The sequence below is a fragment of the Amycolatopsis suaedae genome, from assembly GCF_004214935.1.
GTDB lineage: Bacteria > Actinomycetota > Actinomycetes > Mycobacteriales > Pseudonocardiaceae > Amycolatopsis > Amycolatopsis suaedae.
The window spans coordinates 56,557-113,777 of sequence record NZ_SFCC01000003.1 but is presented as its reverse complement, the minus strand read 5'-3'; the positions used below and the strand labels follow the sequence as shown (position 1 = coordinate 113,777).

Here is a 57,221-nt window from a genome sequence, read left to right as displayed (position 1 = left end):
CTCAACCGGGAACTCGCCGGAACCGGGCTGCGGTTCGGCCCCGAACCGGCTACCCACATGAACTGCACGATCGGCGGAATGATCGGCAACAACTCCTGCGGCGCCACCGCTCAGCGCACCGGCAAGGTCGTCGACAACGTCGCCGCCCTGGAAGTGCTGCTCTACGACGGCACCCGGTTCTGGTGCGGCCCGACCACGGATGCCGAATACGCCCGCATCGAACGGCGCGGTGACCGGCGTGCCGCGGTCTACCGCCAGCTGCGTCGCCTGCGCGACGCCTACGCCGGCGAGATCCGCGCCCGGTTTCCCGGCATCCCCCGCCGGGTGTCCGGCTACAACCTCGACTCACTACTGCCGGAGCACGACTTCGATGTCGCGGGCACGCTCGTCGGCAGCGAGTCCACTTTGGTCACAGTGCTGCGTGCCGAGCTAAAGCTGGTTCCGATGCTCCCCGAACGCAGCGTGGTGGTGCTCGGCTACCCCGACATCCCTCAAGCCGCCGATGCCGTGCCCGGCGTGCTGGACCACGACCCGATCGCCCTGGAAGGCGTGGACTCCAAACTCGTTCACGACCAGCAGCTCAAACACCTCAACCCGAGAGCTCTCGCCCAATTGCCCGAGGGCAACGCGTTTCTCATGGTGCAGTTCGGCGGCAACGACCCCGGCGAGGTCACCGGCAAGGCCCGCGGGCTGCTCGACTCCACCGGCGGCGACGGTGAGCTGTTCTACGACCCGGTCAGGCAAGCCGAGCTGTGGGCCGTCCGTGAAGCCGGGCTCGGCGCCACCGCTCACGTACCGGGACAGCCAGACACCTTCGAGGGCTGGGAGGACTCCGCGGTCCCACCCGAACGGCTCGGTGACTACCTGCGCCGCCTCAACGCGCTCTACGACGAGTTCGGCTACTCCAGCGACACCGGCCCCAGCCTGTACGGCCACTTCGGACACGGCTGCGTGCACACCCGCATCCCGTTCGACCTCTACACCGCCGACGGCGTCACCGCGTACCGCCGTTTCCTGCGCCGCGCCGCCGACCTCGTCGTCGAGTTCGGCGGGTCGCTGTCCGGCGAGCACGGCGACGGCCAGACCCGGGGCGAGTTGCTTCCCGTCATGTTCGGCCCCGAACTCGTCCGCGCGTTCGGCACACTGAAGACGATCTTCGACCCGCTCAACCGGATGAACCCGGGCAAGGTCGTCGCACCATACCCGCTGGACGACAAGCTGCGGCTGGGCGGGCACTGGGCCCCGGCCGCCCCGCAGGACCTGCACTTCCGATTCCCCCACGACAACGGCTCGTTCGCGCAAGCGGCCAACCGCTGCGTCGGGGTGGGCCGCTGCCGCCAGCACACCACCGAATCCGGACAGGTGATGTGTCCGTCCTACCAGGTCACCGGCGAAGAGGAGCACTCCACCCGCGGCCGCGCGCGGCTGCTGTTCGAAATGCTCGACGGGCACGGTGACGGACCCATCACCGAAGGCTGGCGCTCCACCGCCGTCCGCGACGCCCTCAACCTCTGCCTGGCCTGCAAGGGCTGCAAGACCGACTGCCCGGTCAACGTCGACATGGCCACCTACAAGGCGGAGTTCCTCGCCCATCATTACAAGAACCGGCCCTGGCGCCGGCCCCGCTCCCACTACACGATGGGCTGGCTCCCCCTGCTCGCCCACGCCGTCGGCCGCACACGCGCCGGCCGCCTGGTCAACGCCCTGACCCACCTGCCCGTACTACGAAAGCTCGCCACCCGCACGGCGGGTGTCGCCGACCGGGACATTCCATCGTTCGCCAGCGAAACACTCCAGCACTGGTTCGCCCGCCAGGGCTCCCGCGGCGAAGGTGCCCGTGGCACCGTCCTGCTGTGGCCGGACACCTTCACCAACCATTTCCACCCGCGGATCGGCAGGGCCGCGATCGAGGTACTGGAGGACGCCGGATGGCGAGTCACCATGCCCACCCAAGCCCTGTGCTGTGGCCTCACCTGGGTGTCCACCGGCCAGCTCGGCACCGCCAAGCGCATGCTCACCCGCACGGTCCGCGCCCTGGCTCCGCATCTGCGCGACGGCGGCCTCGTACTGGGCCTGGAACCCAGCTGTACAGCCATGTTCCGGGCCGACGCCGCCGAGCTGTTCCCCGACGACCACGACGTCCTGCGGTTGCGTGCCCAGACGGTGACCCTCGCCGAGCTGCTCACCACGCACTCGCCCGGCTACCGTCCACCCCGAATCGACCGGACGGCCGTCGCGCAGGTGCACTGCCACCAGCACGCGGTCCTGGGCTGGGACGCCGACCGGCGCCTGCTCTCCCAGGCCGGAGTCGACACCGAACGCCTCGACTCCGGCTGCTGCGGCCTCGCGGGCAACTTCGGCTTCGAGAAAGGCCACCGCGACATCAGCGAGGCCTGCGCCGAACGTGTGCTGCTGCCGCGGCTGCGCCGGACCGAGCCGGGAACCGTCGTGCTCGCCGACGGGTTCAGCTGCCGCACACAGATCCACGAACTCGACAGCGCCGGCCACGAAGGCACCCATCTGGCCGAACTGCTGGCCCACGACGTCGACCAGCACCGGAGGTAGCCGATGGCGATCGCGGCGGCCTTCGGCCTGGCCCTGCTCGTGGCCGTGCTGCTGTCGGCGCTGGCCGAACGATCCGCCCTGTCGCTGCCACTGGTGTTCCTGATCACCGGGTTCGTCATCGGTCACGGCGGCTTCGGCCTGGTGACGGTCAGTTCTAGTGGCGACCTGGTCCGGCGGGTGGCCGACGTGGCGTTGTTCACCGTGTTGTTCACCGACGGCATGCGGGCCCTGGCACCCCGCGACAGAACCCTGTGGGCTCCCCCGATCCGGGCATTGCTCATCGGCATGCCGTTGACCGCCGCGGTCATCACCCTGCTGGCCTGGGGCCTGACTGACCTTCCCCTGGCCGCCGCACTGCTGCTCGGGGTGATCCTGTCCCCGACCGACCCGGTGCTGGTCTCGGGGATCGTACGGCGCAGTGGTGTTCCCCGCCCGCTGCGGCATGCCCTCAACGTGGAAAGCGGGGTCAACGACGGTCTCGCGCTGCCGGCGGTGGTAGTACTGATCGCCGTCCTGGGCTCCCGGGACACTCCGGATGTGGGGACGTTGCTCGGTGAACTGGCGGGCGGTGCCGCGCTCGGCGCCGTCGGCGCGGCGGTGCTCGCCGGCGCGGCCCGGCTGCCCGTGCTGGCCGTCCATCAGCGTCTGCGACCGCTCGCCCCGGTTGCCGTCGCCACCGCCTGCTACGGAACCGCCCATCTGCTGCACCTCAACCCCTACCTCGCCGCCTTCGTGGCCGGCGCCATGGTCGCGAAGACGGCACCGCAGATGTGCGGAGGCTTCCAGCCGCTCGGTGACCACCTGGCCGAGCTGATGAAGTTTCTCGCCTTGCTGGTGTTCGGCGCCCTGTTGACCGGCGGCATGCTCGCCGACGTACCGGCGGGCGGATACGTGGTGGCGTTGCTCGCGCTGCTGCTCGCCCGGCCCGCCAGCCTGCTGCTGTCCTTCCTCGGATCGGAATTCGCCCGGCGGCAACGCCTGGCCGCCAGTTGGTTCGGCCCGAAAGGGCTTGCGTCGGTGGTGTACGGACTCTACGTCGTCCAGGCCGGAATTCCCTACGCCAGCACCATCTTCGCCGTCGTGGCGCTGTGCGTGGTGCTGTCGGTGATTGCCCACACGACCACCGACGTCCTGGTGGCGCGACGGTTCCGCCAGGACGAATCAGCCGACGCGGGCGCCGGCCCCGGCCAGCGTCCACCCTGACTGCCGGTCGTCCGCTGTTCGCAAGGAACTTGTCAGGTCCCGTGCCGTCATGCGGCGGCACGATGGGTGTGGGAGGCGCATGTCCGACATCTTCCGACGAGCGAAGGGCCGCGGGTGCCGATGTCCCATCTGGCGTGCTACAGCAGAGCCGACGAGGAAGCGACCGTACTGGTCGTCAGCGGTGACGTCGACACCGTGACGGCTCCGGCCCTGGCCGGGCAGATCCGTGCCCGGCTGACCACGCCGGCGTCGACGGTCGTCGTCGATCTCGACAGGGTGGCCTTCCTCGGTGTATCCGGGCTGCGCGTGCTCATCAGCGCCTACCGTCAGGCACGACGCGACGGGGTCGACCTCCGGATCGCGGCCACGTCCGGCCGGATCCGGCACTACCTCACCGTGGCCGGCCTGTCCCCGGCTCTCCGGTGACAGGCCGGGTAACCGGGCGTCACCAGTCCCCGTTGTCCAAGCGACGGCGGCGTTCCCGCTCGCGGTAGGCGTAGGTCGCCTCGCGGACCGCGGTGTCGTCCTCCAGCCCGGATCCGACGGCCCCCGCGATGGTCCCGAGCACGCTGGACATCACGGCGATCACGAGATAGTCGACCACTCCGACGGGACGCCCGAGGGTGCCGGCCAGGTAGGGCGGCGGAATGACCAGCGTGACGGCGGCGAGCGCGATGGCGAGCATGGCGAGGAAGAAGGCGACGGTGCCGGCCGTGACGGTGGCGACCGTGCTGGCATTGCGCAGCCTGACCTCGCGGTCGCGTTCCGTGGCCGGTTGCTGGGGTTCCCAGAGCCGGTGACCCACGATCAGCCAGACGGCCATCGCGGCGACAGCGGTCACGGTCACACCGGCCAGGCGCAGTGGTCCGAGGGCGGAGCCGAGTGACCAGATGCTGGAGTACAGCACGCCGAACGCGATGCCGGTGAGCGCGCCGGCCAGTGCGGTGGACAGCCCACGCAGCAGCCGCCATGGACGGTTGACGCGGACCATGCCGGCCAGCAGGCGCGCCGTTGCCCGGCGTCCGGACACGGTGATGTCGAGTCGTGACGGATCCGGGTGCGTGCTGGACATCCGGGCGCCGGGAACGGGCAGTTGCCGCCGCGGTCGCGGCTGGTCGTTCCCGGCACCGCCGGCGTAGGCGACGAAGTGCGACACGATGGCCACCACCGCGGCGGTCAGCCGCCGTCGCAAGCCGGTTCCGCCGAAGGCGGGCAGGGACACCAGCGCGACCCGGTCGGTCGTGTCGATCCTGGCGAGGACAACGTCCGAACCGCTGTACATGGGCTGATCGGTGACACAGATGACGAAGTCCCACGGGCGACCCCGGACGTACTGACGTGCTTTCTCCAACAGCGCGCTGGAGTCCGGGTACATCAGTTCGAACGGCGCACGATCGGTTTCGACCGACCACCGCACTTCCTCTGTGGCGGCAAGGCCGAGGCGTCCGGGCAGTGTATGGCGCAACCGCTCGGCGAGCGCCGCGGGCAGGCCTGGATCGGCGACGATACCGACTGTCGTGAGATTCACCCCGTCGCTGGAGGCCATGTATTCCTCCCGGATCTCAGGGCTGCCACTCCCGCTGCCAGTCGGGATGCGCGGCGTACACCGAAGCCACCAGTTTCAGCAGGGCGATGTCGTCGAACGACTCGGCTTCCTCGCGGATCAGGCCGGCCTTTTCCGGGAACGGAACGGGGATGCGTTCCTCGGGGACCTGTACCGGGCCGGCCACGAGCAGCAGGCCCGCGCCGGAACTGCTGCGCATGACGCGGATGCGGCCGCGGCGTTCCGCCTCGTCCAATGCCGGTAGCTCGCCGTTGCGGAAGCGCTGCTCGTCATCCGCGATCCGGGCGAGCACGAAGGCGCGTAACTCTCCCGATCCCGTCTGATGTGAAGTATCCATGCCGCCGGGGTATCCCGAGCGCGGACGCGCACACGTGCTGGGTCCGATCCACCCGTGTTCGGCACGTCAGCCTGGGTGGCTTTCCTCCACTTGGAACGGGGTTCCTTGCTGGCAGGTGGTCACCTGGCCTTCCGCGGGTTCTCCGCGGACGACGACAGTAGCTCCCGGGCGGAGCACGGCGTCATCGTCCTGATCACGGCCCAGCAGGAGATAGTCGGTGCCGTTGACCGACAGCAGCAAGCAGCCGGGCTCCACGCCCGGGCGGACCACGCCCCGCAGTTCGGTCTTCCCCTCGGGCGGCTCCGACACCGAGGGCGGTCCCGGGCTCTCCGGCGCCTGTGGTTCATCGGCCCGGTCATCGTCACCACTCCCGCATCCTCCCGCCATCACCAACGCGGCCAGGATCGCCCCGGCGGACGCACGACGTGAGATGAACATGGCCCTCGATGGCTCCCTTCAGGACGGTCGCCAACCCTTATCGTGATGGCCTACCCGGCTCGCAGCGGACTATTCCCGGGGCCAGCTGGAGTTTCGGGTTACGGCCTGCCGGGTACGGGCACGACCATGCCCGCTGACGAGTCCCGGTGTCCACGGTGACCGGCGCACCCGACAGGGTGCCCGCGCGGCTCGTGGTCGCCGTGGCGGTCACCGTTCCCGGCGCCTACCTCGGGGCGGCCGACTACGTGGGCTGGGCGCATCCCGATCTGCCCGCTCCGCTGGCGGCGGCGCTGTTCGGTGCCGCGATCGTCGGTGCGGCGTTCGTGTTGTCCTGGGCCGCGGAAGCCGCGCAGGTCGACATCAGCGCCGGCCTGGCCATCGCCGTGCTCGCCGTCGTGGCGGTACTGCCGGAGTACGCGGTGGATCTGGTGTTCACCTTCCAGGCAGGCCAGCACAACGCCGCACACGGGACGTGCCTGGTCGGCTCGGGCGAGACGAACGCCTGCTCGCTGGCGCTGGCGAACATGACCGGGGCCAACCGGATCCTGGTGGGAGTCGGCTGGCCGCTCGTCGTGCTGGTCGCGAGCATCGCGGCGGTGCGTGCCCGCCGGGAGAGCCGGTCCACCGGGCGGGGCAGTGTGCGGCTGGCGCCGGCGATGTCGGCCGAAGTGGTGTTCCTCGGCCTGGCCACCCTGTACTCGCTGACCCTGCCCCTGAGGGACTCGCTCACTCTGGTCGACGCCACCGTGTTCGTCGCCATCTTCGCCGGCTACGTCTGGCGGCTGACCAAGGCACCGGTCGAGGAGCCCGACCTGCTCGGCGTCGCCGCGTGGGCGGGCGGCAAACCGAAGAAGCGGCGGCGAACGCTGGTCATCACGCTGTTCATCGTCGCGGGCCTGGTCATCCTGGCCACCGCCGAGCATTTCGCGCAGAACCTGGTCGACACCGGCCATCAGCTCGGGGTCGACGAGTTCCTGCTGGTGCAGTGGATCGCCCCGCTGGCCAGCGAGTCACCCGAACTGATCGTGGCCTGCCTGTACGCGGTGCGGCTGAAGGCGTCGCACTCACTGGGCACCCTGCTGTCGAGCAAGGTCAACCAGTGGACGCTGCTCGTGGGCACCATCCCGGTGGTCTTCGCCTTGTCCTCGGCGAGCACCGACGGACTCCCGCTGGACACCCACCAGCGCTTCGAGCTCCTGCTCACCGGGGCGCAGTCGCTGTTCGCCACCAGCATCCTGGTCAACCTCGGTCTGAGCACCAGTGGCGCGCTCGCCCTGTTCGTGTTGTTCGCCACCCAGTTCGCCGCCAGCATCGTGCTGCCCGCGGAGGCGAACCAGACCCTGATCATCGTCCTGTCCGCGTTGTACGCCGTCCTGGCCGCCGGCCAGGTCGTCCGCCGGTGGCGGCAGACCGGCCACCTCGTCCGGGACGGCCTCGTCAGCTCGCCGCGGCAGCTGGACGAGCAGCCGCGGTCACCCGGCTGATCGCAGCACCGCGACCGGACACGGAGCGTGGTACAGGGCCGCGTGGCTGACCGACCCCAGGAACATCCGGCGCACGCGACCGCGACCGTGGCTGCCGACCACGAGCAACCGGGCCCCGCGGGCGGCGTCCAGCAGGGCGTGTGCCGGCGGGTCCGGCGCCCCGACCAGCGTGGTGTCGACATCGGGATACCTGCTCCCGTGCCGGTCGAGCTGCCGCGGCACCTCCGGCCCGATCCCGGCCCGTCCGACCTGCGGGCCGCGGGCGGCGACCGGTCCGGTGGTCAGCAGGCTCGGCGGCAGGTCGGACAGCGCGTGCACCGCCCGCAGCGGAGCACCATGGCGATGGGCGACGTCGAAGGCGAACTCCACAGCCGGGTCACTGTTGGGCGACCCGTCCACACCGACCACCACCGGCGCTCGCCCGGTCGTCTCCTCGTCGTCCTCGTCCCCTGAACGGACCACGACCACCGGAACGTCCGCCGAGCGGACGAGTTCGGCCGCCGTGGAGCCGAGCAGGACGCGGGGCAATGCGCTGATTCCGGACGAGCCGATCACCAGCAACGGAGCGCCGCGGTCGGCCGCGACACGGGCCAGTGTCGCTGCGGCCGCGCCCTCGGGAGCCGCCGTCTCGACGGTGACTCCCGGCACCACACGGTGGCATTCGCGCGCGGCCTCGTCGAGCGCCTGCGTGGCATGCCTGCGAATCCGCTCACCGTCGAGGTCTGCCTCCGTGACCTGGTCCTCCATCGGCGGTGGTGCCCATTCGAAAACCTGCACGGGAGCAGCCGGCGGTCGCGCCGGGCCGCCTCGGCCGCGGCCCACCGCACTGCCAGAGCGGCACCGTCCGATCCGTCGAAACCGACCACGACCGGGCCGGTCGCGGTCCTCGCGTTCGTCATTCACTTCTCCTCTCGTCAGGACGCGTACGCTCCGCCGCCGAGCCAGCCGTGCTGGCAGACCGGGCCGAACGACCATGGCACCGCCACCGTGCCCCAGCGATCCGGCGGGATCACCTCCAGCCGGGCAGGCGCCTGCTGACACGGTCCGGTTGCCGGCTCGTCCGGAGCCGGTACGACTGTCCAATGCAGACGTCGATGTGCCGCCTGGCCGGGTTCGAGGCGCACCTCGGCCGGTGGCGGGTCCGGCGTACGCCAGGAGTCCGTAGGCAGCGCCTTGCCGTCGTCGTCGGTCAGCCGCAGGTCGCCGAACCCGTTGACCGTGCAGGTCTGCGCGTTGTCGTTGGTCAGCGTCAGGGTGGCGTAGCGCTGGCCGGCGCCGGGTGACTCCTCACGCAAGGTCGCGGTGAGTTGCTCGGCCGTGCACGGGGCCGGAGGGGGCACGGCACCGGAAAGAGGTTCGTCCGAGGACGCCGGCGCGGCGTCCGGAGCACACGCCGTCGCCGTGACCGCACACAGCCCGATCGCCGCGAGGGCGGACCTGCCCGTCATCCCAGTCATCTCCCTGTTCGTAGTGGGTTGTCGCTCACTCCTGGGGTGCCCGGGGGCGCGGTATCTGAACGTCTCCTCGCACAGGGGCGGCGATCGTAAGGTGTTCGTCAGTCTCATTAGCGGCGCCTCACGGCAGACTGGAGACCGAACGTGGTGATGACGCTGAGGTCAGGTGGTCCCGCGATGTCCACGGCTGTCGAGAACACGACAGGCGCCCTGGTGGTCGGCTACGCCGGGTCGCGACAGTCCCGGTGGGCCGTCGAATGGACCGCTGCCGAGGCCTACCTACGCAGGCGTGCACTGGTCGTGCTCAGTACGGTCGACCCGGCTGATCCTTCGGATCTGGAGGGGATACGAGTGGCGGCGCAGGCCGACGTCCGCGCTGTCGTCGGTGAGGTCCGGGACGCCTACCCCGGTGTGACCGCGCACGGGCTGGTGTCGACCGGCGCGCCCGCGCCGGCGTTGTCGGCACTCGCGGACCAGGTCACCGCCGTGTTCGTCGCCGTGGGAACGAGTGGCGCGGGCGCGGTCACCCCGGCGCTGACCGGTTCGACAGCGGCCGGTCTGGTGCGGCAGGGCCGGTGGCCCACCATCGTGGTGCGAGGTGAGCGGCCGCTGCAGCACCTGCACGGCGGTCATGTCGTCGTCGGCCTGGACGGCTCACCCGCCAGCGAGCATGCCGCCGAGTTCGCGTTCCATTTCGCGGGTCTGCACGACTGCCCGGTGCACCTCGTACACAGCACGTCAGCCGAGCACAGCGGTCCCACACCGGACGGTGTCACCGTCGACGAACTCGTGGGGTGTCAGATCGCCGACTGGAACCTGCGTTGCCCCGATGTCCGCCTCTACGTCGAGCGGGCGTCCGGGTCGCTGGCCCGATCACTACTGCGCCGCACCGCGGGTGCCGCGCTGCTGGTCGTCGGTGAACACGGCCACGGTGCCGGGCGGCGGAAGCCTCAGGGATCGCTCAGCCACCAGGTCCTGCGTCACGCACCGTGTCCCGTGGCGATCGTCCGGGAGCCCGTGCACGCCGTGCTGACGGGATGACGGCCCCTGCCCAGCGTTCCACACGCAGACGTTCGGCCATGTCGGGATAATGCAGTTCGAACGCGGGCCGTTCATGGCGGATCCGTGGCAGCTCGTGGAAGTTGTGCCGCGGTGGCGGACAGGTCGTCGCCCATTCCAGCGAGTTGCCGTAGCCCCACGGATCGTCGACGGTGACCACCTCACCGAACCGGTAGCTCTTCACCACGTTCCACAGGAACGGCAGCATCGACAGGCCCAACAGTAAAGCGCCCACGGTGGACAGCGAGTTGAGGATCGTGAACCCGTCCCCGGGAAGATAATCGGCATAGCGGCGCGGCATCCCGGCCGAACCCAGCCAGTGGTGCACGAGAAACGTGATCTGAAACCCGGTGAACGTCGTCCAAAAGTGGAGCCTACCCAGGCGTTCGTCAAGCATCCGCCCGGTCATCTTGGGAAACCAGAAGTAGATTCCGGCGAACGTGGCGAACACGATGGTGCCGAACAACACATAGTGCAGGTGCGCCACGACGAAGTAGCTGTCGGTCGAATGGAAGTCCAGCGGTGGAGAGGCCAGGATCACTCCGGTGAGTCCGCCGAGGAGGAAGGTGACCAGAAATCCGACCGACCACAACATCGGTGACTCGAAGGTCAGCGTGCCTTTCCACATGGTGCCGATCCAGTTGAAGAACTTGATTCCGGTGGGGACCGCGATCAGGAACGACAGCAGGGAGAAGAACGGCAGAAGTACCGCTCCGGTGGCGAACATGTGGTGCGCCCATACCGTGAACGACAGCCCCGTGATCGCGATCGTGGCGAACACCAGCGCCCGGTAACCGAACAGGGGCTTGCGGCTGAACACGGGAATGATCTCGCTGACGATGCCGAAGTAGGGCAACGCGACGATGTAGACCTCGGGATGGCCGAAGAACCAGAACAGGTGCTGCCACAGGATCGCACCACCGCTGGCGGGATCGAACACGTGGGCGCCGAGGTGCCTGTCGGCCAGCAGGCCGAACAAGGCCGCGGTCAGGATGGGGAACGCGGCAAGGATCAGCACACCGGTGAACAGGATGTTCCAAGTGAACAACGGCATCCGCCACATGGTCATTCCCGGCGCACGCAGGCAGACGATCGTGGTGATCAGGTTGACCGTGGCGAGGATCGTGCCCAGGCCGGACACGATCAAGCCGGTCGCCCAGAGGTCCGCCCCGACCCCCGGGCTGTGCGTGGCGCTGTTGAGTGGGGCGTAGGCGAACCAGCCGAACGACGCGGCGCCACCCGGCGTGACGAACCCGGCCACCACCATCACACCCCCGAAGAGGAACAGCCAGTACGAGAACGCGTTCAACCGGGGAAATGCCACGTCGGGTGCGCCGATCTGCAACGGAACGAGATAGTTGCCGAAACCCAGTGCGTTCGGGGTCGCGTACAGCAGCAGCATGATGGTGCCGTGCACGGTCACCAGCTGGTTGTACTGCTCGTGGGCCACGATCTGCAGGCCGGGCGCTGCCAGCTCGGCCCGCATGAGCATCGCCAGCGCACCACCGGCGAGGAAGAAGCCGAACGTCGTGGCCAGATACATCAGCCCGAGCTGCTTGTGGTCGGTGGTGCGCAGCAAGCGCAGCAGGGCCGTGCCCACGACTCGTGGCCGGCGAGGCCGCACCAGCTGGACCGGCTGCACCACAGCCGTTCGTTCACCCGGCCGGGTCACCTGTCCACCACCGGCCCTCTGATCGGATCGGTGAGGCAGGCGTAGTCGGCCGGCTCGTCGCTGTCGTCGCGGGGCTGGACCTTCGCCTGCAGCGTCACCTCGCCCGCGTGGGCGAAGGTGAACGTCAGGGGAACCGTCGTTCCCGCGGGCACCTCGCGGTTGAAGTCGGAGATCGTCAGGTAGTACGGCAGGTGCCCGGTCACGGGGGTACCGCTGGGGCTGGGTACCTCGCCACCACGTAACGGGATCGACAGGACCGGCTCGGCGGCGCCGTCGCAGGCCCGGTCCCACCGCATCCGCACGGCGCGGGCATCCGTGCTCGTCACCCCCGTCAACCGGTCGTCGGTCCGGCCGGTCGCGAACAGCGAGATGGCGACCCGCGCGTCCTCACCCGGCCGGTAGGCCCCCGCCGGGGGCCGCTCGACGTAGACATTGCGCAGCTTCACGGCTCCGACCTCGGTGTTGGTGCCGAGCGTGTCGGCACCCTGCCCATGCTCAACCACGTCACCGCACCCGGCGCCGACGAGCACTGTGAGCACAACCGCTGCCCTGGACGTCCGTCTCATGCCCGTGCGGTACCCACCCGCGCCAAATCGGCACGCCCGGCCGGCCGAACGTCAGGTTTTCGTCAGGTACGCGCCGTGTGAGCACACCCGGCAGCGGAAACCCCCGAAGGAGCCACGACTCCAGTCCACCACCCGGAAGGGGGAATCGTGTCCGACAGCACGCGAGGCCCGGTCATCGCGGGTTTCGACGGATCACCCCGCGCCCGGCAGGCCACGCGGTGGGCAGCGACCGAAGCCCGGCACAGACAGCAGCCACTGCTCATCGTGCACTGTTTCCAGTGGGCACCGCCCATCATGGACGGCTGGACCGGCGCCAGCACCGCCGACGGCGAGCAGATCCGCGCGCACTCCGCCGAGCAACTGCGCGAGGTCGCCGAATCCTGCGCCGTTCCCGGTCTCGACGTGGAAACACACCTCGTCGAAGGACAGGCGAAATCCCTGCTGCCCGCACTCGGTGAGGAACTGGCGGCCGAGCTTCTCGTCGTCGGAGCCACCGGACTCGGCGCCCTCCCCAGGGCGCTGCTGGGATCGACCGCAGCCCACCTGGTACGCACGGCCCGTCCCCCGGTGATCGTCGTCCGCGGTGACGACGCCGCCCCGGCATCCGGCGGTCCCGTGGTCGTCGGTGTCGACGGCTCACCCACCAGCGACCGGGCCCTGGACTTCGCGTTCGACTGCGCCGCCCGGTGGAACACCTCCGTCCACGCCGTTCACGCCTGGAACGAGCTCCCGCTGGGAACGTTCACCCCGATGCCGGCAGGCGAGGTGGACCTCGACCGCGGTGAGGCCGTCAGGGAGCAGGCCGTCCGCGAACTTCTGGACGGCTGGGCCGTCCGATACCCCGAGGTGCGGGTCGACTTCACCGCTGCCGACGACCGGCCCGCCCACGCCCTGATCGAAGTGGCGCGCCCGGCGAAGTTGCTGGTGGTCGGCAGCCACGGCCGTGGCCCCGTCCGCAGGGCGTTCCTCGGTTCGGTCAGCCACGCACTGCTCCACCACGCACCGTGCCCGCTGGCAGTGCTCCGACACACCGACGAGTGACCGACCGCCACCACAAGAGGAGATCATGAACGCCGCCAACGGATCCGTGGACCAGCTCAAACCCCAGCAGGTGGTAGGCAGCTACGCCACCTACGCACAGGCCGAACAAGCCGTGGACTACCTGTCCGACCACGACTTCCCGGTCCAGCACACCGCCATCGTGGGCCGCGGCCTGGAATCGGTGGAACAGGTGACCGGCCGGCTCACCTTCCTCACCGCGGCCGGCCGTGGGGCGGCAGCCGGCGCGGCCGTGGGTGCGCTGTTCGGCTGGCTGTTCGGGCTGTTCGGCTGGATCGCCCCGCTGCTCACCGACCTGCTCCTGGCACTGTTCGGAGCCCTCTACGGCGCCGTGCTGGGTGCCCTGATCGGAGCCGGTCTGGGACTGCTCGGACACGCCCTGTCCCGGGGCCGCCGGGACTTCACTTCCCGCCAGGTGTTCCGCGCGCGTTCCCACGACCTGCTCGTGGACTGCGAGGTCGCCTCCGGTGCGACCAACCTGCTGCAGTCGGCCGGCGCTCCCGGGCTCGGCCGGCCATCGGCCCAACGATGACTCCCACCACGAAGGAGATCACCATGAGCACCGCCAAGACCATGCTCGACACCCACCCCGCCGACACCGGGGAGTCCGACCTCGACATCCTCGCGCGCTGCATCGACGCCTGCCGCACCTGCGCCCAGACTTGCACGGCCTGCGCGGACGCCTGCCTGGACGAACCCGACGTGACACCCCTGCGCACCTGTATCAGCACCAACCTGAACTGCGCCGACCTCTGCACCACCACCGCGGACGTCCTGTCCCGCCGCACCGGCCTCGACACCGAACTGCTCCGCGCGGTGCTCCGGGCCTGCGACTACGCCTGCACCGTGTGCGCCGACGAGTGCGCGGCCCACGCCGAACATCACAACCACTGCCGGGTGTGCGCGCAAGCCTGCCGCACCTGTGCCCAGGCCTGCCGGGAACTGCTCACCAGCCTGGGTTGAACCAGGGCGACCCGCGGGGAAAGGTGAGGCGGGTGGCCAAGCCGAACCCGTCCCGTGAGAGCACGCGACGACCCAGGTGGCGAACGCGGCTGACACTGCGCTGGCGGGTCGCGGTGGCGTTCGCGCTGGGGTCCCTGCTGCTCACCGGCATGGTCTCGGTGGCCACCTGGACCCTGGCCTCGGACTACATGTTCAAGCAACGCCGCCAGAGCGTCACCTGGCAGGCCGACGTGAACGTCCGGCTGGTGGACAACGCCCTCCGAACGGGGTCGAACAGCCTCGACGAGCTACTGACCGGGCTGAGCACGCCTCCTGACACCACGCTGCTGCTGCGGCACGACAACCGGTGGATCACCAGCGGCCGTCCGGTCGAGCTGTCCAGCCTCCCGCCGCAGCTTCTCGACGCGGCACACCAGAACCGTCCGCTCGAACTCGAGCTGGTGACCGGCGGCATCCCGGTACTCGCCGTCTCCCGGCCGGTACCGTCCTCCGCCGTCGACGCCTTCATCGAACTGTTCCCACTGGTCGAACTGCACGGGACCCTGCGGTTCCTGCGCACCCTCCTCATCGCGGGCACTGGGCTCAGCGCACTGCTCGGCTTCCTGCTCGGCGCCTGGGCCAGCCGGCGCGCGCTGCGTCCCCTCAGCACCTTCACCGTCGCCGTGTCCCGCGTCGCCGCCGGTGACCTGACCGCCCGCCTTCCCCCGCAGAAGGACCCCGACCTCGACTCCCTGGCCACCACGTTCAACGACACCACCGAGGCACTGCAGCACCGGGTCCAGCGCGACGCCCGCTTCGCCGGCGACGTCAGCCACGAACTGCGCTCACCCCTCACCACCATGATCAACGCCGGTGCCATGATCCGCCGACGCCGGCAGGACATCCCCGAATCGGCCCGGCGGCCACTCGACCTTCTACTGTCCGAAGTGGACCGCTTCCACCAGATGGTCCTCGACCTACTCGACATCGCCCGCGACGACCAGCAGACCAGCACGCAGGACCGGGAACCGCTCAACCTCGCCGACCTCGTCGGCCACACCGCCACCAACCTCGGGATTGGCACCCCGATCGAGGTCGGCACCGCAGAAGCCCCGATCGTGCTGGCCGACCGCAGGCGCCTCGACCGTGTCGTGGCCAACCTGCTCACCAACGCCGTCCGCTACGGCGGCGGCCCGGTCCGCGTCTGGCTCGGTCACCACGAGGGCACCGTCCGCCTGGAGATCGACGACGCCGGCCCCGGCGTCCCACCCGAACTACGACACCAGATCTTCGAACGCTTCGCCCGCGGCAACCGCGCCGGCAGCCGCGGCACCCTCGGCGGCACCGGCCTCGGCCTGGCCATCGTCGCCGACCAGGTCGCCCGGCACGGCGGCACCACCTGGGTCGAAGACCGCCCCGGCGGAGGCGCCCGCTTCATCGTCCAGCTCCCACCGGCACCCACCTGAGAAACGCTGGCTAGTTCGTCGTGGAGCGCGAACCCGGGGACCAGGCAGGGAATGGAGTCGTCGGAGCCGGCGAGGATCGGGACGCCGGCCGCGTGCATCGCACCGACCAGCTCCAGCCGATGGCCGAACAGCTCGCGGCGCTGGCGGGCTTCCTCGGGTCCGCGCATGGCGACGAGTGTGTCGAGCCACGGCCACCAGGCGACCTTGCCGGCCTCTGGCAGGTAGGACGGTCGCTGGTCGTGTGCGGGCGGGCGGGCACCTCGTCGGGGCAGTGGCCGAGCACCGGGATCGCCTGCCGCGCGGCCTCCGCGCAGAGCGCTTCGAACGTCGGGCGCGCCATCTGGGAGTACACCTTCAGGAAGTCGGCGCCGCCTCCGCGGTGCTCCGTCACCGCCGCCCTGGCCTCGGCGGCGTCCCCGACCTCTCGCACCGGCAGCCCCTCGCCAGTGCCCCGCCACTGTGACGGCTTCCCGTCGAGGATCGGGCTGCCGATGACCAGCCGGGGCCCCAGCAGTTCGCCCCGGTCGGTCCGCCTGCGCCACTCGTGCTGGAACGGCTCGCCCGCCATCACGCGGATCGTCGTGACGCCGTTGACGATGTGCAGCACGGGAAAGACCGTGTCCATATTGGTCAGATGAACGTGCATGTCGCACAGACCGGGTAACACGACGGCGCCGCGGAGGTCGACGACCTCGTGCTCGGCCGGTGCCTCGACCTGGCCGTCCGACCCGACCGCGGTGACACCCCTGAGCACGTAGCCGCGCCGTGCTCCGCCCGGTTCCCGCTCACTGTCGCAGGCGGCGATCGCCACCCCCGCGGCGGTCGCGATCGCCGCGGCCCGCAGTGCGTCCCGACGTGTGTGCTGTTCCACGAGTCCAACCCCCTTTATTGCGTGACCCTCACGCACTATTGCGTAGGTCCCGGGCAGGGCCGAGCTGATCGACCTCTTGCTGGACACCGCGGTGGGACCGTCACCGGACCTGCGTGAGGTGCCGGGCGGCTGGCGCGAGCGGCTGGACCGGTGGGCACGCGAGATCCGGTCGGTGTTCCGTCGGCACCCGTGGGCGCTGGCGGTCATCGCGGACCGGCGGGTGATGGGCCCGAACGAGATCGCCTGGTTCGAGGCCGCGCTGGCCGCGGTGGCGCCCACCGGTCTACCGGACCGCACCGTGGTCGACGTCGTGCTGCTGCTCAACGCCTACGTGCGCGGCGCGGCACAGGGCTCGGTCGCGCAGGCGCGGGCCGAGCGCCGCACCGGGGTCGGTGCCGACGCGTGGGCGGCCGCGAACGCGAAGATCCTCGCCCGAGTCGTCGACGACGACCGTTACCCCGTGCTCGCCGGCATCCTCGCCGCGGGTGCCCTCACCCCGGAGGACGCCGCGCACGAGTTCGAGTTCGGGCTGACCCGCGTGCTCGACAGCATCGCCGCACTGATCGATGAGCGTGCGCGGCTCAGTGGCCGGGGGTGAGTTCGCCGGTGAGTTTGCTGTGCATGGTGGCGCTGTGTTTGTTGAGGCCGACGATGTCGACGGTTTTGCCGCGGGCGGCGTACTTGGTGGTGATGGCGTCGAGGGCGGCGACGGTGGAGGCGTCCCAGATGTGGGCGTCGGTGAGGTCGATGACGACGCTGTCCGGGTCGTTGGCGTAGTCGAACTGGTAGACGAGGTCGTTGCTGGAGGCGAAGAACAGTTCGCCGGTGACGGCGTAGACGACCTGGCGGCCGTCGGGGTCGGTGGCGGCGGTGACCTCGACCAGGTGGGCGACGCGGCGGGCGAAGATGACCATGGCGGTGATGGTGCCGGCGACGACGCCGACGGCGAGGTTGTCGGTGGCCACGACGATGGCCACGGTCACCGCCATGACGGTGATCTCCCCGGCGGGCAAGCGTTTGAGGGTGGCGGGGGCGACGGAGTGCCAGTCGAAGGTGCCGACGGCGACCAGGACCATTACCGCGACCAGGGCGGCCATCGGGATCTGGGAGACGACCGGGCCGAACACGATGCACAGCACCATGAGGAACACACCGGCCAGGAACGTCGAGAGCCGGGTACGGGCACCGGCGGTCTTGACGTTGATCATGGTCTGGCCGATCATCGCGCAGCCGCCCATGCCACCGAAGAAGCCGGTGACGACGTTGGCGACGCCCTGGCCGATGGCTTCCCGGGTCTTGTTGGAGTGGGTGTCGGTGATGTCGTCGACCAGCTTGGCGGTCATCAGCGACTCCATGAGCCCGACGAGGGCGAACGCGAGCGCGTAGGGGGCCAGCAGCGTCAGCGTGTCGACGGTGAGGGGGACGTCCGGGAACGCGGGAACGGGCAGTGTGGACGGCAGTGCTCCCTTGTCGCCCACGGTCGGCACGGCGATCCCGGCGGCGATCGTCAGGGCGGTCAGTGCCACGATCGACACCAGCGGCGCTGGAATGACCTTGGTGAGCTTCGGGAACAGGATCATGATCAGCAGGCCGCCCGCGAACAGCGGGTAGACCGGCCAGGGCACGTCGATCAGCTCGGGAACCTGGGCCAGGAAGATCAGGATGGCCAGGGCGTTGACGAAGCCGACCATCACGCTGCGCGGGACGAACCGCATCAGCCGGGCCACCCCGAGCGAGCCGAGCACGACCTGGAACAACCCGCCCAGGATGACGGTCGCGATCAGGTAGCTCAGGCCGTGTTCCCGCGCCAGCGGGGCCACCACCAGCGCGATCGCCCCGGTCGCCGCCGAGATCATCGCCGGGCGGCCGCCGACGATCGAGATCACCACCGCCATGGTGAACGAGGCGAACAGCCCGACGCTCGGGTCGACGCCGGCGATGATCGAGAACGAGATCGCCTCCGGGATCAGCGCCAGCGCGACCACCAAACCGGCCAGGATCTCGGTACGCGCCACTCTGGGCGAGAACCAGGACGGCCTGCGGCGGGACGACAACGACGACGAAGAAGAAGGCACGCGACAACCTGACATGGCCGGGCGCCGACCCGGCGCCGTGGAAAGGACTGGGATGCGAGAGGGCGGCACTGCCCGGAAAGGACGGGAACGACCCGCCGAAACCCGACCCTTACGTTAGAGCAGAGTTGGCCGCGGCCGCGGACCGCCGTCGGCAAGTGAGGCCCGGATCACGATCACGGCCCGTGCTCAGCCGCGGTGACGCTTGAGCTGGGTACGCAGCAACGCGGCGAACTCCTCGGCGACGCGCAGCTTGGCCCGCAGGTTCTCGCAGGCCTGCTCGGCAGTGGCGCTGTGGCGGGTCAGCAGGCCGGCCGGGTCATCCGGTGGTGTGTCGCCGGGCAGCGGGTCGAGAACGGCCAGCAGGTCACGCATCTCCTCCAGCTGGAAGCCCAGCGGCTTCATACGCTTGATCAGCTGCAGGCGCTGCACGTCCGGGTCGGTGTAAAGGCGGAACCCGCCCTGGCTGCGCGCGCTGGGCACGACCAGGCCCATCTCCTCGTAGTAGCGGATGGTGCGCAGCGACAGCCCGGTGCGCTCGGCCACCTCGCCGATCTGCATCTGCTCGCCCACCCGCGCCCCTTTCGTCGATGACCGTCACCGTACTGACGCGACGTCCACGCCGATCCGGCGGACGACCACGACCGCCAGCAGGATCGCCGACACCGCCCCGGCGACGAGGAAGCCGGTCGTGGTCGAGGTGGCCTCGATCAGTGGTCCGAACAGCAGCGGGGACAGGAACTGGCCGGCGAAGATCGCCGTACCCGACAGTGCTGCCGCGCGACTGCGGTGTTCGACGCCGGCCGCCCGGTCGACCAGCACGGTGGCCACCGGGAACAGGATTCCGTTGCCGATACCGAACAGCGCCGGAGCCAGGAGCAGGACCACCGGATGGCTGACCGTCGCGTAGATCAGGAACCCGGCCAGCGACGTGACCAGGGCGGCACGCAACAGGGCGGCATAGCTCAACCGTGCCCGTAGCCTGCCGTAGACGAGTCCGACCAGGCTGGTCGTGATCGCCGCGCCCACCACCGCGTAGAGCGACACCAGCACCGGCGCCCGGATGCCGATCTGCGCCAGCCGTTGCGGCAGGAAGATCGCCAGCACATACATCTGGACCGCGATCACGATCCACAGGCTGTACCAGCCCAGCAGCGCCGGCCGGTGGCGGAGCAACCGGACGGCGCCGAGGTCCTCCCCTCCGGCCCGTGCGGTGGTGTCCGGCAGGGACCACGCCGCCAGCGCCGCGAGCGGAAGGCCGACCAGGTAGACGGCGAAGGTGGCATGCCAGGTCAGCCCACCGAGCAACCCGCCCACCAGCGGCCAGACCAGCCCGCCGACGCTGGTCGCCGTCGAACGCCAGCCCATCACCCGGTCCCGTTCCGCGCCGCGGTAGAAGGCCAGCATCGCGACCGTGGTGGCGGTGAACACCGCTGCCGCGCCCACCCCGAACACCAGGCGGCTGACCATCAGCGCCGGGTAGGAGGTGACCACCAGGCCGGCGCCGCCGCCGAGCGCGTAGACGACCAGGCCGACGATCATCGGCCGACGCACTCCCCACCGGTCGATGGCGCGCCCGAACAGGGGACTCGTGACGGCGATGGCCAGCCCGTGCGCGGTCAGCACGAACCCGGCCAGGGTCCCGGTCACTCCCAGATCTCCCCGGATGACCTCCAGTACCGGCACGATCACCGCGCCGCCCATCACCCCGAGCGTCGACGCTGCCAGCAGAACCACCAGCACAGCCACACCTCCACAATTTGGCACTCAGTGTCAGAGTAACCTCAGTGCCAATAGCTGTCGAGGAGCAAAAGTACCCGAGGGGCGCTAGACTGCGGGCATGACGGGGTCCACTTCGGCAGAACGCGCCCTGCCGCTACGGGAGCGCAAGAAGCTGCGCACGCGCACCGCACTGGCCGACGCCGCCCTGCGACTGTTCCTCGAACGGGGCTACCAGGAAACAACGGTCGACGACCTGGTCGACGCCGTGGAGGTCTCCCGGCGCACCTTCTTCCGGATGTACGAGTCCAAAGAGGACGTCGCGCTGGCCGCCGAACTGGAACTGTGGGACGCCTACGTCGCCGAGGTCGCCGGCCGGGACCTGCACGGGCCCGTGCTCGACTTCCTGCGGGAGACGCTGGTCGCGGCCATCGCCGGGCTCGGCGACGACTGGGACCGGCGCTTCCTCGCCACCCGCGGTCTCGTCGCCCGCACCCCGGTGCTGTGGGACCGCAGCCTCCTACGGTCGATCACCGTCCAAACCAGACTCGTCACCGAACTCGAGACCAAGCTCGGCATCGACAGCCGCGACGACGTCCGCCTGCGGCTGCTGGGAGAGCTGTCCCTGGCCGCCTGGCGCTGCGCCGCCAAGAACTGGATCTCCGGCCGCGGATACGACGGACCGCCCGGCCGCCGCGAGAAACTCGGACGCTGGAAGGGACCCGGCGGAAGTGCTGAACTGATCCGCCGCGTCGAGGACGCCTTCCACGCCATCCCCGGCAGCCTCACCCTCACCGGCCCCTGATGGACCGACGACAACGACAAACCACGCCGGCTACCGTGAGGACACCGGACTACTGGTTCCCCAGGGACTGCCCCCGGGCAATGGCCTGGACACTGCCCACCACATCGCAGGCAGACGCCGACCGGATCCTCGGCCCCGGCGGCGGATGACCTCTCAGAAGAACGGCACTTTCGCGGCGGTGTAGGAGCCGCGGTCGTGGCGGAACACCCGGAACAGCAAGGGAAACTGCTCCGAGAAGCTGCCCGCCCGGCGCACGTGGATGTGTGTGCGCGGTTGGCCCGGTGGCTCACGGAAGTAGCGTTTGGTGCCACCGCGGGTCGTACGGCACGATACGGATCACGCGACTTGGCACCCGCTCAGGCTGCCACAACTCACTCAACGTGATCCTCGTGCTTCTGCCGACGCGTGCCGGATCTCCGGCGCTTGAGCAGGATCGCGCCGATGATCAGCACGGCGAGCGTCGCCAGCAGGGGTAGCACGCCGACGCTGTCCACCCAGCCGGCCACGGTTTCCTGGATGGCGCCTGCTGCCTCGATCACCGGGTCGCCGGCGGCGCCGTCGCCGAAGTACAGGCGCAGCTCATAGATGCCGTAGTAGCCGACGTAGGCACCGACGAGCACGAGCAGTCCGCCGCCGAGCCGGTTGATGTGCGGCAGCATCCGACGGAAGCCGGTGGTCACCGTGGAACCGGCCAGCGCGACCGCGGTCGCCAGCACGCCGACCACCAGCGTCATGCCCACGCCGTAGGCGAGGTAGGCCAGCGCCCCGCCGAGGATCGACCCGCTGCGGAAGGTGGCGCTGGTGACCGCGAGGAACGGGCCGATCGTGCAGGACAGCGACGCGATCGCATAGGCCAGGCCGTAGCCGAACATCGAGCCCAGCCGCGCGGTCGGCGCACCCCGGCTCAGCTTGGGCAGCAGCACGGTGAGCTCGCGTCCGGTCAGCATCCAGACACCGAGCCCGAGCAGGGCGGCACCGATCACCACGGTGACCGCGGGCAAATACTGCTGCACCGAGGCCGCCAGCGGCGCGACAACGAGGCCGAACATGCCGAACACGACGACAAACCCCAACGCCATCGCCACCGTGGCCGCCAGGGCACGGCCCACCAGGGTGATGCGGCTGCGTGTCTCACCGTCGTTGCCGACGACCACGAGAGTCAGGTAGGCGGGAAGCATCGCGAAGCCGCACGGGTTCAGCGCCGCGACCAGTCCGGCGGCCAGCGCGAAGCCCAGCGTCTGCGGATCCATGAGTGCCGGTGGCCGCGGACGATCAGGCGCCCGCGAGCGTGCCGGCGCGCGCCGCGAGGTCCTGTTCGGACAGCGTGCCCTTGACCACGTCCACCGAGCCGTCCGCGCCGATGAACGCGAACGCCGGTTGCGCGGTCACCCCGAATCGCTTCCACACCGCGGCATCGACGTCTGCGAGATGCACGAACGAGTCCAGTTTGTACTTGGACACGAACGCCTGCATCGCGGGCACCTCGTCTTGGGCGGCGACCCCGACGAACGTGACACCCGTGGCGGCTTGCGCGGCGTTGGCCACGGTCGGTGCCTCCCGCTGGCACACCGGGCACCAGGGCGCCCAGAACCACAGCACGGCGGGCTTGCCGGCAAGGCTCTGTCCGGTGAAGTCCTTGCCGTCGACGGTCTTCGCGGTGAACCGAAGCTGTTCGGCGATGGTCGCCGCACCCGGCGCCGCTGTGCCTGGTGCCGCTGTGCTCGGTGTCGTCCCGGGCGCGCCGCCGGGCTGCTGACCGGTGCCCGCGGGCGTGCCGCAACCCGCGATCAGCGCGAACGTGGCGATCATCAGTCCCACGGACCGGAAGAGCCTCACTGCGATCACCTTTCGCCGGGAACGGGTATGCGGGCACCGACAGTAGGCAGTGTGCGGCCCCACCGGTCCGGTGCGCGAGTATCCGTAAGCACGTCGTAATAGCTCCTCACGACTTCTCCGCCACCAGGAGGGAGTAACCGATCGTCCCGCCCGCAACGGCCCGTCTGGCCAGCGCCGTGTAGCGCAACCCGGCGCCGGCCAGGATCTCGGTGTAGGCACGCGGTGAGCGGGCGTCGGCGATGCAGGCCACCCACGCGGCCAGTGTGGTCAACTCCGGTGGCAGCCCGGTCTCGGCCACGGTGACGTCGGTGATACCGACCCGGCTGCCGGGCCGCAGCACCCTCCTTGTCCGGGAACGTACAGAACGCGCACTCACACACCAGCGCGTCGAACGTGCCGACGGGCAGCGGAAGGCGTTCGGCGTCGCCGAGGTGGAACCGGACCTTCCCCGAGAGCCCCGCCTTCTCCGCCGCGGCGCGTGCCCGCTCCACGGCGGCCGCTTGGTTGTTACCACTGGCCGCACCCGCTTCCGGTCGTGATTCACCTGTGGGTCTCAGGCCAGCAGTGACCACGACCCGGCGCAGCGCGAGTGTCAGCCTGCCGACACCGCTTCGGTCACCCGCCGTTTCGCTGCGGTGCTCTGGGGTAGCGGTGGTCCGGGAGAGCCTGGCCGGGGCGCAGGCCGAGCGGGTCGCGGCCGGGCAGCGGCCGGTAGGTGGCGTCGGCGTCGGTGAAGGTGACCAGGAACGACAGCCGTGCCTCGTCGGTGGTGTTGGCGCCGGCGTAGTGGGCGGTGCGCCCCTGGTGGAACGTCGCGTCGCCGGCCCGCAGCGGGACGGTGACCCGCGGGCTCCAGCGCAGTTCCGGCCAGCGGCGAAACAGGTAGCCGTCCGGGTCGGCGGTGTGCTCGGCCAGCTCCGCCCGGTCCGGCCCGCCACGGCGGTGCGAGCCGGGCAGGAAGGTCAGGCACCCGCGTTCGGCCGGCACGTCGACCAGCGCGATCCACGCGTTGAAGATCAGCCGGGAGTCCAGCAGCGCGAAGGTCAGGTCGTCGTGCCAGCCGGTGGGCGCGCTGTGTGCGGTGTCCTTGCGCAGCACCTCGCCGCCCCACACGCGTAACGGCATGCCGGCCAGCTGCTCGGCGAGCGCGCCGAGCCGGGGATGCAGCGCGAGTTCACGCAGGACGGGGTGATGTTCCCAGGCGTCGGTGGTGGCCACGATGCGGGTGCCGAACTCCTCGTCGGTGTGGCTGGCCGCGGCGAGGGCCTCCTCGGCGGCGGCGCGGAACCGGGCCACCTCGCCGGCGGTGAGCAGCTGGGGCACGTGGGTGAACCCGCGCTCGCGGAAGTCCTCGGCGGCGTCGATCGCTGCCCGGTCCTCCCGCAGCAGACCACCGAATCCGGCGATGCCCTCCGCCAGCGCCTGCTCCTGATCGAGGACGACGCCGGTGACACCGTGGGTTGCCGCGGCCCAGTCGCGGGCGGCGTCCGGGCCGGTGAAGAAGTTGACGTGGCCGCAGGTGCGGTCCACCGACGGGCAGCGGGCGTCACCGGCCTGCCCGGCGAACACGACCGCGGTGCCGGGCTCCCAGTGCGCGGTGTCGCGGTCGACGTGCACGGTGACGGTGTGGCCGGTACCGGGTTCGGTGCCGGTGACGGTCACCGGGACATCGAGCATCGCCGAGATGCCCAGTGCGTCGATGGCACACATCGCGTACACCGTGGTCCCCCCGTCCCAGGTGACCCGGTGCCGGGTCGGGACCGGCGAGAACGGGTAGGCCGCGCGGATCTCGCCCCGCTCGTCGACGGCGAGGACGTCGCGGTCGACCAGTTCGGCCACCACCGCGCGATGATCGGCACCCGACGCCGCGGTGTGCCGCTCCAGGTCCGCCCGCGACGGCACGCGGCCGGTTTCGGCGAACGCCGTCAGCACCCACCGGTGCACGGTTCGCGCCGCCGGTGACAGTGCGCGGGCGGAACCTGCCTTGTTTGGGACAGGGATGATGTCTGTGCTGGTCACAGCCGCACCTTTCGACGAGTTGTGGTGTTCGGCCGCGACCGTATGGTCTGCCCCCGGGGTGAGGGTCAAGTATCCGCGGCACGCTTCGAACTCGTCGATGCGCCGCAGTGTCTCCCGCGCCTGGGCGATCCGCCGGAGCAACCGTGCACGCGAGTGCCGCAGCAGTCCGGCCAGCCGGGGCCCGATGGCCGCGTCGGTTTCGGTCAGCTCGCGGATCTCGGCCACGGTCAGCCCGAGGCCCCGTAGCTGACCGATCAGCTCGACGCACCACAGGGCGTCGGCGGCGAACAACCGGTAGTTCGCCGCGCTCCGGCCGACGCTGTGGATCAGGCCCCAGTCGGTGTACTGGCGCAGCGTCTTGATCGGCACACCGGTTCGGCGCGACAAGTCCCCGACCGTCATCAATCCATTGCTCAACATGGCCGCTCACCAGGGATGTCAGGAGGCACAGCAGGACAGCTTGGTCACGTCACGGGTGAAGGCCTGGGCGGCGAGCTTCAGGCCTTCGGCCATGGTCAGATACGGGCACCACAGGTCGGCCACCTGCCGCACCGTCATGGTGCCGGCCAGCGCGTAGACCGCCGTCGCGATCACCTCACCGGCGCCCTCGGCGAGTACGTGCGCGCCCAGCAGCCGACCGGTGTCGCGGTCGGCGACGAGCTTGATCAGGCCGTGGGTGTTCCGGTTCACCAGCGCACGCGGCACGTACTCCAGCGGCAGCACCCGGCTCTCGGTCGGGTAGCCCCGCTCGACGGCCTGGGCCTCGGTGAGCCCGGCCGCGGCGATCGCCGGACCGGTGAACGTCACCCGCGGCAGGTGGTGGTAGTCCATCGTGCGGCCGGCTTCGGAGAAGGCGTTGCCGGCGACCAGGGTGCCGTGTGCGGCGGCCACGTAGACGAACTGCGGGTGCCCGGTGACGTCTCCGGCCGCCCAGACGCGTGGGTTGCCGGTACGCAGGTTGTCGTCGACCAGGACCTCACCGGATACCCCGGTCCCGACGCCGACCGAGGCCAGGCCGAGCCCGCCGATGAGCGGGCGGCGGCCGGTGGCGGCCAGCACCCGCTCGGCCCGCAGTTCGCCGCGGCCGCCGGTCAGGGTCAGCCGGTATCCGGCCGGGTCGCGGTCGGCGCGGCCGACCGTGGTCCCGGTCAGCACGCGGATGCCCTCGCCGCGGAACACCTTCTCGATCATGGCGCCGATCTCGGGTTCCTCGAACGGCGCCAGCCGCTGGGCCGCCTCCACCACGGTCACCTCGACGCCGAGCCTGCTCCACAGCTGAGCCTGCTCCAGACCGACCGCGCCGCCCCCGAGCACGACCATCGACGCCGGTAACGCGTCCAGCTCCATCGCGGTGGCCGAGGTCAGGTACCCGGCCTCGGCCAGCCCGCCGACCGGGGGTGTCCGCGGGGCGGATCCGGTGGCGATCAGGTAGTGCCCGGCCGTCACGGTGGCCGAACCGCCGCCGGCGAGCCCGACCCGCAGCACCGGTTCCGTCCCCTCGGTGGCGAAGCGGGCGGTGCCGGCCAGGATGTCCCAGCCGTACTCCGCGGCCAGGCCGGCGTACTTCTCCGCCCGCAGCGACTCCACCAGCGCCCGCTTGCCGTCGATCAGGCCCGGCAGATCCACGCCGAACGGGGAGACGGTGACGCCCGGGAACCGGCCGTCCAGGCTGACGTGGCGTGCCTCGGCCGCGGCCAGCAGCGCCTTCGACGGGACGCACCCGGTGTTCACACAGGTGCCGCCCACCGTGCCGCGCTCGATCATCACCACCGACCGGCCCATGCCGCGGGCCGCGATGGCCGCCGCGAACCCCGCGCCACCCGAGCCGATCACAGCCAGGTCGTACCGCATCACCGGCGCCTCCCGTCGACACATTCGCCTAAGCGGATGCGTTCGATGGTAGCCTCATATCCGTTCATCCGCATACATCGGACTATCGACGTGAGGAGTGCCGCCGTGCGCCGGTCCGCGCTGCTGCCCACCGAGCCGAACGGCGTGGAGATGGTGGCCAAGTTCTTCCGCGCCCTGAGCGACCCGGTCCGCCTGCGGCTGCTGGAGTTCCTGCTGCACGACGAGCACACCGTCACCGAATGCGTCACCCACGTCGGCCTCTCCCAAGGCCGGGTCTCCACCCACCTGGGCTGCCTGGCCGACTGCGGCTACGTCGAGGTCCGCCGGGAAGGCCGGTTCGCCTACTACCGCGTCGGCGACCCACGCGTCGCCGAACTGGTGCTGCTCGCACGGTCACTGGCCGCGGACAACGCCACCGCACTGGCCGCGTGCATGCGCATCACCCCGGCGCCCTGACCACCACCTACGCGCCGGCCTGCTGGAAGAGGTCGACCTCGGCTGAGGCGGCTCACCGGAGGGCCGCCAGCGCGGCGCGGGCCAGCTTCTCGTCGTGGGGCCGGTCCAGCTTGCGGGCGAGTTGGGCGAGCCGGTCCAGGGCGGTCCTCGCCTCGTCGAGGTGGCCCGCGGCGCGGCAGGTCTCGGCGTAGGCGTGCAGGCAGTCGATCTCCAGCTGCGCCTCCGCCAGGCCGTCCAGCAACTCGAAGACGTGCCGGTGGTGTTCGAGTGCCTGCCCGGGTGAACCGGTGACGCGCAACGCGACGCCGAGGTGGTTGTGGCACCAGGCCTGCTGGTGCCGCAGGTCGTGCTGCTCTGCCAGGTCCAGCGCGTCGTGCAGGGTGCGCAGTGCCTGCCCGGGCTCGTCCGGGGCGAGCGCGAGGCCGAGGGTGACCAGCCCGGTGATGCGCCCGGGTCCCTCGGCCATGGCCACGGACGCGCGGGCAAGTTCGACGGCGTCGGCGCGGTGGCCCAGGTGCAGGCTCACCCACCCGTCGAAGGCCAGTGCCTGGGCCTGCCCCGCCCGCTGGCCGAGCGTGCCGAACAGCTCGCCTGCCCGGCGGAACTGCTCCTGTGCGGCGGCGAGGTCGCCGAGGTCGCGCCGGGCGAGACCGATGCGCAGCGCCAGGCCGGCGGCGAGCGTGTCGTCCGGTCCGGACAGCAGGGCCTGTTCGTAGGCGGACAGCGCTTCGGCGGGTCGTCCGGCGGCGGCGCGGGCGAAACCCAGGTCCGACAGCAGCTCGGCTCGCTCCGGGTCGCGGCCGAGCCGTCCGGCGGCCGCCGCGGCGGCTTCCAGCATGCGGGTCTGGTCGTCAGTGCCCCGGTGGCGGAAGAACCAGACCCGCATGGCCTGCGGCAGGCCGGCGACCACCTCGTCGGCGCCGAGCCGCACGGCGGCGTCGAAGACGGCGACCAGGTTCGGGTACTCGAGGTCGAACCCGAGCGGCGCGTGCAAGGCGGCGAACCGCACGGCGCCCTGGTCCACGAACTCCCGCACCGGGACACCGGCGGCCTTGGCGGCGGTGACGTTCTTCAGCGCGTTGTCGTCGGTGCCGGTGAGGAAGTGGACGCGGTCGCCGCGCAAGCTTCGGTGTCTGGCCAGCACGTCGGCCTGGACTAGTTCGAGCGCGTGCCCGAGATGTGGCTCGGCGTTGACGTAGGGAATGGCGGTGGTGATGTAGTGGGTCATTGGCGTCCCTCCGCCCAGCCGACGACGGAGAAGGACACCCCGGCGACAGCCGGGGCTTGATCGACTGGTGTCAGCGCACGCCGACGGGCCCCGGGACGGGGCTCGACATCGACACAACGTTCGCGCGCATAGCCCCATGGTGGCAGGCGCGCGGCCAGCCACCAACTTGGTTTTCCGGGGGCACCCGATGACGCACGATCAACCGCCCCGAGCAGCAGACCGAGGGGCCACTTATCGATCACAGGGGCCAATGGCGCGCCGCCAGTCTCCCCCGCTGTCCGCCTGGCTGTGGACAATCACTCCATCGCAGCAACTGGTCAGCCTTCCTGGCCACTGACCGCCACCGACGTGGTCGAGGTCGCCCCGTGGACGCCACGTAGCACGGCGCAAACCCGTGCAGCGCCGTCCTCGGCTCGCAGCCGCGTCCCCACAGGCGGGCGTCTCATCTGCGACAGTCCGGTCTACCTGGTCCGGCGTAGGAGTGAACCTTTCTGGAACGCTGTGACACGACACATCGGCGGGGACGAGGTGACTATGGCGAAGGTACTGCTGGTTGAGGACGATCAAGCGCTCGCGGAGACGCTCGAACTGGCACTCGGAGCCCTCGGACACAAGCTGACCCTGACCGGTTCCGGCGACGAGGCCCTGCGAATCCTGCTGGAACAGCGCAACCCGACCGATGTCGTGCTACTCGATGTCATGCTCCCCGGCTCCGACGGATTCGAGGTGTGCCGGCAACTGCGCAGGCACAGCATGGTGCCGGTGATCATGCTCACCGCACGTGGTGACGCGGTGGACGTAGTCGTGGGACTGGAGGGCGGTGCCGACGACTACGTCGTCAAACCGGTGGAGCCACGCGTGCTGGACGCCCGGATCAAAGCCGTGCTACGCCGGGGGAACCTCACCCGTCAGGCGGAACCCGATCCGGTGATACGGATAGGGCATCTCCGGATCGACCCCGTGGCGATGACCGTGACCAGCGAGGACACCCCGCTTCCGCTGACCGCCACCGAGATGCGCCTGCTTCTGGAGTTCGCCCAGCGCCCGGGCGAGGTCCTCACCCGGCGCGTGCTGCTCGAACGGGTCTGGGAGTACGGCTACCTCGGTGATTCCCGGATCGTCGACACCACCGTCGCACGCCTGCGGGCCAAAGTGGACCGGGACGGCACGGCACCGTTGATTCGGACGGTACGTGGGGTCGGCTACCGGCTCGAACGACCGTGAGGCGACCCCGGCTGACGCGGACCAGCCTGCGCCTGTGGATCGTGGTCACGATCTTGTTGCTGTCGGCGGCCGCTGCCACCTCCACCGCGTTCGTGGCCTATCAGATCCAGTCCGACGACGTGCGCGAGCGGTTCACCACCTGGTCCAGTCTTTCGTTCGCCGCCGACCTCAACCACCTCGCCACCACCGACCAGGCGTCGTCGAACTGGGAACGGGCATGGCAGGTCGACGATTTCCTGTCGAGCCGTTACGGAGTCCAGTTCGCACTGTACGACTTCGGCGAGGGCAGCCGGGCCCGGCCGCGGCCGGCGGAGGACGCCTATCCGGCTGACAGCGCCATCGCCGGGTTCGCTCCGATCGAGGTTCCCGTCGCGGTCATGGACCGTGCCCTCGCCACACCCGCGTTCGCCGGCGTGACACCGGCACACCTGCCGGGACCGAATTCCACCTATGTCGTTCTCGGTGGCCTGCTGCGCCCAGGCCTGGTGCTCGTCGAGTTCTACGACGCACGCGACGTCGACACCGAGCTGGCCGGCCTGCGGTCGACCCTCACCTGGTTGGCGGCCGGAATCGCCGCGACAGGCGTCCTGATCGGCCTGCTCGTCGCCGCCCTGGTGAACCGGCCGATCAAGGCGGTGACCAAGGCCGCGCACCGCCTTGGAGCCGGCGAGCTCGATGTACGGCTGCGGGCCGTCGGCACCTCCGAGACCGCGGACCTCGCGCACTCGTTCAACCGGATGGCCGACCGCGTCCGCGACGCGATCACCCAACTTCGTGCCAAGGAGAAGCAACAGCGACAGCTGCTCGCGGACGTGGCACACGACCTGCGGACACCGTTGGCAACGATCCTCGCCGCGGCGGAAGCCGTCGGACAGCTTCCCGTGCATGCCCAGGCACGTGCCCTCCACCTGCTCACCGAGCGCACCCGCAGGCTCGCGACCCTCGTCGACGACCTGCTGGAGATCTCCCGGCTCGACGCCGGCGTCGCCGAACTGCACCGTGACCGGGTCGATCTGGGTGATCTGGTCATCTCGGCCGCCGATCTCGTCGCTCCCAGCTCCGAGGTCCAGGTGACCGGAACGGCGACCCTCCAGGCCGACCCCCGCCGCGTGTTCGCCATCGTGAGCAACCTGATCGATAACGCGCTACGCCATGGCGCGCCACCTGTGGATATCAGGATCACCGCGTCACCCGACGAGGTCTCGATCCGTTGTCAGGACTCGGGCCCCGGAGTTCCGGAGGAATCACTGGCCACACTGTTCGACCGGTTCGTGCGGGCCGACCGCGGGCGAGAAGCATCCGGCGGCAGTGGCCTGGGGCTGGCGATCGCGCAGGCCAACGCCCGGTTGCACGGCGGCCGGATCACGGTGGCGAACACCCCGGACGGTGCGTGCTTCACGGTGGTGCTGCCGGTCATCGCCGAGTGAGCACATCCGCGCCCGGATGCAGATCCGGACCGCAGTCGTCCAGCGGCCGGTCGGTCTGCCACGCGTCCCGCCCGGGCACCACCGCGGCCGCGTAGTCACGCAGTTCACGCAGGTGCGCCGGCGAGCCGACGGCGTCCTTGCGAACCCAGTCCCCATTGGGCAGGACGGGATCGCGGTAGTCGATGACGACGTCGTAATCCCTGACCATCCGCGGGTCCGAGGTGATCCCGTTGCCCATCGCCCAGTCGCCGCGTGAGTGGATGAACGTGGGCCGCCACCGGTCGAACACGTCGTCACGGAGCCCCGCCTCGTCATCGCGCGCCAGCCGCTCGGCCACCGCGGCGTTGGCGAGACCGGCCATGTCGATCAGTTCGAGCCTGCTCGTCAGGGCCGTGCCACCCATGTCCGGGGCGAGCAACGACGCGCGTTCGGCACCGATGATGCCGGCGTAGGTGTTGAACGTCAGGCCGAACCGGTTGGCCACGTAACACAGGGGAACGGTGGGGTAGCGCACGAACGCGTTGGACGCCGCGACGAAACCAGGGCCCGAGTTGATGATCGCCAGCACCGTCACCGCGGCGGCCGCCGCGATCCCGCGGCCGGTAGTCGCCAGCCGGGCCAGCAGCAGTGCCGCGGTGAGCGTCGCCAGTACCCAGACAGGCGTGGCGAATCGGTACCACGCCATCCAGTCTCCTTCGAGGATGACGAACGCTGCCGCCCCCAGCACGAGCACGATCAGCAGCACGTGCAGGCCGGCCCGCCACCAACTCGGGTTGACCAGCGCGTACGCGACCAGCACGACGAACGCCACCGCCATGAACACGCCCACGTACTCAGCCAGTTCCAGCAGGCGCACGACGTCGTGGAACCCGGGCAGGTCCTGCTCTTTAGCGGTCGCCGTGTTCGGCAAGAGCTTGCCGAAGACGGCGAGGCGCCACCCGAGATAGGCGCCGACCGGCACGACGAAGACCGCCATCGACAGCAGTCCCGCCCGGACCCGGTCGGCAACGACGTGCTGGCGCGCGCACGTGACGAGCGCGAGTGGGTAAGCCAGAACGTAGATCGCGCCGTCCGGTCGTGTCAGCAGGATGAACGCGGCGATCACGCCCGCCCCGACAGCGATGCGCCAGGTCGGCAGGTTGCCGTCCAGTGTGGCAACGAAAAGCAATACTGCCAGCCAGCACACGGCCATGGCGAACAACGAGTTCTCAAGACCGGAGAAGGACCAGACGACGTAGGAGGGGTTGGCCGCCAGCGCCACGCCGACAACCGCGGTGACCATCCAGGCACGCCGGAACACCCGACGCGCGGCCACCGCGCACGCGATCAGTGTGCCCACACAGCACAACCAGGCCACAGCCTTGGGGAAGAGCACGTAGTCCGGGATACCGAGGACGACTCCGCCCTGGTCGAAAACTCCGAGCACGCGGCCAAGTACGTGTACGGCCAACCAGGTCGGGTTGGAGAACCCCTCCACCACGGGGGCGCCGGGCTGCAGGACGGGGCCTTCGCCACTGGCGATCATCCGGGCATAGGCGAAGGTGATGCCAGCGTCGTCGACGATCCACTTCCCGTACCTGAGTGCGTGCACGCCAAGCGCCACCGCACCCAGCAGCACGGCCCACGCAAGCGAGGTCACCCGGGCACGGCGGCCGGTGACGGATTCGGCTGTGATCATGCCAGCCGACGCTAGGACCGTCCCTCGTTACACAGGTGGCACGTGATCACCAGCTCCGTGACTTTTGTGACGGCGTGGCCGTCACAAACGCTTCGCCAACGCCTACCCGCCGCAGTGACGTGCACGGTGCTGGGGATCTCCCGGCAAGCCCATGTGGTGAGAAGCCCGAGCGGAAGTCCGACCCCGCGCCGGGCACCGGTGGCTGGCGCACACACGTGATCGTCCGCCCCAACGGTCAGGGCGGACACGCCGCCGATGAGTTCCTGGAGTTTGCGGGCCGGCTACCCGACATCGCGGAAACCGCGGAGAGGATGAACGACGTCATGACGTCCCAAAACGACCTCGGGGCGAGCAGCGAATCCGCTGCTCGCCCCGAGGGTGGGTGCTGTACGTACCCCCGATGGGATTCGAACCCACGCTACCGGCGTGAGAGGCCGGCGTCCTAGGCCGCTAGACGACGGGGGCTAGGAACTTCCCTTTGTTGCGAGAGGTAACTTACCAGACCGGTTTTTCCCTCTTGCAGCTGGGGTACCAGGACTCGAACCTAGACTAACTGAACCAGAATCAGTCGTGCTGCCGATTACACCATACCCCAATGATGGCGCCGTTCCGGCCGAGACCGGCTCAGCACCACCGAGAAGAAATAGTAGACCACGCCCGGCGGGCCCCCTCAGCGACCCCACCACACGGGGCCGCCAGATCAGCGTGGTATTGGCACGCCGACCCGCGCGAACTCGCAGACCAGCAGCTCGGGGAGGGCGGCGAGGTCCTGGATGACGTGGACGCCCGTGGGCACGTCGGTCTCGCCACCGGGGCGGTTCAGCCACACGCCGGCCAGGCCGGCCCGCACAGCGCCGACGGCGTCGGTGTCCAGCTTGTCGCCGACGTGGACGGCCTCGGCCGGGTCGCAGCCGAGCGCGAGGCACACCGAGTGGAACATCTCCGGGTCGGGCTTGGCCACGCCCAGCTCACCGGCGATGGCCACGTGGTCGAAGAACGGAGCCAGCCCCAGCGTCGCCAGCTTCGCGCGCTGGTGACGGCCCGAGGCGTTGGTCACAGCGGCGACGTACAGGCCGGCGGCCCGCAGCCACTCCAGGCACGCGACGACGTCGTCGAACAGCCGCCACGAGCTGTGCAGGATCTCCAGTCTTCGCCGCTCGAAGTCGGCCGCGTCGGCGTCGATACCCAGCTCGGCCAGGAAGCACTCGCTGCGTAGCCGGTGCATCGAGCCGTAGTCCAGTTCACCGGCCACGACCTTCGCCACGTAGCGATCGGTGATCGTCTCCCAGAGCGACCACAGGTCGGATCGTCCGAGCAGGACACTCAGCGCCCGGCGGCCGGAAGCCGAGAAGTCGACAAGGGTGTCGTCGATGTCCAGACAGACCAAGCGCAGGGAGGGAGGTGCCCAGGGGTCGGGGTGCCCCGGCGGCGCCGCGGCGGTTTGCGTCTGTGTCGGGGAGGCAAGCGCAAAATCCACTCAGAGAGGCTAGGGCAGTTGACGCTCTGCCGATTCGACCAACGAGGTGAACAATGGCGCCCCTTTGGAGACGATTCGATCTACGCTGGGTTGCTAGGTACCCCGCGACGCAACCTACCCAGTGAGATTTCTCGCCCGAGCAGCTCCATCGATTCGTACAACGGTGGGGACACCGTGCGACCGGTTACCGCCACCCGAACGGGCGCGAACGCCTTGCGGGGCTTGAGTCCCAGGCCGTCCACCAACGCGCCCTTGAGGGCCTCCTCGATGGCCTCGGTGGTCCATTCGGGCAATGCCTCCAGCGCCTCGATCGACGCCCGCAGCACGGGCTCGGCGTCCGGGCCCAGCGCCTTGGTGGCGGCGGCCTCCTCGGGGGCGAACGTGGCCTCGTCGACGAACAGGAACCGCACCATGTCCACCGCGTCGGACAGCACCGTCACCCGCTCCTGGACCAGCGGCGCGATGGCCCGCAGGCGCTCCAGCTGCTCGGGGGCGGGCTCGGCGGGCAGCACACCGGCCGTGACCAGGTACGGAACGACCCGCGCGGCGAAGTCCGCCACGTCCAGCGCCCGCACGTGCGTGCCGTTGATGGCCTCGGCCTTCTTCAGGTCGAAGCGTGCCGGGTTGGCGCTCACCTTGGTGATCTGGAACGCCTCGACCAGCTCGGCGACGCTGAAGATGTCCCGGTCGTCGGCGATCGACCAGCCCAGCAGCGCCAGGTAGTTCAGCAGTCCCTCGGGCACGAAACCGCGGTCGCGGTAGTTGAAGAGGTTCGAGGAAGGGTCGCGTTTGGACAGTTTCTTGTTGCCCTCCCCCATCACGTAGGGGAGATGACCGAACTCCGGCACGAACTCGGCAACGCCCACCCGGCGCAGCGCCTGGTAGAGCGCGATCTGCCGCGGCGTCGACGGCAGCAGGTCCTCGCCACGCAGGACGTGCGTGATGCGCATGAGCGCGTCGTCGACCGGGTTGGTCAGCGTGTACAGCGGCTCGCCGTTGGCACGCACGAGCACCGGGTCGGGGATGGTCCCGGCCGGGAAGCTGATCTCGCCACGGACCAGGTCGGTCCAGCCCAGGTCCTCGGCAGGCATGCGCAGCCGCAGCACCGGCTGCCTGCCCTCGGCGCGGAACGCGGCGCGCTGCTCCTCGGTCAGGTCCCTGTCGAAGTTGTCGTAGCCGAGCTTCGGGTCCTGACCGGCGGCCTTGCGACGGGCCTCGACCTCGTCGTTGGTCGAGAACGCCTCGTACAGCTCGCCCGCGGCGAGCAGCTTGGCCGCGACGTCGGCGTAGACGTCGCGGCGCTCACTCTGCCGGTACGGCCCGTACGGCCCGCCGACCTCGGGCCCCTCGTCCCAGTCCAGCCCGAGCCAGCGCAGCGCGTCGAGCAGCGCCTCGTACGACTCCTCGGAGTCGCGGGCCGCGTCGGTGTCCTCGATGCGAAACACCAGCTTGCCGCCGTGGTGCCGGGCGAACGCCCAGTTGAACAGGGCGGTGCGGATGAGCCCCACGTGCGGCGTGCCGGTGGGCGACGGACAGAAGCGGGCGCGAACAGGCGTGGCAGTAGTCATAGCCCGATCAGCGTATCGCCCTTGACGCACTGCTCGGCGCGGGTGCATCCTCAAGTTATTCAACAACCGATGAAATGGGGTGGTGGTGATGACCAGGCGCACGACCTGCGCGGTCATCGGAGGCGGTCCGGCCGGCATGGTCGCGGGGCTGCTGCTGGCGCGAGCCGGCATCGAGGTGACCGTCCTGGAGAAGCACGGCGACTTCCTGCGGGACTTCCGCGGCGACACCGTCCACCCGTCGACCCTGGACCTGCTGGACGAGCTGGGCCTCGGCGAGCGCTTCGCCGCGCTGCCGCAGAGCAAGGTGGAGGGCGTCGCGTTCCCCATCGACGACGAGAACCAGCTGGTCTTCGCCGACCTGACCCGGCTGAAGAACGCCCGCCCCTACATCGCCATGGTCCCGCAGTGGGACTTCCTGAACCTGCTGGCCGACGCGGGCGCCGAGGAGCCGGCGTTCACCCTGGAGATGAACGCCGAGGTCACCGAGCTGATCCGGGAGGGGGACGCGGTGCGCGGGGTCCGCTTCAGGCGTACCGACGGCTCGGTCGAGGAGCTGCGCGCGGACCTCACCATCGCCGCCGACGGCCGGTGGTCGCTGGCCAGGCGGCAGGCGAACCTCACGCCGCACGAGTTCCCGGTGCCGATCGACGCCTGGTGGTTCCGGCTGCCGCGCCACCCCGGTGAGACGACCGGGTTCCTCGCGCCCCGGATGGGCAACGGCCACTTCGCGGTGGTCATCCCGCGCGAGGGGTACTACCAGATCGCCTACATCGCGCCGAAGGGCAGCGACCCGATGATGCGGGCGGCAGGCGTCGAACGGTTCCGCGACCGCATCGCCGACGCGGCCCCGCTGTTCGCCGACCGGGTGGACGCCATCGAGTCGATGGACGACGTCAAGCACCTCGACGTCCGGCTCAACCGGCTGCACCGCTGGCACACCGAGGGCCTGCTGTGCGTCGGCGACGCCGCCCACGCCATGTCACCGATCGGCGGAGTCGGGATCAACCTCGCCGTGCAGGACGCCGTCGCCGCCGCACACCTGCTGGCCGGGCCGCTGAAGCGGGGCAGGGTGACCACCGCCGACCTGGCGAAGGTCCGCAAGCGCCGGTGGCTGCCCACCGTGCTCGTGCAGACGTTGCAGCGCATCCTGCACCGCCAGGTGATCAAGCCGGTGCTGGACGGCCGCCGCGACGGCCCGCCCAAGCCCATGGTCAAGCTGGTCGAGACGGTGCCGCTGGCGTCGTACCTGCCCGCGCGCCTGATCGGCGTGGGCTTCCGGCCCGAGCACGCACCGGAGTTCGCCAGGAGGAGCCCCGCGGCTACCCGGTGACCGGGTTGGTCAGGGTGCCGATGCCCTCGACCGTGATCGAGACCTGCTGCCCGTCGGCGATCGGGCCGACACCCTCCGGGGTGCCGGTGAGGATCACGTCGCCGGGCAGCAGCGTCATGACACCGGAGACGAACTCGATCAGCTCGGGGATCTTGTGCACCAGGTCCGACGTCCGGCCGTCCTGCTTCAGCTCACCGTCCACTTCGGACGTCAGCCGCAGGTCGGCGGGGTCGAGCGAGGTCTCGATCCACGGGCCGAGCGGGCAGAACGTGTCGTACCCCTTGGCCCTGCCCCACTGCCCGTCGGACTTCTGCTGGTCGCGGGCGCTGACGTCGTTGGCCACGGTGTAGCCGAGCACGACGCTCGCCGCCCGCGCCGCTGGCACGTTCTTCACCGGCTGGCCGATCACCACCGCCAGCTCGCCCTCGAAGTCGACCCGCGACGAGCTCGGCGGCAGCTTGATGGCCGCGTTCGGGCCGATGACGCTGGTCGACGGCTTGAGGAAGATCATCGGCGACTCGGGCACCTCGTTGCCGAACTCCGCCGCGTGCTTGGCGTAGTTGCGGCCGACGGCGATGACCTTCGTCGGCAGGATCGGCGCCAGCAGCCGCACGTCGGCCAGCGGCCACTGCTTGCCGGTGAAGTTGGGCTCACCGAACGGGTGCTCGGCGATCTCACGGACACGGGCGTCGTCACCGTCCCCCTCGACTGAGGCGAACGCGACACCACCGGGATGAGCGATTCGGGCTAGACGCACGCGGGCGAGTCTACCCGCATGCTCTTGTGCACCAGCGCGTCACACAGCGCCAGCCAGCTGGCCTCCACGATGTTGCCGTGCACGCCGACCGTCGTCCACTCACGCTCGCCGTCGGACGTCTCGACCAGCACGCGGGTGACGGCGTCGGTGCCGGGATGGCCGGGCAGGATGCGGACCTTGTAGTCGGCCAGCTCGACGCTGTCCAACCAGGACAGGTGCGGCGACAGCGCCTGACGAAGCGCGGCGTCCAGTGCGTGCACCGGCCCGTTGCCCTCGGCGGTGGCGATCACCCGCTGCCCGGCGACGTGCACCTTCACCGTCGCCTCCGAGGAGACGACGCCGTCGGCGCGGTGGTCGAGCACGACCCGGTAGGACTCCAGCAGGAACGGCGGCACGGCCAGCGCCTCGGCCTGCTCCCCGCCGACCTCGCGGCGCAGCAGCAGCTCCAGCGACGCATCGGCGGCCTCGAACGACCAGCCCTCGGCCTCCAGCCGCTTGACCTTGTGCACCGCACTGGTCAGCGCCTCGGGCCGGCCGGCAAGGTCAACCCCGAGCTCACGTCCCTTGAGTTCGAGGCTGGCCCTGCCGGCCATCTCGGTGACCAGCACCCGCATGTCGTTGCCGACAGAAGATGGATCGATGTGGTTGTACAACAACGGATCCACCTTGATCGCGCTCGCGTGCAACCCCGCCTTGTGAGCGAAGGCCGACGCCCCTACGTAAGCCTGGTGGGAGTAGGGGGCGATGTTCGCGATTTCGGCAAGAGCATGGGAGACGCGGGTGAGCTCGGCGGCGCCTCCGGTCGGGAGCACCTCCATGCCGAGCTTGGTCACCAGGTTTCCCGTCACGGCGAACAGGTCGGCGTTGCCTGCCCGTTCCCCGTAACCGTTCGCGGTGCACTGCACGTGCGTGACACCCGCCTGGACGGCTGCGACGGTGTTGGCCACCGCGCAGGAGGTGTCGTCCTGGCAGTGGATGCCGAGCCGGAAGCCGGTCCGGTCCCGGACCTCGCGGACGGTGTCGGCGATTCCCAGCGGCAGCTGACCGCCGTTGGTGTCGCACAGCACCAGCACGTCCGCGCCCGCCGTGGCGCCCGCGTCGAGCACCCGCAGCGAGGTGTCCGGATCGAACGCGTAGCCGTCGAAGAAGTGCTCGGCGTCCAGGAAAACCCGCCTGCCCTCCGACACCAGGAACGTCACCGTGTCCGCCACCATCGCGCAGGCCTCGTCGACGTCTGCCCGCAACGCCCGCTCGATGTGCCTTCTGTCCGATTTGGCCACCAGGGTCACCACCGGCGCCCTGGAGTCCAGCAGTGCCCGCACCTGCTGGTCCTCCTCGGCGGCGACGCCGGCCCGCCGGGTCGATCCGAACGCGACGAGTGCGGCGTGCTTGAGCTGCAGCTCCCCCGCCGCCACCCTGGCGAAGAACTCCGTGTCCTTCGGCAGCGCGCCGGGCCAGCCGCCCTCGATGAATCCCACCCCCAGCTCGTCCAGCAGCCGCGCGACCGCGAGCTTGTCAGCGACCGAGTAGCTGATCCCCTCCCGCTGCGCGCCGTCACGCAGGGTCGTGTCGTAGAGGTGGAAATCGTCGCCGAGTGCGGTTCCGGCCGGTTCCGTGCGGGTCACGGGAGTTTCTCCTGGGTGGTGGGAAAGGTTTTAAGGCAAACAAAAAACCTCCCGCATCGGGATGCGAGAGGTCTGCGCGCCGGGTGCTTCCAGAACACCTACCCGGCGCGCCTGCGGATAATGATCACGGCAGAGCGAGTCACCCGGGCATCATGACACACGCCGCGAAGCCCGTCCATGGCGTGGGCGGTTCTTCCCACTATCTGGTCACCTCATGGCAAAGAAAAACGCCCACGGCGACCACCGTGGGCGTTTCCGGAGAAGCTCAGCTCAGCTGGCGGGTGCTGGACGACACCAGTGCCGCCAGCCGGTCGCCGATGGCGTGCGTCGAACCCGGCGAGGCCTGATCACGGGTGGCCAGGTCGAAGGCGACCGACGCCTCGATGCGGCGCGCGGCCTCCTTCTGGCCCAGGTGGTCCAGCAGCAGCGACACCGACAGCACCGCGGCCGTCGGGTCGGCCAGGCCCTGGCCCGCGATGTCCGGCGCGCTGCCGTGCACCGGCTCGAACATGCTCGGGTTGCGACGGGTGATGTCGAGGTTCCCGCTGGCCGCGAGGCCGATGCCACCGGTCACCGCGGCGGAGAGGTCGGTGACGATGTCGCCGAACAGGTTGTCGGTGACGATCACGTCGAACCGCGACGGGTCGGTGACCAGGTGGATCATCGCGGCGTCCACGTGGGAGTACGCCACGGTCACCTCGGGGTGCTCCAGCGACACCTCCTCGACGACCCGCGACCACAGTGAACCGGCGTGCTCCAGCACGTTGGTCTTGTGCAGCAGCGTCAGGTGCCTGCGCGGCCGCTGCTCGGCGCGGGCGAACGCGTCGGCCACCACCCGGCGGATGCCGAACGCGGTGTTGACGCTGACCTCGGTGGCGATCTCGTGCTCGGTGTCCTTGCGCAGCAGGCCGCCGTTGCCCGCGTACGGACCTTCGGTGCCCTCGCGCACGACGACCATGTCGATGTCGCCGGGGTCGGACAGCGGGCCACGCACACCCGGGTAGAGCCGCGCCGGGCGGAGGTTGACGTGGTGATCCAGCTCGAACCGCAGCCGCAGCAGCAGGCCGCGCTCCAGGATGCCGCTGGGGACCGTCGGGTCGCCGACGGCGCCGAGGAGGATGGCGTCGTGCTGGCGCAGCTCGCCGAGCACCGACTCGGGCAGCAGTTCGCCGGTGGAGTGCCAGCGGGCGGCGCCGAGGTCGTAGTTGGTGACCTCCGCGTCGGGTACGACTTCGCCGAGAACTTTGAGCGCCTCGGTGACCACCTCGGGCCCGATCCCGTCACCTGGGATCACAGCGAGCCGCATCCACACACCTCCGTCGACAGGGGTCCGGCGTCCCGGATGGCCCATCAGCTACAAACTTCCAGCGACGGCAGGTTACCGGCTGCCGACAATCGGCCGAAGCCGCACCACCCTTCCGCCTGAGCTTCCCGGACTCCGAGACACCCAATAGTGTCACCCGCTAGGCCAACAGGTACAACAAGCGGCTTTTCACATGTCCGGTTCTACCCAATGCCGTGAAGGGGGCCCTCACGGCGTCTGATGCCGTGAGGGCCGCCTTCACGGACTTCGCTACGGCGACACCGCGGGAGCCTGGACGGTGGTGACCGAGGCGCGGGCGCCTGCCGCGTTGTGGTGGTGCAGCGCCAGCAGGCCGAGGAACGTGTCCTTGCCAGCCGACTCCGCGTCGCGGTTGACCACCAGCGCCGTTCCCGGCCTGGCCAGGTAGGTCAGCGCGGCGTCGCCGCCGCCCTGGACCCAGTAGCCGGGCGAGGTGGCGTCGAACGACACCGCGGGCGTGCTGTCGATGACCGAACTGCCCGGCGCCCGGTAGTACCCGGTCGTGCCGACCGTGTAGCTGATCCGGTGGGTGTCGGCGTTCGGGTCGATGCCCAGCGCGGTCAGCCGGACCGGCAGCACCACGACGTTGCTGTCGAACACGTTGGTGTCCACGTCGCCGAAGTGGCCGTTCAGCGGCTGGACGTCGACCGTGCGCGGTCGCGGCCCGGTGATGTCGACCGTCACCACCAGCAGCACGTCGGTGCCGGTGCTCTTCGACACGTAGGTCTCGAAGTCCGGCCTGCCGTCGCCGGTGGTGTCGATGTCGACGAACGGGACGGTGTTGCTGCCCAGGTTCGCCCAGTCGCTCCAGGTGGCGACGCCGAACGCGAGCAGCGCGTCGCCCGGGTTGCCCTGCTGGCGGGCCAGCGGGGCGGTCGACGTGGCGCCGACGTAACGGATGTCACCGCCCTTCGCCGTGCCGTTGATCGTGCAGCCCTCGGTCACGTCGCCGGCGCATTCGGGCAGCTGCGGCGACTGGGCCTGCAGCTCGAACACGCTGACCAGCGACCGGTACGCCTGGCTGCCCGTGCCCTGCGTGACACCGCGGCCACCGAGGTTGAGCACGGCCTGCGTCTGCCCGGCACCGAAGCCGATCGCACCGGGGGTGGTGATCGCGGCGACCGGCTTCGGGGCGGCGTAGACCGGCACCCGCAGCCCGACGGTGGCGCCTGCCTTCGGCGTGAACACCACCTTGCCGGACGCGTCGGCGAGGAACTGCCTGGCCAGGCCGGCCTGGACGGTTTCCATCGTCGGGTCGATGACCTTGCGCAGTGCCTTCGGGTCGTCGATCTTCAACGTCACCCGCACCGTGCCGATGCCACGCGGGCTGAGCTTCAGCGACGCCTTGTCCAGCTCGTAGCGCACCCCGGGCAGCTGGGTGACGCCCTGGTAGGCGACCCCGAACTCGACCGGCCGGACGCCCTTGTTGACCACCTTGAGCGTCTTGGTCAGCGACACCGGGCCGGCGGCCTCGACGGTGCCGAACGTGGCACTCACCGAACCGGGGTTGTCCATGACGTAGGCCAGTACCTCGTTGTCCAGCGCGGCCTTGGCGTCCACCCTGCCGGAGCCGACGCGCTGCGGCGCGTAGACCGCACCCGCCTGCGACTTGATGTCGGCACCCGCGGTGTTGACCACCGCGGCCTTGACCTCCTCGACCGTCCAGTCCGGGTGGGCCTGGCGGATCAGCGCCGCGATACCCGAGGTGTGCGGGGCCGCCATCGAGGTACCCGACAGCACCGTGCGGTCGTTGCCGCTGCCACTGAACGCCGAGGCGATCGAGTCACCCGGCGCGGCCACGTCCGGCTTCACGCTCGGGCCGCGGACGCCCCGCGAGGTGAAGCTACTCGGTGTGTCCACAATGGACTGGTCGAACGTCTGCAGCGCGGCGCGGCCGGTGCCTGCCATCCGCACCCGCAGCGTGCCCGCGTCCAGCGCGGGGCGCAGTGCCGTGGTGGCCGACCCGGTCAGCTGGAACGTCGGCAGGGTCGCGTTTCCGGCGATCCCGGCGGCGAAGTGCTCCAGTTTGGACGTGAACAACGCGCCCTTCGCGCCCGCCTGCTCGGCGTTGGACGAGCGGGCCACCGAGCCGCACTGCCGGGTGGCGTCGTTGTCGTCCCACTCCAGCCAGACGATCTTGCCCGCGACCGCGGCGCGGTCGGCGTCGGAGTACGGGTCGCAGCCGTCGTCGTTGGCCGCCGAGATCCGGGTGACGTCGCCGGTCAGGTCCAGCGTGTCGTAGCCGGCGAACTCCTGGCTGAACTGGCCGGTGCGCTGACCCGGCGGGGTCACGGATTCCACGACGTCGCGCACCACCGAGGCGTCCCGGCTGCTGGCCACGGTCAGCGCCTCGGGCGTGTTGCCCGGCGAGCCGCCGATGTCGTACAGGTCGCCGCCGTTGCCGCCGGAGAACACCGGGAGCACGTTGTTGGCGGCGAGCTTGCGCACGAACAGCGAGTCGGGGTCGTCGGGTGCGCCGTAGTCGCTGCCCAGCGACAGGTTGACCAGGTCGAGGTGGTCGGTGAAGTCGCCGTCGCCGTCCGGGTCGAGTGCCCAGTCCAGCGCCTGCGACGTCACGTTCGTCGAACCGTGGCAGCCGAACACCTTGATCGCGTAGATGAGCGCCTTCGGCGCGGTGCCCGGACCGATGCGCATCGCGCCGACGGTCTCCGGGGTCAGCTTCGGGTAGTCACCGGTGAACGTCGAGCCGTCGGCGTTGACGCCGAACCCGGCGGCGGTACCGGCGACGTGGGTGCCGTGCGAACCGCAGGAGATCGGGTTGGGGTCGGGCTTGGGGACGGTGACCTCGCCCTGCCCGCCCGAGTCGTAGTCGTCGCCGACCAGGTCCGTGCCGCCGACCACCTTGGCGGTCGGGAAGAACGACGGGTCGATCTTGGTGCGGTCGATGGCCCGGTACGCCTCCTTGGTGCCCGGGCCGCCGAAGTGCGCGTGGGTGTAGTCGACGCCGTCGTCGATGACGCCGACGCGGATGCCGTCGCCGAGACGGCCGGTCTGCTGCCAGACGTTGAGCGTCCTGGTGAGCTGGACGGCGCTGGTGTTGGTGCGGGTCTTCGGCACGACCGTGCGCACGGAGACCACGTCGTCGCGCTTGGCCAGCTCACGCAGGTGGCCCGCGTCGGCGGTGACGACGGCGCCGGGCACGGCGTTGGACGTCTCGGCGAGCAGCTTCGTACCGGCGTCACCGGAGCGCAGCTGGCCGACCACGGAGTCGACGGCGCCCTCGGTCTCGGTCTTGGCGGCGCGGGCGGCCCGCTTGGCCTGCTCCTTGCCGCGTCCGCGCTCGGCGTTGAACGCGTCGACGGCCGGGCGCTTGGCCAGCTCGACGAACGCGGTCACCCTGCCTTCCTGGGCGTGCAGCCGCGGCGACAGTTTGTCCTTGAGGGGCCCGGCGTCGGACTTCGCCGGGGCCACGGCGTCCGCGAGTGGCGGAGTCTGCGCCGTGGCGCCCGGCGTGCCGAACACGGTGGCCGCCAGCACCGCGGTGAACACCACGGCCGACGACCGGAGCGGTCTGTGTCTCATGGCGGGCAACCTAATCGCGTCCGCGACCTACTTTGGTAGGCCCGGACGGGTCGGTTACCTATCCGAGACGATCAGTCGAAGTTGACCGCGCGAATGGTCTTCGCGCCGACGACGGTGCCGATCGGCTCCAGCACGTGCGCGTCGACGGACCGGTCGACCCGCAGCAGCATGACGGCGTCGGCGCGATCCCGGGTCTGGCTGATCTGCGCGGCCTCGATGTTGACCCCGGCCTCGCCGAGCAGCGTGCCGACGCGGCCCATGATGCCCGGGCGGTCCGGGTACTCCAGCAGCAGCACGTTGCCCTCGGCCCGCAGGTCGAACGACCGGCCGTTGACCTCGACCAGCTTCTCCACCTCGTCCTTGCCGGTGAGCGCACCGGACACGGTCAGCGTGCTGCCGTCGGAGTGCACCGCGCGCACGGTGACCAGGCTGCGGTGGTTGGGGCTCTCGGACTCGGTGGTCAGCTCGACCTGGACACCCAGTTCCTCGGCCAGCCGGGGCGCGTTCACGAACGTCACCTGCGTGTCGACCACGCCGGCGAACACGCCACGCAGGGCCGCGAGCCGCAGGATGCCGACCTCCTCGCCGGACAGCTCGCCGCGCACGACCACGGTGACCGTCTGCGGCGCCTTCGGGCGCAGCGCGGTGAGCACGGTGCCCAGCTTCTGGGTCAGCGACAGGTACGGCCGCACCTCCTCGCCGACGGTGCCGCCCGCGACGTTCACCGCGTCGGGCACGAAGTCGCCACGCAGGGCCAGCAGCACCGAGCGGGCGACGTCGGTGCCCGCGCGGTCCTGCGCCTCGGCGGTCGACGCGCCGAGGTGCGGCGTGACGACGACGTTGGGCAGCTCGAACAGCGGGCTGGAGGTGGTCGGCTCGGTGGCGAACACGTCGATGCCCGCGCCGCCGACGTGCCCCTCACGGATGGCGGCGGCAAGCGCGTCCTCGTCGACCAGGCCGCCGCGGGCGGCGTTGACGATGATGACGCCCGGCTTGGTCTTCTTCAGTGCGTCGGCGCCGATGAGGCCCTTGGTCTCCGGGGTCTTCGGCAGGTGGATGGAGATGGCGTCGGCCTGCTCCAGCAGCTCGTCCAGGCTGAGCAGCTCGATGCCGAGCTGGGCGGCGCGGGCGGCCGAGACGTAGGGGTCGTAGGCGACCAGGCGGGTACCGAAGGCGGCCAGGCGCTGGGCGAACAACTGACCGATCTTGCCGAGGCCGACCACGCCGACGGTCTTGCCGTTGAGCTCGATGCCGCTGTAGGAGCTGCGCTTCCACTCCCCGCCACGCAGACTCTGGTCGGCGGCGGGCACGCGGCGTGCGACGGCCAGCAGCAGGGCGACGGCGTGCTCGGCCGCCGAGACGATGTTCGACGTCGGCGCGTTCACCACCAGCACGCCACGCTCGGTGGCGGCGGGCACCTCGACGTTGTCCAGGCCGACACCGGCGCGGGCGACGACCTTGAGCCGGGTGGTGGCGCCGAGCACCTCGGCGTCGACCTTCGTCGCGGAGCGGACCAGCAGCGCGTCGGCACCGGCGACCGCGGACAGCAGCGCGGGACGGTCCGTACCGTCCACATGCTGGACCTCGACCTCGTCACCGAACACGTCCAGCACGGAGGGGGCGAGCTTTTCCGCGATGAGGACGACGGGTTTGCTGGCGGTGCTCACGATACGGCTCCCAGGGCTCGTCTTCGGAATGAGTCGGCCACGACGCTGTGCCCGGATACCGGCAGCTTAGTGGCCTGACGGGGTTACCCGAACAGGTGGCTGTTAACTGGTTCGTAATGTGGAACGTCGGATATGCTGTGGATCAGCGCGGCGGGGGCCGCGTCCAGTCCGCGGAAAGGGCAGAGCCCACCCCTGGTTTCACCCAGTGAGATGACGCCTTCTTTCCCGCCCGGTGTCAGCGGACCACGGGCGCGACGGGAAGGAAGAGGATGAACCTCAGTTCCGAACAGCTGCGCAAGCGTGCCAAGGACCTGCTGCGGTCGCACCGCGCCGGTGCACCGGAGGCACTGGACCGGGTGGCCGCCACACATCCGGCGCCCAGCGACCCGCTCAAGCTCACCGAGGCCCAGTTCGTGCTGGCCAGGGAGCTGGGTTTCCCCAGCTGGCCCAAGCTGACCGCCTATGTCTACCGGATCGAGCGGCACGGCCCCGGCCTGCAGCACGCCTACCACGACGACCTGGACTACTACACCGGCCGCGCCCACGGCCTGCTGGCGTCGGCACTGGACGGCACGGAGTCCGCGACGGCCGCGTTCGAGCGCTGGTCGAAGCCGATGACCAGGGCGGGCGCGCGGGCCGTCGTCGCGGCCGAGCACGGCTTCGGCGGATGGCGGGAGCTGCGCAGGCACGTACGCGAGCTGACGGCCAGCGGCGAGCCGTTCGCCAAGGCGTACCGCGCCGTCGAGGACCGCGACGTCGACGGGCTCGCCGAGCTGGTCGACCGGTTCCCCGAGCTGGTCGGCCTGCGTGGCACCAACGGCAACGACCTGCTCGGCATGGCGGGCGCGACGTGCGACGAGCGGCTGGTGCGGGTGCTGCTGGACCGGGGTGCCGACCCGGCGTCGGCCAACGCCCACGGCTGGACGTCTCTGCACCAGGCCGCCTACAGCGACCTGCCGGAGCTGGCCCGGATGCTGCTCGACGCCGGCGCCCCGGTGTCGGTGAGCGCCCGGGGCGACGGCGGGACGCCGCTGGTGGTGGCGCTGTTCTGGGGCAACCGGCGGGTCGCCGAGCTGCTGGCCGAGATCGACCTCGCGCCGGGCAACCTGCGGGTGGCCGCCGGCCTGGGCAGGCTCGACCTGATCGAGCACCTGTTGTCCCGCCCGGCGGTAGCGGGGGCACACCGCGAGTTCTACCGGCCGCACAGCGGGTTCCCGTTCTGGCGGCCCGACTCCGCGGACGTCGCCGAGGTCCGCGACGAGGCGCTGAGCTGGGCGGCCCGCAACGACCGGGCCGACGCGGTGCGGCTGCTGGCCCGCCGGGGCGCCCGCGTCGAGGCCGACGTCTACCGGGGCACCGCCCTGACCTGGGCGGCGGCCAGTGGCGCGGTCGCGGCCGTCCGGGCCCTGCTGGAGGTGGGCGCGGACGTGAACCAGCTCGGGACGTTCGGCGGCCCGGACCACGGCGAGGGCGTCACGGCACTGCACCTGGCCGCGCAGAGCGGCCACCTGGACGTGGTGCGGGTGCTGCTGGACGCGGGAGCCGACCCGTCGATCGTCGACGCGCTGCACGAAGGGGACGCCGAGAGCTGGGCCGAGTACGGCGGCCACCCGGAGGTGGCCGCCCTACTTACGGCGTGAATTCGCCGTCGATAGCGCCGTTCTGGAACGCCTCCCACTCGGACGGCGTGTAGACGAGCGTGGGCCCGCCGGGCTGGCGCACCGCGACGTACTCGACGCCGTCGGTGTGCGGGACGAAGGCGACCTCGGCCTCCGGCCCGGCGGGCTTCCACTCGGCACCGCTCAGGTCGAGCTGGTGCCGGACGTGCCCTTTGTCGTCGATCATGGACGCACAGTAACGGCCTCAGCCGGTGAACTCACGGATGAAGTCGTTGATCTCGGCGTTGCCGATCCGCGAGTAGTAGCCGGGGGCGCCGGTCGCGGCACAGCCGTAGCCGCCGCTGACGATGCCGATCTGGAACCAGACCTTGCGGCCGTCCACGGTGGCCTCACGCATCAGCGGGCCGCCGCTGTCACCCTGGCAGGCGTCCTTGTGCGTCACCCCGGCGCAGACCAGCGTGTCGTCGATCTTGGTGTCCGGGTTGCCCACCTGACACTCGGCGCGCGAGACGATCGGCACGTCGACCTGCTGCAGGCGGTCCGGGAAGCTCCGGTTGCCGTTGCCGGGGTTGCCGTGCGACTGCTCGATGGTGTTGCCCCAGCCGATCACCCTGGCGGTGGTGCCGGGCCGCTCCAGCGCGTCGGTGCCGCGGCTGGGCAGCAGCGGGGCATCGACGCTCGTCACCGGGGCCTTCAGCACGAGGACGGCGACGTCGTAGTTGGGGAACTGGTATTTCGGGTGGGCCTTGAGCTCGGCCACGTCGCGCTTCTCGCCCGCATTGCTGGACAGGACCGTGGTGCCGACGACCACCTGCAGGTCCTCGGGCTTCGCGCCCTGGACGCAGTGCGCCGCGGTCAGTACGAGGTAGGGGTGGATCAGGCTGCCGCCGCAGCCGTGCCTGTCGTACCCGGTGCCCTCGCCGTCCTTGGCCTGGAGGCTGACCATGAACGGGTAGGCGCCGTCGGGAGCCGGGGTGCCGCCGACGATGTTGGGCTGTACCCCGGACGGGGACGGCTGGGCACCCGCCGGAGTGGCGGCGAACACGGTGCCGGCGACCGCGACGGCAGCGGCGATGACGGAGAGAATTCTTCGACGCACGAGCGACCCTTTCGCGTGAGGTGATCTTCGCCAGGAAATTACTCACGGTGGGCGCTGTCGGTCACCGCCGAAAGTCTGAACCGTTTCCGCCAAGTGGCCACTTCTTCTGAAGCGCGCGAAGTCCGGATGCGGCAGGGCAAGGTGGGCGGTCTCGAACGCAGAACTCGCGTGCGTGAGCGCAGAACGCGAGTCGTACGTTCTGGGGCGCGAGTTGTACGTTCCCGCCTATCTTGTCCCACTACCTGGCATCGGTTCCGGATTATGGGCCGCTCGCGGCCCTGCCGGGCCGGAACGTGAGTCTCGGCTTCCAGAACGCGAATGACGCGGTCCGGGCGGTCGGCGGTGCTACTAAGGGCACTGTGGTTGCGTGTTGCGCTACCAAGGTGCCGTTCGTGGCGGTGACGTTGACCCGGTGTGGTCTCGTTCGTGGTGGCCGGTGGGGCTGCCGGGCAGGCTGGGGCCGCTGTGACCACTGAGGCTGCCGGGCAGGCGACACCTCGTGACTTCTGCCTTCCAGCCCACTCCGCCAGGCAGCCGACTGACTATGCCGTGAAGGGGGCCCTCACGGCACCAGACGCCAGGGCCCCGGCTAAGTCGCGCCCCTGCCGACGGCCTGGGGCCGTCGGCAGGGGCGCTGTGGTTGCGTCTCGCGCAAGTACGGTGCCGTTGCTAGGCACGTGAAGGCCACCTTCACCACGTCTCACGTAATGAAGGTGGCCTTCACGTGCTTTGGGCCGTCGGCGACGCGTCAGGCGGTCTCGGTGATGGGACGGTCCACCCAGGACATCAGGCCACGCAGCTTCTTGCCGGTTTCCTCGATCGGGTGAGCCTCGCCGTCGGCCTCCAGCTTCTGGAAGTTGGCGCGACCGGCCTCGTCCTCACCGACCCACTCGCGGGCGAACGTGCCGTCCTGGATCTCGCCGAGGATCTTGCGCATCTCCTCCTTCACCGCCGGCCCGATCACACGCGGGCCACGGGTGAGGTCGCCGTACTCGGCGGTGTCGGACACCGAGTACCGCATGCGGGCGATGCCGCCCTCGTACATCAGGTCGACGATGAGCTTCAGCTCGTGCAGCACCTCGAAGTAGGCGATCTCCGGGGCGTAACCGGCCTCGGTGAGCACCTCGAAACCGGTCTGCACCAGCGCCGACGCGCCACCGCAGAGGACGGCCTGCTCACCGAACAGGTCGGTCTCGGTCTCCTCGGTGAACGTCGTCTTGATCACGCCGGCCCGCGCGCCGCCGATCGCCGCCGCGTAGGACAGCGCGAGCGCCTGGGCATTGCCGCTGGCGTCCTGCTCGACCGCGATGAGTGCCGGGACACCCTTGCCGTCGACGAACTGGCGCCGCACCAGGTGTCCCGGCCCCTTCGGCGCCACCATCGCCACGTCCACATTGGACGGCGGCTTGATCAGCTCGTAGCGGATGTTGAAGCCGTGACCGAAGAACAGCGCGTCCCCGTCGGACAGGTTCGGCTCGATGTCCTCGGTGTAGATGGCCCGCTGCTTGGTGTCCGGCGCCAGGATCATGATCAGGTCCGCCTCGCGGGCGGCCTCCGCCGGGGTGAGGACCTTGAGGCCCTGCTCCTCGGCCTTCGCCCGGGACTTCGACCCCTCGGGCAGGCCGATCCGGACGTCGACGCCGGAGTCACGCAGGCTCAGCGCGTGCGCGTGGCCCTGGCTGCCGTAGCCGATGACGGCGACCTTGCGACCCTGGATGATGCTGAGGTCGGCGTCGTCGTCGTAGAAGATTTCCACTGCCATGAGGGGTACTGCTTCCTTTCGAACTGAACTAGCGGGTCGATGTAGCGGTGATCGAACGGGCACCGCGGCCGACGGCGACCATGCCGGACTGCACGAGCTCGCGCACACCGTAGGGCTCGAGCATGCGCAGCAGCGCGCCGATCTTGTCGCTGGTGCCGGTCGCCTCGATGGTCAGCGCCTCCGGGGAGACGTCGACGACCTTCGCGCGGAACAGCTGCACGGTCTCCAGCACCTGGCTGCGCACCGTCGCGTCCGCGCGGACCTTCACCAGCAGCAGCTCCCTGCGCACCGCGGTGGCCGGCTCCAGCTCCACGATCTTGATGACGTTGACCAGCTTGTTGAGCTGTTTGGTGACCTGTTCGAGCGGTAGCTCGTCGACGGCCACGACGATCGTCATCCTGGACACCTCGGGGTTCTCCGTGGGTCCGACGGCGAGGGACTCGATGTTGAAACCGCGGCGGGAGAACAGCCCGGAGACGCGGGCGAGGACACCGGGAACGTTCTCCACCAGAACGCTCAGCGTGTGGTTGCTCATCGGGAAACCTCGTCGTCGTCGAACAGCGGGCGGATGCCCCGCGCGGCCATGATCTCGTCGTTGCCGGTACCGGCGGCCACCATGGGCCAGACCTGGGCGTCCTTGCCCACGACGAAGTCGATCACCACGGGACGGTCGTTGATGGCCATGGCCCGCTGGATGACCGTATCGACCTCCTCCTTCGTCTCACACCGCAGCCCCGCGCAGCCCAGCGCCTCGGCCAGCAGCGTGAAGTCCGGGATGCGGTGCTTGTGGGTGCCCAGGTCGGTGTTGGAGTAGCGCTCCGAGTAGAAGAGGTTCTGCCACTGCCGGACCATGCCGAGGTTGCCGTTGTTGATCACCGCGACCTTGATCGGCGCGCCCTCGATGGCACAGGTGGCCAGTTCCTGGTTGGTCATCTGGAAGCAGCCGTCGCCGTCGATGGCCCACACCTGCTTGTCCGGCTGCCCGAACTGCGCGCCCATCGCCGCCGGAACCGCGAAGCCCATCGTGCCGAGACCGCCGGAGTTGATCCAGGTGCACGGCTTCTCGTACTTGATGAACTGGGCGGCCCACATCTGGTGCTGGCCGACACCGGCGGTGTACACCGCGTCCGGCCCGACCAGCTGGCCGATGCGCTCGATGACGTACTGCGGCGACAGGGTGCCGTCCGACGGCCACTCGTAACCGGCGGGGAACGTGTCGCGCCACGAGTCGACCTGGGTCCACCACGCCCGCAGATCCGGCTCGCCGGACTGCTCGATCTCGGCCTTCACGGCGTCGATCAGCTCGTTGATGATCTCCGCGCAGTCGCCGACGATCGGCACGTCCGCCTTGCGGTTCTTGGAGATCTCCGCCGGGTCGATGTCGGCGTGGACGACCTTGGCGTCCGGCGCGAACGACGCGAGCTGGCCGGTGACGCGGTCGTCGAACCGGGCACCCAGCGCCAGCAGCAGGTCGGCCCGCTGCATGGCGGCGACCGCGGCGACCGAGCCGTGCATGCCCGGCATGCCGAGGTGCTGACGGTGCGAGTCGGGGAACGCGCCACGTGCCATCAGCGTGGTGACCACCGGGATGCCGGTCAGCTCGGCCAGCCGCAGCAGCTGCTCGGACGCCTTGGCCTTGATCACGCCGCCGCCGACGTAGAGGACCGGCCGCCGCGACTGCGCGATCAGCTTCGCCGCCTCGCGCACCTGCTTGCCGTGCGGCCGCAGCGTCGGGCGGTAGCCGGGCAGCCGCAGCTCCGGCGGCCAGGCGAACGACGTGGTCTCCTGCAGGACGTCCTTCGGGATGTCGACGAGCACCGGGCCGGGACGGCCGGAGGCGGCGAGGTGGAACGCCTCGGCGATGACCCGCGGGATGTCCGCCGGGTCGGTCACCAGGAAGTTGTGCTTGGTGATCGGCATCGTGATGCCGCAGATGTCCGCTTCCTGGAACGCGTCGGTGCCGATCAGGGCGCGGCTCTGCTGGCCGGTGATGGCGACCACCGGCACCGAGTCCATGTTGGCGTCGGCCAGCGGGGTGACGAGGTTGGTGGCGCCGGGACCGGACGTGGCCATGCACACGCCGACCTTGCCGGTGGCCTGGGCGTAACCGGTGGCGGCGTGGCCGGCCCCCTGCTCGTGGCGGACGAGGACGTGCCGGACCTTCGTCGAGTCCAGCAGCGGGTCGTAGGCGGGAAGAATGGTGCCGCCAGGGATACCGAAGACCACTTCCACGCCGACCGATTCGAGGGAACGCACGAGGGACTGCGCCCCGGTGACCCGTACCGGCGTCCCCGCCGGTGGAGCGGGCTTGGGCCGTGCTGTGTTTCCGGGTGTCGGCCCGGGTTTAGCGTCCGTACGCGAGGTGGCGCTTGTCATCGGATCTGCCTCGTGGGGTGTTGGTTGTCACTCGTCGGGGGTCGGGTGGGCAACAAAAAACCCCCGCCGACCGAGAGGTCGCACGAGGGTCGCGCGTCGACGCAGAAAAGCTTCCTAAGCGTCGACGCGCTTGGGAAGTACGATGCCAATCTGCGGTGTCACGTTGCGAACGGTAGCCGCTACGCCGTCGGGGTGTCAACTCTGCGGGACGGTGTGTCCGAATGGTGGGAGACCCCGCGTGACGCGCCCGCGCGCGCGAGGTGCACCATCAGAGGGTGGCAGAAGCAGCAGAAACGCCGGAGTCCCCCGATCGTGAGCCGCCGAAGGCGGTGTTCCGCGTACCGGGAACGGCACTGCTCGCCGTCGCCGTTCTGGCCCTGTGCGTCTCCCCGGTGGCGTGGAGCGTGCCCGGCCTGCAGGCGCTCTACCTGATCCCGATCGGGCTCGCGGTGTGGATCGTTCGCACCCGGACCACCGCGACCGCTGAGGGAATCACCGTGCGAACCGTGTCCGGCAGGCGGGAACTGCCGTGGTCGGACATGAAGGGGCTGGCGCTGACCGAGCGTTCAGGCGTTCACGCGGTGCTCACCGACGACACCACCGTCGCACTGCCTGCCGTGCGCACGCGGCACCTTCCGGTGCTCAGCCTGGTCAGCGGCGGCAGGTTGGCCGACCCCAGCGGGGTCACCGACGAACAGAACACAGAGGACTGACCGTGCCCCAACTCCGTTCCCGCACCACCACCCACGGCCGCAACGCCGCCGGCGCGCGCTCGCTGTGGCGCGCCACCGGCATGACCGACAGCGACTTCGGTAAGCCGATCGTGGCCATCGCCAACTCCTACACCCAGTTCGTCCCCGGCCACGTGCACCTGAAGAACCTCGGCGACATCGTGGCCGAGGCCGTGCGCGAGGCGGGCGGCGTCGCCAGGGAGTTCCACACCATCGCGGTCGACGACGGCATCGCCATGGGCCACTCCGGGATGCTGTACTCGCTGCCGTCGCGGGAGATCATCGCCGACTCGGTCGAGTACATGGTCAACGCGCACCAGGCCGACGCGCTGGTGTGCATCTCCAACTGCGACAAGATCACCCCGGGCATGCTCAACGCCGCCATGCGGCTGAACATCCCGACGGTGTTCGTCTCCGGCGGGCCGATGGAGGCGGGCAAGGCCGTCGTCGTCGGCGACGTGGTGCACCCGTCGTCGGACCTGATCACCACGATCTCCGCGTCGGCCAACAACGCGGTCGACGAGGACGGACTGGCCGCCGTGGAGCGTTCGGCCTGCCCGACCTGCGGATCGTGCTCGGGCATGTTCACCGCCAACTCGATGAACTGCCTCACCGAGGCGCTCGGCCTCTCGCTGCCCGGCAACGGTTCGACGCTGGCCACGCACGCCGCGCGGCGGGAACTGTTCGCCGAGGCGGGCCGTACGGTGGTCGAGCTGTGCCGTCGCTGGTACGGCGAGGACGACGAGACCGCGCTGCCCCGCACGATCGCGAGCAGGAAGGCGTTCGAGAACGCGATGGCGCTGGACATGGCCATGGGCGGATCGACGAACACCGTCCTGCACATCCTCGCCGCCGCGCAGGAGGGCGAGATCGACTTCTCCATCGCCGACATCGACGCGATCGGCCGCCGCGTGCCGTGCCTTTCCAAGGTGTCGCCGAACTCCGACTACCACATGGAGGACGTCCACCGGGCCGGTGGCATCCCGGCGATCCTCGGCGAGCTGCGCCGTGGCGGGCTGCTGAACACCGACGTGACGTCCGTGCACAGCCCCACGCTCGACGAGTGGTTGTCCACATGGGACATCCGGGGCGGCGCGGCGTCGGACGCGGCGATCGAGCTGTTCCACGCGGCGCCGGGCGGCGTTCGCACCACAGAGGCGTTCTCGACGGACAACCGGTGGTCCACTCTGGACACCGACGCCGAGGACGGCTGCATCCGCGACGTCGCGCACGCCTACACCGCCGACGGCGGGCTGGCCATCCTGCGGGGCAACCTGGCACCGAACGGTGCGGTGATCAAGTCGGCGGGCATCGACGAGTCGCTGTGGCGGTTCCAGGGCCCGGCGCGGGTGGTGGAGAGCCAGGAGGAGGCCGTCTCGGTCATCCTGGGCAAGAAGATCCAGCCCGGCGAGGTGCTCGTGGTGCGTTACGAGGGTCCCGCCGGCGGGCCGGGGATGCAGGAGATGCTGCACCCCACGGCGTTCCTCAAGGGTGCGGGGCTGGGCAAGAAGTGCGCGCTGATCACCGACGGGCGGTTCTCCGGCGGGTCGTCGGGCATCTCGGTCGGACACATCTCCCCCGAGGCCGCCGCCGGCGGGGAGATCGGGCTGGTCCAGGACGGCGACCAGGTGCTGATCGACGTCGCGCAGCGCAAGCTGGAGCTGCTGGTCGACGCGGACGTGCTGGCCGAGCGGCGGGCGAAGATGGACGCCAGCGAGCGGCCGTGGCAGCCGGCGGAGCGGCAGCGGCCGGTCACCGCGGCACTGCGTGCCTACGCCCGCCTGGCGACCTCGGCCGACACCGGCGCCGTCCGCGACCCGGGCCGCTAGCGGAAGACGATCAGGATCACCACGGACGCGGCAGCCGCGAGCAGGAGCCCGAAGACGCCCAGCGGCACCGGCTTGCGGCGCCACGGCGTGTTGACGTCCAGCGCGATCCGGCCCGAGCCGGTGAACAGCAGCGCCAGCGCGACGAGACCGAGCAGCAGCTCGTACTCGAACCCACCGCCGGTCATGGTCATCAGGAAGCCGGTCTTGAACTTCAGGTAGACCACGCTGCCCATCACGCCGAGCACGCCGGCGGCGCCGAACGGCGTGAACAGGCCGAGCACGAGCAGCAGGCCGCTGATCGACTCGGTCAGTGCGGTGATCCAGGACAGCAGGGTGGTCTGGCTGGTGAACCCGAGCTGGCCCAGCGCGGCGGAGAACCCGTTGATGCCGGGGCCGTCGAACGCGCCGAACAGCTTCTGCAGGCCGTGGGCGCCGATGATGCAGCCCAGCCCCAGCCGCAGCACCAGCAGGCCGAGGTCGAGACCGCCGTGCCAGCGGTTGGTGTCGCGGTCGGAGTCCGGGTCGGCGACGTCGGAGATCAGGCTCGTCTGGACGGTCGGGGTGTAGCCGGTGTCCTCGAAGAGGCTGCCCCCTGGCTTGCCACGCTCGGTGCCGTCGTCGTGAGTGCTCACGCGCGCAGGGTAGGGGATTCGCGTGGTCGACGCACGACGAACGCGCCGATCACACTCGCCCGGCTCAGTATTCGCCGTGGACCAGGTTGTCCGGCAGCTCACCGCCCGCGTACTGCTCGATCTGCGTCGCCGCGACGGCGTAGGACCGCCTGCGCACTCCCCGCACCGACCCCGCGACGTGCGGCGTCAGCACCAGACCCGGCGCCGTCCACAGCGGGTGCTCCGGCGGAATGGGCTCGGGGTCGGTGACGTCCAGCGCCGCACGCAGCCTGCCCGCCGTCAGCTCGGCCACCAGCGCATCGGTGTCGACGACCCGCCCGCGCGCGGCGTTGACCAGCACGGCGTTGTCCGGCATGGCGGCCAGGAAGTCGCGATCGACCATGCCGCGGGTGCGTGACGTCAGCGGGACGACCAGCACCACGGCGTCGCTCTCCGGCAGCAGCGCGGGCAGCTCCTCGACGGCGTGCACACCCTCGCGGGCGGTCAGCCCGACCAGGGTGACCCTGGCCTCGAACGCCTCCAGCCTGCGCTTCACGTGCCCGCCGAGGTCACCGGCGCCGACGACGAGGACACGCTTGTCCTGCAGCGTGTCGGTGGTCCGCCGGTTCCACAGGCCCGCCTGCTGGTCGGCGGCGAACCCGACCAGCTCGCGGTAGATGGACAGGAGCACGGCCACCACCCACTCCGCGGTACTCCCGCCGTGCGCGCCCCGGCAGGTGGACAGCAGCATGCCGGCCGGGACGTCGTCGACCCAGTCCTCCGCGCCCGCGGACAGCAGCTGGACCAGCTTCAGGTTGGGCAGCTGGGCGAACAGTTCCTCCGCGGCACGGTGGGAACGCGGGATGAGCACCTCGGCCTCCGCCGCCTCG

General features: G+C 70.3%; 51 protein-coding genes, 2 tRNA genes and 1 pseudogene (2 of these 54 only partly in view). 19 read left to right on the top strand and 35 right to left on the bottom strand.

Going from position 1 to position 57,221, the window contains the following annotated elements; genetic code table 11:
• From EWH70_RS06580 to EWH70_RS06570, 3 genes are all read left to right on the top strand, one after another.
• A protein-coding gene (locus tag EWH70_RS06580) for an FAD-binding and (Fe-S)-binding domain-containing protein (RefSeq protein WP_130474369.1) crosses the window boundary here: on the top strand, positions 1–2,565 show its 3' portion. The gene continues 396 nt to the left of window position 1, outside the view; the window shows 2,565 of its 2,961 coding nt (coding positions 397–2,961); its start codon lies off the left edge, out of view; the stop codon is at positions 2,563–2,565.
• Between the two features lie 3 nt (positions 2,566–2,568).
• Complete coding sequence (locus EWH70_RS06575; RefSeq protein ID WP_130474368.1) at positions 2,569–3,768, top strand: cation:proton antiporter domain-containing protein; 1,200 nt, start codon at positions 2,569–2,571, stop codon at positions 3,766–3,768.
• A gap of 120 nt (positions 3,769–3,888) precedes the next feature.
• On the top strand, positions 3,889–4,194 hold the full coding sequence (locus EWH70_RS06570) for an STAS domain-containing protein (RefSeq protein ID WP_240686871.1): 306 nt from the start codon (positions 3,889–3,891) through the stop codon (positions 4,192–4,194).
• 19 nt (positions 4,195–4,213) lie between these two features.
• Here the strand turns inward: EWH70_RS06570 and EWH70_RS06565 are convergent, their stop codons facing one another.
• The 3 genes from EWH70_RS06565 to EWH70_RS06555 all read right to left on the bottom strand — a co-directional run bounded on the left by EWH70_RS06565 (position 4,214) and on the right by EWH70_RS06555 (position 6,107).
• Positions 4,214–5,314: a hypothetical protein gene (locus EWH70_RS06565; protein ID WP_130474366.1), complete on the bottom strand. Its 1,101-nt coding sequence runs from the start codon at positions 5,312–5,314 to the stop codon at positions 4,214–4,216.
• 16 nt (positions 5,315–5,330) lie between these two features.
• Positions 5,331–5,669 carry a hypothetical protein gene (locus tag EWH70_RS06560; RefSeq protein ID WP_130474365.1) on the bottom strand — a complete coding sequence of 113 codons (339 nt, stop codon included), beginning with the start codon at positions 5,667–5,669 and terminating at the stop codon, positions 5,331–5,333.
• Positions 5,670–5,735: 66 nt separating this feature from the next.
• Positions 5,736–6,107, bottom strand: coding sequence for a hypothetical protein (locus EWH70_RS06555; protein WP_130474364.1), 372 nt, complete (start codon positions 6,105–6,107; stop codon positions 5,736–5,738).
• 155 nt (positions 6,108–6,262) lie between these two features.
• Between EWH70_RS06555 and EWH70_RS06550 the strand changes: the two genes are divergently transcribed.
• The gene (locus tag EWH70_RS06550) at positions 6,263–7,591 is read left to right on the top strand and encodes a sodium:proton exchanger (protein WP_130474697.1); all 1,329 of its coding nucleotides are present in this window, start codon (positions 6,263–6,265) and stop codon (positions 7,589–7,591) included.
• On the opposite strand, the gene EWH70_RS06545 is transcribed toward EWH70_RS06550, so the two are convergent.
• Together EWH70_RS06545 and EWH70_RS06535 are read right to left on the bottom strand one after the other, a co-directional pair.
• Positions 7,580–8,368, bottom strand: a complete 789-nt coding sequence (locus tag EWH70_RS06545) for a universal stress protein (protein ID WP_165436179.1) — start codon at positions 8,366–8,368, stop codon at positions 7,580–7,582. The two genes, EWH70_RS06550 and EWH70_RS06545, sit on opposite strands and share 12 nt — an antisense overlap.
• A gap of 137 nt (positions 8,369–8,505) precedes the next feature.
• Complete coding sequence (locus EWH70_RS06535; RefSeq protein ID WP_165436178.1) at positions 8,506–9,039, bottom strand: DUF4232 domain-containing protein; 534 nt, start codon at positions 9,037–9,039, stop codon at positions 8,506–8,508.
• A gap of 183 nt (positions 9,040–9,222) precedes the next feature.
• Between EWH70_RS06535 and EWH70_RS06530 the strand changes: the two genes are divergently transcribed.
• The gene (locus EWH70_RS06530; RefSeq protein WP_165436177.1) at positions 9,223–10,086 is read left to right on the top strand and encodes a universal stress protein; all 864 of its coding nucleotides are present in this window, start codon (positions 9,223–9,225) and stop codon (positions 10,084–10,086) included.
• On the opposite strand, the gene ctaD is transcribed toward EWH70_RS06530, so the two are convergent.
• Both ctaD and EWH70_RS06520 read right to left on the bottom strand, forming a co-directional pair.
• Positions 10,007–11,728: an aa3-type cytochrome oxidase subunit I gene (gene ctaD / locus EWH70_RS06525; RefSeq protein ID WP_476692385.1), complete on the bottom strand. Its 1,722-nt coding sequence runs from the start codon at positions 11,726–11,728 to the stop codon at positions 10,007–10,009. The two genes, EWH70_RS06530 and ctaD, sit on opposite strands and share 80 nt — an antisense overlap.
• Positions 11,729–11,772: 44 nt before the next feature.
• On the bottom strand, positions 11,773–12,279 hold the full coding sequence (locus tag EWH70_RS06520; protein WP_130474359.1) for a copper chaperone PCu(A)C domain-containing protein: 507 nt from the start codon (positions 12,277–12,279) through the stop codon (positions 11,773–11,775).
• A gap of 210 nt (positions 12,280–12,489) precedes the next feature.
• On the opposite strand from EWH70_RS06520, the gene EWH70_RS06515 reads away from it, so the two are divergent.
• The 4 genes from EWH70_RS06515 to EWH70_RS06500 are packed head-to-tail and all read left to right on the top strand — an operon-like array spanning position 12,490 to position 15,809.
• The gene (locus EWH70_RS06515; RefSeq protein ID WP_130474358.1) at positions 12,490–13,383 is read left to right on the top strand and encodes a universal stress protein; all 894 of its coding nucleotides are present in this window, start codon (positions 12,490–12,492) and stop codon (positions 13,381–13,383) included.
• Between the two features lie 25 nt (positions 13,384–13,408).
• Positions 13,409–13,933: a YflT domain-containing protein gene (locus EWH70_RS06510; protein WP_130474357.1), complete on the top strand. Its 525-nt coding sequence runs from the start codon at positions 13,409–13,411 to the stop codon at positions 13,931–13,933.
• A gap of 23 nt (positions 13,934–13,956) precedes the next feature.
• The gene (locus EWH70_RS06505) at positions 13,957–14,364 is read left to right on the top strand and encodes a four-helix bundle copper-binding protein (RefSeq protein ID WP_130474356.1); all 408 of its coding nucleotides are present in this window, start codon (positions 13,957–13,959) and stop codon (positions 14,362–14,364) included.
• Between the two features lie 32 nt (positions 14,365–14,396).
• Positions 14,397–15,809 carry a sensor histidine kinase gene (locus tag EWH70_RS06500; protein WP_240686836.1) on the top strand — a complete coding sequence of 471 codons (1,413 nt, stop codon included), beginning with the start codon at positions 14,397–14,399 and terminating at the stop codon, positions 15,807–15,809.
• Positions 15,810–15,819: 10 nt separating this feature from the next.
• Here EWH70_RS06500 and EWH70_RS06495 read toward each other — a convergent pair whose 3' ends face one another.
• The gene (locus tag EWH70_RS06495; protein ID WP_130474355.1) at positions 15,820–16,680 is read right to left on the bottom strand and encodes an amidohydrolase family protein; all 861 of its coding nucleotides are present in this window, start codon (positions 16,678–16,680) and stop codon (positions 15,820–15,822) included.
• 91 nt (positions 16,681–16,771) lie between these two features.
• Between EWH70_RS06495 and EWH70_RS06490 the strand changes: the two genes are divergently transcribed.
• A complete protein-coding gene (locus EWH70_RS06490; protein ID WP_165436176.1) occupies positions 16,772–17,278 on the top strand; it encodes a TetR/AcrR family transcriptional regulator C-terminal domain-containing protein in 507 nt (168 codons plus the stop codon).
• Here EWH70_RS06490 and EWH70_RS06485 read toward each other — a convergent pair.
• The 3 genes from EWH70_RS06485 to EWH70_RS06475 all read right to left on the bottom strand — a co-directional run bounded on the left by EWH70_RS06485 (position 17,262) and on the right by EWH70_RS06475 (position 20,495).
• Entirely contained in the window at positions 17,262–18,770 is a 1,509-nt protein-coding gene (locus EWH70_RS06485) for a SulP family inorganic anion transporter (protein WP_130474353.1), read from the bottom strand. The genes EWH70_RS06490 and EWH70_RS06485 overlap by 17 nt on opposite strands.
• A 171-nt stretch (positions 18,771–18,941) precedes the next feature.
• Complete coding sequence (locus EWH70_RS06480; protein ID WP_130474694.1) at positions 18,942–19,313, bottom strand: MerR family transcriptional regulator; 372 nt, start codon at positions 19,311–19,313, stop codon at positions 18,942–18,944.
• A gap of 36 nt (positions 19,314–19,349) precedes the next feature.
• Positions 19,350–20,495, bottom strand: a complete 1,146-nt coding sequence (locus EWH70_RS06475) for an MFS transporter (RefSeq protein ID WP_205669046.1) — start codon at positions 20,493–20,495, stop codon at positions 19,350–19,352.
• Between the two features lie 97 nt (positions 20,496–20,592).
• On the opposite strand from EWH70_RS06475, the gene EWH70_RS06470 reads away from it, so the two are divergent.
• Positions 20,593–21,276: a TetR/AcrR family transcriptional regulator gene (locus EWH70_RS06470; protein WP_130474352.1), complete on the top strand. Its 684-nt coding sequence runs from the start codon at positions 20,593–20,595 to the stop codon at positions 21,274–21,276.
• The gene (locus tag EWH70_RS36590; protein ID WP_338078564.1) at positions 21,276–21,425 is read left to right on the top strand and encodes a DUF6886 family protein; all 150 of its coding nucleotides are present in this window, start codon (positions 21,276–21,278) and stop codon (positions 21,423–21,425) included. The genes EWH70_RS06470 and EWH70_RS36590 overlap by 1 nt, the downstream gene beginning before the upstream one ends.
• Before the next feature lie 222 nt (positions 21,426–21,647).
• On the opposite strand, the gene EWH70_RS06460 is transcribed toward EWH70_RS36590, so the two are convergent.
• The 6 genes and pseudogenes from EWH70_RS06460 to merA all read right to left on the bottom strand — a co-directional run bounded on the left by EWH70_RS06460 (position 21,648) and on the right by merA (position 26,982).
• A complete protein-coding gene (locus tag EWH70_RS06460; RefSeq protein ID WP_130474351.1) occupies positions 21,648–22,526 on the bottom strand; it encodes a cytochrome c biogenesis CcdA family protein in 879 nt (292 codons plus the stop codon).
• 22 nt (positions 22,527–22,548) lie between these two features.
• Complete coding sequence (locus EWH70_RS06455; protein WP_240686834.1) at positions 22,549–23,112, bottom strand: protein disulfide oxidoreductase; 564 nt, start codon at positions 23,110–23,112, stop codon at positions 22,549–22,551.
• Between the two features lie 106 nt (positions 23,113–23,218).
• Positions 23,219–23,452 (bottom strand): hypothetical protein, encoded by a 234-nt coding sequence (locus EWH70_RS36100; protein ID WP_240686877.1) that lies wholly within the window; start codon positions 23,450–23,452, stop codon positions 23,219–23,221.
• A 52-nt stretch (positions 23,453–23,504) separates the two neighbouring features.
• Positions 23,505–23,684, bottom strand: a pseudogene (locus EWH70_RS36780) (hypothetical protein); the annotation flags it as partial.
• A 43-nt stretch (positions 23,685–23,727) separates the two neighbouring features.
• Positions 23,728–25,533, bottom strand: a complete 1,806-nt coding sequence (locus EWH70_RS06445) for a phytanoyl-CoA dioxygenase family protein (protein ID WP_205669045.1) — start codon at positions 25,531–25,533, stop codon at positions 23,728–23,730.
• Positions 25,534–25,569: 36 nt separating this feature from the next.
• The gene (gene merA / locus EWH70_RS06435) at positions 25,570–26,982 is read right to left on the bottom strand and encodes a mercury(II) reductase (protein ID WP_130474691.1); all 1,413 of its coding nucleotides are present in this window, start codon (positions 26,980–26,982) and stop codon (positions 25,570–25,572) included.
• Between the two features lie 105 nt (positions 26,983–27,087).
• Here merA and EWH70_RS06430 point away from each other — a divergent pair, with 105 nt between their 5' ends.
• Positions 27,088–27,438, top strand: coding sequence for an ArsR/SmtB family transcription factor (locus tag EWH70_RS06430; protein WP_476692383.1), 351 nt, complete (start codon positions 27,088–27,090; stop codon positions 27,436–27,438).
• Between the two features lie 52 nt (positions 27,439–27,490).
• Here the strand turns inward: EWH70_RS06430 and EWH70_RS06425 are convergent, their stop codons facing one another.
• Positions 27,491–28,666 (bottom strand): class I tRNA ligase family protein, encoded by a 1,176-nt coding sequence (locus tag EWH70_RS06425; RefSeq protein WP_130474349.1) that lies wholly within the window; start codon positions 28,664–28,666, stop codon positions 27,491–27,493.
• Positions 28,667–29,200: 534 nt separating this feature from the next.
• Here EWH70_RS06425 and EWH70_RS06420 point away from each other — a divergent pair.
• Positions 29,201–29,890 carry a response regulator transcription factor gene (locus EWH70_RS06420; protein ID WP_130474348.1) on the top strand — a complete coding sequence of 230 codons (690 nt, stop codon included), beginning with the start codon at positions 29,201–29,203 and terminating at the stop codon, positions 29,888–29,890.
• Entirely contained in the window at positions 29,887–31,317 is a 1,431-nt protein-coding gene (locus tag EWH70_RS06415; RefSeq protein ID WP_130474347.1) for a sensor histidine kinase, read from the top strand. The genes EWH70_RS06420 and EWH70_RS06415 overlap by 4 nt, the downstream gene beginning before the upstream one ends.
• Here EWH70_RS06415 and EWH70_RS06410 read toward each other — a convergent pair.
• The 5 genes from EWH70_RS06410 to gltX form a co-directional block, all read right to left on the bottom strand.
• Positions 31,304–32,995 (bottom strand): glycosyltransferase family protein, encoded by a 1,692-nt coding sequence (locus EWH70_RS06410; RefSeq protein ID WP_130474346.1) that lies wholly within the window; start codon positions 32,993–32,995, stop codon positions 31,304–31,306. The genes EWH70_RS06415 and EWH70_RS06410 overlap by 14 nt on opposite strands.
• Before the next feature lie 392 nt (positions 32,996–33,387).
• Positions 33,388–33,460 (bottom strand) — tRNA-Glu (locus EWH70_RS06405).
• A 58-nt stretch (positions 33,461–33,518) separates the two neighbouring features.
• Positions 33,519–33,590: transfer RNA gene (locus EWH70_RS06400), tRNA-Gln, on the bottom strand.
• 105 nt (positions 33,591–33,695) lie between these two features.
• Positions 33,696–34,472, bottom strand: a complete 777-nt coding sequence (locus tag EWH70_RS06395) for an HAD family hydrolase (RefSeq protein ID WP_130474345.1) — start codon at positions 34,470–34,472, stop codon at positions 33,696–33,698.
• Positions 34,473–34,552: 80 nt separating this feature from the next.
• Complete coding sequence (gene gltX, locus EWH70_RS06390; protein ID WP_130474344.1) at positions 34,553–36,040, bottom strand: glutamate--tRNA ligase; 1,488 nt, start codon at positions 36,038–36,040, stop codon at positions 34,553–34,555.
• Positions 36,041–36,128: 88 nt separating this feature from the next.
• Here gltX and EWH70_RS06385 point away from each other — a divergent pair, with 88 nt between their 5' ends.
• Positions 36,129–37,370, top strand: coding sequence for an FAD-dependent oxidoreductase (locus tag EWH70_RS06385; protein WP_130474343.1), 1,242 nt, complete (start codon positions 36,129–36,131; stop codon positions 37,368–37,370).
• On the opposite strand, the gene EWH70_RS06380 is transcribed toward EWH70_RS06385, so the two are convergent.
• From EWH70_RS06380 to serA, 5 genes are all read right to left on the bottom strand, one after another.
• Entirely contained in the window at positions 37,360–38,127 is a 768-nt protein-coding gene (locus tag EWH70_RS06380; RefSeq protein ID WP_130474342.1) for a fumarylacetoacetate hydrolase family protein, read from the bottom strand. The genes EWH70_RS06385 and EWH70_RS06380 overlap by 11 nt on opposite strands.
• The gene (gene cimA, locus EWH70_RS06375; protein WP_130474341.1) at positions 38,118–39,752 is read right to left on the bottom strand and encodes a citramalate synthase; all 1,635 of its coding nucleotides are present in this window, start codon (positions 39,750–39,752) and stop codon (positions 38,118–38,120) included. Before cimA ends, EWH70_RS06380 begins: the two co-directional genes overlap by 10 nt.
• Positions 39,753–40,017: 265 nt before the next feature.
• The gene (locus tag EWH70_RS06370) at positions 40,018–41,058 is read right to left on the bottom strand and encodes a 3-isopropylmalate dehydrogenase (RefSeq protein WP_130474340.1); all 1,041 of its coding nucleotides are present in this window, start codon (positions 41,056–41,058) and stop codon (positions 40,018–40,020) included.
• A gap of 267 nt (positions 41,059–41,325) precedes the next feature.
• Positions 41,326–44,637 (bottom strand): S8 family serine peptidase, encoded by a 3,312-nt coding sequence (locus EWH70_RS06365; RefSeq protein ID WP_130474339.1) that lies wholly within the window; start codon positions 44,635–44,637, stop codon positions 41,326–41,328.
• Between the two features lie 71 nt (positions 44,638–44,708).
• Positions 44,709–46,304, bottom strand: a complete 1,596-nt coding sequence (gene serA, locus EWH70_RS06360; protein ID WP_130474338.1) for a phosphoglycerate dehydrogenase — start codon at positions 46,302–46,304, stop codon at positions 44,709–44,711.
• A 269-nt stretch (positions 46,305–46,573) separates the two neighbouring features.
• On the opposite strand from serA, the gene EWH70_RS06355 reads away from it, so the two are divergent.
• Positions 46,574–47,944, top strand: a complete 1,371-nt coding sequence (locus EWH70_RS06355; protein WP_130474337.1) for an ankyrin repeat domain-containing protein — start codon at positions 46,574–46,576, stop codon at positions 47,942–47,944.
• On the opposite strand, the gene EWH70_RS06350 is transcribed toward EWH70_RS06355, so the two are convergent.
• From EWH70_RS06350 to EWH70_RS06330, 5 genes are all read right to left on the bottom strand, one after another.
• Positions 47,934–48,149, bottom strand: coding sequence for a DUF397 domain-containing protein (locus EWH70_RS06350; RefSeq protein WP_130474336.1), 216 nt, complete (start codon positions 48,147–48,149; stop codon positions 47,934–47,936). The two genes, EWH70_RS06355 and EWH70_RS06350, sit on opposite strands and share 11 nt — an antisense overlap.
• Positions 48,150–48,167: 18 nt before the next feature.
• On the bottom strand, positions 48,168–49,022 hold the full coding sequence (locus EWH70_RS06345; protein ID WP_205669044.1) for a S1 family peptidase: 855 nt from the start codon (positions 49,020–49,022) through the stop codon (positions 48,168–48,170).
• Between the two features lie 748 nt (positions 49,023–49,770).
• A complete protein-coding gene (gene ilvC / locus EWH70_RS06340; protein WP_130474334.1) occupies positions 49,771–50,784 on the bottom strand; it encodes a ketol-acid reductoisomerase in 1,014 nt (337 codons plus the stop codon).
• Positions 50,785–50,812: 28 nt separating this feature from the next.
• Positions 50,813–51,319 (bottom strand): acetolactate synthase small subunit, encoded by a 507-nt coding sequence (gene ilvN / locus EWH70_RS06335; protein WP_130474333.1) that lies wholly within the window; start codon positions 51,317–51,319, stop codon positions 50,813–50,815.
• On the bottom strand, positions 51,316–53,160 hold the full coding sequence (locus tag EWH70_RS06330) for an acetolactate synthase large subunit (protein WP_130474332.1): 1,845 nt from the start codon (positions 53,158–53,160) through the stop codon (positions 51,316–51,318). The genes ilvN and EWH70_RS06330 overlap by 4 nt, the downstream gene beginning before the upstream one ends.
• Positions 53,161–53,435: 275 nt before the next feature.
• Here EWH70_RS06330 and EWH70_RS06325 point away from each other — a divergent pair, with 275 nt between their 5' ends.
• Together EWH70_RS06325 and ilvD are read left to right on the top strand one after the other, a co-directional pair.
• Complete coding sequence (locus EWH70_RS06325; RefSeq protein ID WP_240686833.1) at positions 53,436–53,873, top strand: PH domain-containing protein; 438 nt, start codon at positions 53,436–53,438, stop codon at positions 53,871–53,873.
• Positions 53,874–53,875: 2 nt separating this feature from the next.
• Complete coding sequence (gene ilvD, locus EWH70_RS06320; protein WP_130474330.1) at positions 53,876–55,720, top strand: dihydroxy-acid dehydratase; 1,845 nt, start codon at positions 53,876–53,878, stop codon at positions 55,718–55,720.
• Here the strand turns inward: ilvD and EWH70_RS06315 are convergent.
• Positions 55,717–56,352 (bottom strand): DoxX family protein, encoded by a 636-nt coding sequence (locus tag EWH70_RS06315; RefSeq protein ID WP_420809036.1) that lies wholly within the window; start codon positions 56,350–56,352, stop codon positions 55,717–55,719. The two genes, ilvD and EWH70_RS06315, sit on opposite strands and share 4 nt — an antisense overlap.
• A 64-nt stretch (positions 56,353–56,416) precedes the next feature.
• Positions 56,417–57,221 carry the 3' portion of a 2-hydroxyacid dehydrogenase gene (locus tag EWH70_RS06310; RefSeq protein WP_165436174.1) on the bottom strand. 104 nt of this gene lie beyond the right edge of the window, so only the last 805 of its 909 coding nucleotides appear in the window; its start codon lies off the right edge, out of view — the gene reads right to left on this strand; the stop codon is at positions 56,417–56,419.

What these genes read in the sequence shown, in the direction of transcription:
- EWH70_RS06575 (WP_130474368.1), top strand. Translation starts at nt 2,569, where the DNA reads ATGGCGATCGCGGCGGCCTTCGGCCTGGCCCTGCTCGTGGCCGTGCTG.
- EWH70_RS06570 (WP_240686871.1), top strand. Translation starts at nt 3,889, where the DNA reads ATGTCCCATCTGGCGTGCTACAGCAGAGCCGACGAGGAAGCGACCGTA.
- EWH70_RS06565 (WP_130474366.1), bottom strand. Translation starts at nt 5,314, where the DNA reads ATGGCCTCCAGCGACGGGGTGAATCTCACGACAGTCGGTATCGTCGCC.
- EWH70_RS06560 (WP_130474365.1), bottom strand. Translation starts at nt 5,669, where the DNA reads ATGGATACTTCACATCAGACGGGATCGGGAGAGTTACGCGCCTTCGTG.
- EWH70_RS06555 (WP_130474364.1), bottom strand. Translation starts at nt 6,107, where the DNA reads ATGTTCATCTCACGTCGTGCGTCCGCCGGGGCGATCCTGGCCGCGTTG.
- EWH70_RS06535 (WP_165436178.1), bottom strand. Translation starts at nt 9,039, where the DNA reads ATGACGGGCAGGTCCGCCCTCGCGGCGATCGGGCTGTGTGCGGTCACG.
- EWH70_RS06530 (WP_165436177.1), top strand. Translation starts at nt 9,223, where the DNA reads ATGTCCACGGCTGTCGAGAACACGACAGGCGCCCTGGTGGTCGGCTAC.
- EWH70_RS06510 (WP_130474357.1), top strand. Translation starts at nt 13,409, where the DNA reads ATGAACGCCGCCAACGGATCCGTGGACCAGCTCAAACCCCAGCAGGTG.
- EWH70_RS06505 (WP_130474356.1), top strand. Translation starts at nt 13,957, where the DNA reads ATGAGCACCGCCAAGACCATGCTCGACACCCACCCCGCCGACACCGGG.
- EWH70_RS06485 (WP_130474353.1), bottom strand. Translation starts at nt 18,770, where the DNA reads ATGTCAGGTTGTCGCGTGCCTTCTTCTTCGTCGTCGTTGTCGTCCCGC.
- EWH70_RS06480 (WP_130474694.1), bottom strand. Translation starts at nt 19,313, where the DNA reads ATGCAGATCGGCGAGGTGGCCGAGCGCACCGGGCTGTCGCTGCGCACC.
- EWH70_RS06470 (WP_130474352.1), top strand. Translation starts at nt 20,593, where the DNA reads ATGACGGGGTCCACTTCGGCAGAACGCGCCCTGCCGCTACGGGAGCGC.
- EWH70_RS36590 (WP_338078564.1), top strand. Translation starts at nt 21,276, where the DNA reads ATGGACCGACGACAACGACAAACCACGCCGGCTACCGTGAGGACACCG.
- EWH70_RS06460 (WP_130474351.1), bottom strand. Translation starts at nt 22,526, where the DNA reads ATGGATCCGCAGACGCTGGGCTTCGCGCTGGCCGCCGGACTGGTCGCG.
- EWH70_RS06445 (WP_205669045.1), bottom strand. Translation starts at nt 25,533, where the DNA reads ATGACGGTCGGGGACTTGTCGCGCCGAACCGGTGTGCCGATCAAGACG.
- merA (WP_130474691.1), bottom strand. Translation starts at nt 26,982, where the DNA reads ATGCGGTACGACCTGGCTGTGATCGGCTCGGGTGGCGCGGGGTTCGCG.
- EWH70_RS06425 (WP_130474349.1), bottom strand. Translation starts at nt 28,666, where the DNA reads ATGACCCACTACATCACCACCGCCATTCCCTACGTCAACGCCGAGCCA.
- EWH70_RS06420 (WP_130474348.1), top strand. Translation starts at nt 29,201, where the DNA reads ATGGCGAAGGTACTGCTGGTTGAGGACGATCAAGCGCTCGCGGAGACG.
- EWH70_RS06410 (WP_130474346.1), bottom strand. Translation starts at nt 32,995, where the DNA reads ATGATCACAGCCGAATCCGTCACCGGCCGCCGTGCCCGGGTGACCTCG.
- gltX (WP_130474344.1), bottom strand. Translation starts at nt 36,040, where the DNA reads ATGACTACTGCCACGCCTGTTCGCGCCCGCTTCTGTCCGTCGCCCACC.
- EWH70_RS06385 (WP_130474343.1), top strand. Translation starts at nt 36,129, where the DNA reads ATGACCAGGCGCACGACCTGCGCGGTCATCGGAGGCGGTCCGGCCGGC.
- EWH70_RS06370 (WP_130474340.1), bottom strand. Translation starts at nt 41,058, where the DNA reads ATGCGGCTCGCTGTGATCCCAGGTGACGGGATCGGGCCCGAGGTGGTC.
- EWH70_RS06365 (WP_130474339.1), bottom strand. Translation starts at nt 44,637, where the DNA reads ATGAGACACAGACCGCTCCGGTCGTCGGCCGTGGTGTTCACCGCGGTG.
- EWH70_RS06355 (WP_130474337.1), top strand. Translation starts at nt 46,574, where the DNA reads ATGAACCTCAGTTCCGAACAGCTGCGCAAGCGTGCCAAGGACCTGCTG.
- EWH70_RS06350 (WP_130474336.1), bottom strand. Translation starts at nt 48,149, where the DNA reads ATGATCGACGACAAAGGGCACGTCCGGCACCAGCTCGACCTGAGCGGT.
- ilvC (WP_130474334.1), bottom strand. Translation starts at nt 50,784, where the DNA reads ATGGCAGTGGAAATCTTCTACGACGACGACGCCGACCTCAGCATCATC.
- ilvN (WP_130474333.1), bottom strand. Translation starts at nt 51,319, where the DNA reads ATGAGCAACCACACGCTGAGCGTTCTGGTGGAGAACGTTCCCGGTGTC.
- EWH70_RS06330 (WP_130474332.1), bottom strand. Translation starts at nt 53,160, where the DNA reads ATGACAAGCGCCACCTCGCGTACGGACGCTAAACCCGGGCCGACACCC.